53 protein-coding genes (1 of these 53 only partly in view) are annotated in these 55089 nt (G+C 74.6%); 26 read left to right on the top strand and 27 right to left on the bottom strand.

The genetic code is table 11. The features are described 5' to 3' along the window. Together lipB and CCE01nite_RS15550 are read right to left on the bottom strand one after the other, a co-directional pair. A protein-coding gene (gene lipB / locus CCE01nite_RS15555) for a lipoyl(octanoyl) transferase LipB (RefSeq protein ID WP_052104205.1) crosses the window boundary here: on the bottom strand, nucleotides 1–707 show its 5' portion. It extends 13 nt beyond the left edge of the window; the window shows 707 of its 720 coding nt (coding positions 1–707); it begins with the start codon at nucleotides 705–707; its stop codon lies beyond the left edge, outside the window. 143 nt (nucleotides 708–850) lie between these two features. Beyond that, nucleotides 851–1408, bottom strand: a complete 558-nt coding sequence (locus CCE01nite_RS15550; RefSeq protein WP_246056603.1) for a MarR family winged helix-turn-helix transcriptional regulator — start codon at nucleotides 1406–1408, stop codon at nucleotides 851–853. 86 nt (nucleotides 1409–1494) lie between these two features. Between CCE01nite_RS15550 and CCE01nite_RS15545 the strand changes: the two genes are divergently transcribed. The 3 genes from CCE01nite_RS15545 to CCE01nite_RS15535 all read left to right on the top strand — a co-directional run bounded on the left by CCE01nite_RS15545 (nucleotide 1495) and on the right by CCE01nite_RS15535 (nucleotide 6654). Then, nucleotides 1495–3816, top strand: coding sequence for an MMPL family transporter (locus CCE01nite_RS15545; protein ID WP_034631110.1), 2322 nt, complete (start codon nucleotides 1495–1497; stop codon nucleotides 3814–3816). Nucleotides 3817–3911: 95 nt separating this feature from the next. Beyond that, nucleotides 3912–5015 (top strand): Gfo/Idh/MocA family protein, encoded by a 1104-nt coding sequence (locus tag CCE01nite_RS15540; protein WP_034631108.1) that lies wholly within the window; start codon nucleotides 3912–3914, stop codon nucleotides 5013–5015. 124 nt (nucleotides 5016–5139) lie between these two features. Then, entirely contained in the window at nucleotides 5140–6654 is a 1515-nt protein-coding gene (locus CCE01nite_RS15535) for a protein kinase domain-containing protein (protein ID WP_141372659.1), read from the top strand. Here CCE01nite_RS15535 and CCE01nite_RS15530 read toward each other — a convergent pair. From CCE01nite_RS15530 to lpdA, 3 genes are all read right to left on the bottom strand, one after another. Further along, nucleotides 6638–7528 carry a TIGR01777 family oxidoreductase gene (locus CCE01nite_RS15530; RefSeq protein ID WP_141372658.1) on the bottom strand — a complete coding sequence of 297 codons (891 nt, stop codon included), beginning with the start codon at nucleotides 7526–7528 and terminating at the stop codon, nucleotides 6638–6640. The genes CCE01nite_RS15535 and CCE01nite_RS15530 overlap by 17 nt on opposite strands. Nucleotides 7529–7701: 173 nt before the next feature. Further along, nucleotides 7702–9570 (bottom strand): 2-oxoglutarate dehydrogenase, E2 component, dihydrolipoamide succinyltransferase, encoded by a 1869-nt coding sequence (gene sucB, locus CCE01nite_RS15525; protein ID WP_141372657.1) that lies wholly within the window; start codon nucleotides 9568–9570, stop codon nucleotides 7702–7704. A gap of 28 nt (nucleotides 9571–9598) precedes the next feature. Then, nucleotides 9599–10984: a dihydrolipoyl dehydrogenase gene (gene lpdA, locus CCE01nite_RS15520; RefSeq protein WP_034632325.1), complete on the bottom strand. Its 1386-nt coding sequence runs from the start codon at nucleotides 10982–10984 to the stop codon at nucleotides 9599–9601. 223 nt (nucleotides 10985–11207) lie between these two features. On the opposite strand from lpdA, the gene CCE01nite_RS15515 reads away from it, so the two are divergent. Further along, on the top strand, nucleotides 11208–11576 hold the full coding sequence (locus CCE01nite_RS15515; protein WP_034632319.1) for a hypothetical protein: 369 nt from the start codon (nucleotides 11208–11210) through the stop codon (nucleotides 11574–11576). Nucleotides 11577–11598: 22 nt separating this feature from the next. On the opposite strand, the gene CCE01nite_RS15510 is transcribed toward CCE01nite_RS15515, so the two are convergent. Continuing rightward, nucleotides 11599–13098 (bottom strand): leucyl aminopeptidase, encoded by a 1500-nt coding sequence (locus CCE01nite_RS15510; RefSeq protein WP_034632314.1) that lies wholly within the window; start codon nucleotides 13096–13098, stop codon nucleotides 11599–11601. A gap of 125 nt (nucleotides 13099–13223) precedes the next feature. On the opposite strand from CCE01nite_RS15510, the gene CCE01nite_RS15505 reads away from it, so the two are divergent. From CCE01nite_RS15505 to CCE01nite_RS15490, 4 genes are read left to right on the top strand one after another with little or no spacing between them, the layout of a single operon-like run. Next, nucleotides 13224–13580, top strand: coding sequence for a hypothetical protein (locus CCE01nite_RS15505; RefSeq protein WP_052104283.1), 357 nt, complete (start codon nucleotides 13224–13226; stop codon nucleotides 13578–13580). Continuing rightward, on the top strand, nucleotides 13577–14020 hold the full coding sequence (locus CCE01nite_RS15500; protein ID WP_034632308.1) for a hypothetical protein: 444 nt from the start codon (nucleotides 13577–13579) through the stop codon (nucleotides 14018–14020). The genes CCE01nite_RS15505 and CCE01nite_RS15500 overlap by 4 nt, the downstream gene beginning before the upstream one ends. Before the next feature lie 51 nt (nucleotides 14021–14071). Next, on the top strand, nucleotides 14072–15130 hold the full coding sequence (locus CCE01nite_RS15495) for a quinone-dependent dihydroorotate dehydrogenase (RefSeq protein WP_034632304.1): 1059 nt from the start codon (nucleotides 14072–14074) through the stop codon (nucleotides 15128–15130). After that, nucleotides 15130–15342, top strand: coding sequence for a hypothetical protein (locus tag CCE01nite_RS15490; protein ID WP_034632300.1), 213 nt, complete (start codon nucleotides 15130–15132; stop codon nucleotides 15340–15342). The genes CCE01nite_RS15495 and CCE01nite_RS15490 overlap by 1 nt, the downstream gene beginning before the upstream one ends. A gap of 27 nt (nucleotides 15343–15369) precedes the next feature. Here the strand turns inward: CCE01nite_RS15490 and yczR are convergent, their stop codons facing one another. Beyond that, nucleotides 15370–16845 (bottom strand): MocR-like transcription factor YczR, encoded by a 1476-nt coding sequence (yczR, locus tag CCE01nite_RS15485; protein ID WP_034632296.1) that lies wholly within the window; start codon nucleotides 16843–16845, stop codon nucleotides 15370–15372. 60 nt (nucleotides 16846–16905) lie between these two features. Between yczR and CCE01nite_RS15480 the strand changes: the two genes are divergently transcribed. Both CCE01nite_RS15480 and yczE read left to right on the top strand, forming a co-directional pair. Next, nucleotides 16906–17088: a hypothetical protein gene (locus CCE01nite_RS15480; protein ID WP_034632292.1), complete on the top strand. Its 183-nt coding sequence runs from the start codon at nucleotides 16906–16908 to the stop codon at nucleotides 17086–17088. A 35-nt stretch (nucleotides 17089–17123) separates the two neighbouring features. Then, a complete protein-coding gene (gene yczE / locus CCE01nite_RS15475) occupies nucleotides 17124–17792 on the top strand; it encodes a membrane protein YczE (protein ID WP_307722746.1) in 669 nt (222 codons plus the stop codon). Nucleotides 17793–17870: 78 nt separating this feature from the next. Here the strand turns inward: yczE and CCE01nite_RS15470 are convergent, their stop codons facing one another. Together CCE01nite_RS15470 and CCE01nite_RS15465 are read right to left on the bottom strand one after the other, a co-directional pair. Beyond that, the gene (locus tag CCE01nite_RS15470) at nucleotides 17871–18881 is read right to left on the bottom strand and encodes an aldo/keto reductase family protein (RefSeq protein WP_034632289.1); all 1011 of its coding nucleotides are present in this window, start codon (nucleotides 18879–18881) and stop codon (nucleotides 17871–17873) included. Nucleotides 18882–18943: 62 nt separating this feature from the next. After that, nucleotides 18944–19537, bottom strand: a complete 594-nt coding sequence (locus CCE01nite_RS15465; protein WP_034632286.1) for a DUF3043 domain-containing protein — start codon at nucleotides 19535–19537, stop codon at nucleotides 18944–18946. 32 nt (nucleotides 19538–19569) lie between these two features. On the opposite strand from CCE01nite_RS15465, the gene CCE01nite_RS15460 reads away from it, so the two are divergent. Then, nucleotides 19570–20994: a dipeptidase gene (locus tag CCE01nite_RS15460; RefSeq protein WP_034632284.1), complete on the top strand. Its 1425-nt coding sequence runs from the start codon at nucleotides 19570–19572 to the stop codon at nucleotides 20992–20994. A gap of 63 nt (nucleotides 20995–21057) precedes the next feature. Here the strand turns inward: CCE01nite_RS15460 and CCE01nite_RS15455 are convergent, their stop codons facing one another. The 3 genes from CCE01nite_RS15455 to nadA are packed head-to-tail and all read right to left on the bottom strand — an operon-like array spanning nucleotide 21058 to nucleotide 23436. After that, nucleotides 21058–21621 (bottom strand): acyl-CoA thioesterase, encoded by a 564-nt coding sequence (locus CCE01nite_RS15455; protein ID WP_034632280.1) that lies wholly within the window; start codon nucleotides 21619–21621, stop codon nucleotides 21058–21060. A 4-nt stretch (nucleotides 21622–21625) separates the two neighbouring features. Then, complete coding sequence (locus CCE01nite_RS15450) at nucleotides 21626–22225, bottom strand: DJ-1/PfpI family protein (protein ID WP_034632274.1); 600 nt, start codon at nucleotides 22223–22225, stop codon at nucleotides 21626–21628. Further along, complete coding sequence (gene nadA, locus CCE01nite_RS15445) at nucleotides 22222–23436, bottom strand: quinolinate synthase NadA (RefSeq protein WP_034632271.1); 1215 nt, start codon at nucleotides 23434–23436, stop codon at nucleotides 22222–22224. Before nadA ends, CCE01nite_RS15450 begins: the two co-directional genes overlap by 4 nt. Nucleotides 23437–23477: 41 nt before the next feature. On the opposite strand from nadA, the gene CCE01nite_RS15440 reads away from it, so the two are divergent. After that, complete coding sequence (locus CCE01nite_RS15440; RefSeq protein ID WP_034632268.1) at nucleotides 23478–24665, top strand: glycerate kinase family protein; 1188 nt, start codon at nucleotides 23478–23480, stop codon at nucleotides 24663–24665. A 171-nt stretch (nucleotides 24666–24836) separates the two neighbouring features. Beyond that, nucleotides 24837–25187, top strand: a complete 351-nt coding sequence (locus CCE01nite_RS15435) for a HesB/IscA family protein (protein ID WP_034632266.1) — start codon at nucleotides 24837–24839, stop codon at nucleotides 25185–25187. Between the two features lie 151 nt (nucleotides 25188–25338). Here CCE01nite_RS15435 and CCE01nite_RS22515 read toward each other — a convergent pair whose 3' ends face one another. Then, the gene (locus CCE01nite_RS22515) at nucleotides 25339–25698 is read right to left on the bottom strand and encodes a sulfurtransferase TusA family protein (protein WP_307722745.1); all 360 of its coding nucleotides are present in this window, start codon (nucleotides 25696–25698) and stop codon (nucleotides 25339–25341) included. 6 nt (nucleotides 25699–25704) lie between these two features. Beyond that, on the bottom strand, nucleotides 25705–26916 hold the full coding sequence (locus CCE01nite_RS15425) for a cysteine desulfurase family protein (RefSeq protein ID WP_141372716.1): 1212 nt from the start codon (nucleotides 26914–26916) through the stop codon (nucleotides 25705–25707). Between the two features lie 210 nt (nucleotides 26917–27126). Between CCE01nite_RS15425 and ctaC the strand changes: the two genes are divergently transcribed. From ctaC to CCE01nite_RS15410, 3 genes are read left to right on the top strand one after another with little or no spacing between them, the layout of a single operon-like run. Continuing rightward, nucleotides 27127–28005 (top strand): aa3-type cytochrome oxidase subunit II, encoded by an 879-nt coding sequence (ctaC, locus tag CCE01nite_RS15420; RefSeq protein ID WP_034633846.1) that lies wholly within the window; start codon nucleotides 27127–27129, stop codon nucleotides 28003–28005. Then, a complete protein-coding gene (gene ctaD, locus CCE01nite_RS15415; RefSeq protein ID WP_034633843.1) occupies nucleotides 28002–29813 on the top strand; it encodes an aa3-type cytochrome oxidase subunit I in 1812 nt (603 codons plus the stop codon). Before ctaC ends, ctaD begins: the two co-directional genes overlap by 4 nt. Beyond that, on the top strand, nucleotides 29810–30208 hold the full coding sequence (locus tag CCE01nite_RS15410; protein WP_034633840.1) for a cytochrome c oxidase subunit 4: 399 nt from the start codon (nucleotides 29810–29812) through the stop codon (nucleotides 30206–30208). Before ctaD ends, CCE01nite_RS15410 begins: the two co-directional genes overlap by 4 nt. A 281-nt stretch (nucleotides 30209–30489) precedes the next feature. On the opposite strand, the gene CCE01nite_RS15405 is transcribed toward CCE01nite_RS15410, so the two are convergent. The 5 genes from CCE01nite_RS15405 to ctaE all read right to left on the bottom strand — a co-directional run bounded on the left by CCE01nite_RS15405 (nucleotide 30490) and on the right by ctaE (nucleotide 35548). After that, nucleotides 30490–31116, bottom strand: coding sequence for a superoxide dismutase (locus CCE01nite_RS15405; RefSeq protein ID WP_034633838.1), 627 nt, complete (start codon nucleotides 31114–31116; stop codon nucleotides 30490–30492). 131 nt (nucleotides 31117–31247) lie between these two features. Then, nucleotides 31248–33029 carry a cytochrome bc1 complex cytochrome b subunit gene (gene qcrB, locus CCE01nite_RS15400; protein WP_034633836.1) on the bottom strand — a complete coding sequence of 594 codons (1782 nt, stop codon included), beginning with the start codon at nucleotides 33027–33029 and terminating at the stop codon, nucleotides 31248–31250. Next, nucleotides 33026–34060, bottom strand: a complete 1035-nt coding sequence (gene qcrA, locus CCE01nite_RS15395; protein ID WP_034633834.1) for a cytochrome bc1 complex Rieske iron-sulfur subunit — start codon at nucleotides 34058–34060, stop codon at nucleotides 33026–33028. The genes qcrB and qcrA overlap by 4 nt, the downstream gene beginning before the upstream one ends. Before the next feature lie 2 nt (nucleotides 34061–34062). Beyond that, nucleotides 34063–34848, bottom strand: a complete 786-nt coding sequence (gene qcrC, locus CCE01nite_RS15390) for a cytochrome bc1 complex diheme cytochrome c subunit (protein WP_034633831.1) — start codon at nucleotides 34846–34848, stop codon at nucleotides 34063–34065. A gap of 61 nt (nucleotides 34849–34909) precedes the next feature. Beyond that, on the bottom strand, nucleotides 34910–35548 hold the full coding sequence (ctaE, locus tag CCE01nite_RS15385; protein WP_034633829.1) for an aa3-type cytochrome oxidase subunit III: 639 nt from the start codon (nucleotides 35546–35548) through the stop codon (nucleotides 34910–34912). 235 nt (nucleotides 35549–35783) lie between these two features. Here ctaE and CCE01nite_RS15380 point away from each other — a divergent pair, with 235 nt between their 5' ends. Further along, nucleotides 35784–36224, top strand: a complete 441-nt coding sequence (locus CCE01nite_RS15380; protein ID WP_034633826.1) for a DNA-binding transcriptional response regulator — start codon at nucleotides 35784–35786, stop codon at nucleotides 36222–36224. Further along, on the top strand, nucleotides 36221–37267 hold the full coding sequence (trpD, locus tag CCE01nite_RS15375) for an anthranilate phosphoribosyltransferase (protein ID WP_034633823.1): 1047 nt from the start codon (nucleotides 36221–36223) through the stop codon (nucleotides 37265–37267). Before CCE01nite_RS15380 ends, trpD begins: the two co-directional genes overlap by 4 nt. A gap of 67 nt (nucleotides 37268–37334) precedes the next feature. Here trpD and CCE01nite_RS15370 read toward each other — a convergent pair whose 3' ends face one another. Continuing rightward, the gene (locus CCE01nite_RS15370; protein ID WP_034633821.1) at nucleotides 37335–37616 is read right to left on the bottom strand and encodes an Lrp/AsnC family transcriptional regulator; all 282 of its coding nucleotides are present in this window, start codon (nucleotides 37614–37616) and stop codon (nucleotides 37335–37337) included. A 7-nt stretch (nucleotides 37617–37623) separates the two neighbouring features. Then, nucleotides 37624–39522, bottom strand: a complete 1899-nt coding sequence (locus CCE01nite_RS15365; RefSeq protein ID WP_084142891.1) for a DEDD exonuclease domain-containing protein — start codon at nucleotides 39520–39522, stop codon at nucleotides 37624–37626. Between the two features lie 77 nt (nucleotides 39523–39599). Here CCE01nite_RS15365 and CCE01nite_RS15360 point away from each other — a divergent pair, with 77 nt between their 5' ends. Next, nucleotides 39600–41009 (top strand): NYN domain-containing protein, encoded by a 1410-nt coding sequence (locus CCE01nite_RS15360; RefSeq protein ID WP_141372655.1) that lies wholly within the window; start codon nucleotides 39600–39602, stop codon nucleotides 41007–41009. A 133-nt stretch (nucleotides 41010–41142) separates the two neighbouring features. Continuing rightward, on the top strand, nucleotides 41143–41319 hold the full coding sequence (locus tag CCE01nite_RS21415; protein WP_169744046.1) for a hypothetical protein: 177 nt from the start codon (nucleotides 41143–41145) through the stop codon (nucleotides 41317–41319). Nucleotides 41320–41401: 82 nt separating this feature from the next. Here CCE01nite_RS21415 and CCE01nite_RS15355 read toward each other — a convergent pair whose 3' ends face one another. Further along, on the bottom strand, nucleotides 41402–43213 hold the full coding sequence (locus CCE01nite_RS15355) for an AMP-dependent synthetase/ligase (RefSeq protein ID WP_034633336.1): 1812 nt from the start codon (nucleotides 43211–43213) through the stop codon (nucleotides 41402–41404). 324 nt (nucleotides 43214–43537) lie between these two features. On the opposite strand from CCE01nite_RS15355, the gene CCE01nite_RS15350 reads away from it, so the two are divergent. Next, nucleotides 43538–44482, top strand: coding sequence for an ROK family glucokinase (locus CCE01nite_RS15350; protein WP_034633337.1), 945 nt, complete (start codon nucleotides 43538–43540; stop codon nucleotides 44480–44482). A gap of 69 nt (nucleotides 44483–44551) precedes the next feature. On the opposite strand, the gene CCE01nite_RS15345 is transcribed toward CCE01nite_RS15350, so the two are convergent. Beyond that, nucleotides 44552–45184 (bottom strand): hypothetical protein, encoded by a 633-nt coding sequence (locus CCE01nite_RS15345; RefSeq protein WP_052104355.1) that lies wholly within the window; start codon nucleotides 45182–45184, stop codon nucleotides 44552–44554. Between the two features lie 76 nt (nucleotides 45185–45260). Between CCE01nite_RS15345 and CCE01nite_RS15340 the strand changes: the two genes are divergently transcribed. From CCE01nite_RS15340 to CCE01nite_RS15330, 3 genes are all read left to right on the top strand, one after another. After that, nucleotides 45261–46058, top strand: coding sequence for a lysophospholipid acyltransferase family protein (locus CCE01nite_RS15340; protein ID WP_246056598.1), 798 nt, complete (start codon nucleotides 45261–45263; stop codon nucleotides 46056–46058). 145 nt (nucleotides 46059–46203) lie between these two features. Further along, nucleotides 46204–47424 carry a pyrophosphate--fructose-6-phosphate 1-phosphotransferase gene (locus tag CCE01nite_RS15335; RefSeq protein WP_034633341.1) on the top strand — a complete coding sequence of 407 codons (1221 nt, stop codon included), beginning with the start codon at nucleotides 46204–46206 and terminating at the stop codon, nucleotides 47422–47424. After that, nucleotides 47421–48773, top strand: a complete 1353-nt coding sequence (locus tag CCE01nite_RS15330; protein WP_034633343.1) for a class II 3-deoxy-7-phosphoheptulonate synthase — start codon at nucleotides 47421–47423, stop codon at nucleotides 48771–48773. Before CCE01nite_RS15335 ends, CCE01nite_RS15330 begins: the two co-directional genes overlap by 4 nt. A gap of 85 nt (nucleotides 48774–48858) precedes the next feature. Here CCE01nite_RS15330 and pknB read toward each other — a convergent pair whose 3' ends face one another. Beyond that, nucleotides 48859–50880 (bottom strand): Stk1 family PASTA domain-containing Ser/Thr kinase, encoded by a 2022-nt coding sequence (pknB, locus tag CCE01nite_RS15325; RefSeq protein ID WP_034633344.1) that lies wholly within the window; start codon nucleotides 50878–50880, stop codon nucleotides 48859–48861. A 48-nt stretch (nucleotides 50881–50928) separates the two neighbouring features. Then, nucleotides 50929–52167: a LysM peptidoglycan-binding domain-containing protein gene (locus CCE01nite_RS15320; protein WP_084142873.1), complete on the bottom strand. Its 1239-nt coding sequence runs from the start codon at nucleotides 52165–52167 to the stop codon at nucleotides 50929–50931. Nucleotides 52168–52329: 162 nt separating this feature from the next. Here CCE01nite_RS15320 and CCE01nite_RS15315 point away from each other — a divergent pair, with 162 nt between their 5' ends. After that, complete coding sequence (locus CCE01nite_RS15315; protein ID WP_034633356.1) at nucleotides 52330–52749, top strand: Rv2175c family DNA-binding protein; 420 nt, start codon at nucleotides 52330–52332, stop codon at nucleotides 52747–52749. A gap of 28 nt (nucleotides 52750–52777) precedes the next feature. On the opposite strand, the gene CCE01nite_RS15310 is transcribed toward CCE01nite_RS15315, so the two are convergent. Both CCE01nite_RS15310 and CCE01nite_RS15305 read right to left on the bottom strand, forming a co-directional pair. After that, nucleotides 52778–53896 carry a polyprenyl synthetase family protein gene (locus CCE01nite_RS15310; protein WP_034633345.1) on the bottom strand — a complete coding sequence of 373 codons (1119 nt, stop codon included), beginning with the start codon at nucleotides 53894–53896 and terminating at the stop codon, nucleotides 52778–52780. 19 nt (nucleotides 53897–53915) lie between these two features. Then, nucleotides 53916–54449 carry a hypothetical protein gene (locus tag CCE01nite_RS15305; protein WP_246056596.1) on the bottom strand — a complete coding sequence of 178 codons (534 nt, stop codon included), beginning with the start codon at nucleotides 54447–54449 and terminating at the stop codon, nucleotides 53916–53918. Between the two features lie 140 nt (nucleotides 54450–54589). Between CCE01nite_RS15305 and CCE01nite_RS15300 the strand changes: the two genes are divergently transcribed. Continuing rightward, the coding region (locus tag CCE01nite_RS15300; RefSeq protein ID WP_141372654.1) for a DUF4192 family protein at nucleotides 54590–55089 on the top strand (500 nt) is incomplete at its 3' end.

Here is a 55089-nt window from a genome sequence, read left to right as displayed (position 1 = left end):
GGCACCGCGTCCGGCGCGGGCTCCGGGACGGTGTCCCGGGCAGCGGCCGTGGCGAGGCGCACGGGGGCCAGGGCGGCCTCGAGGTGCGTGCGCACGACCGGGAGCACCTCGGCGATCGTCACGCGGCGGCCGGTCTCCGCGCTGAGCGAGGTGACGTCGGCGTCGGGGATGCCGCACGGCACGATGCGCCCGAAGGAGCCGAGGTCGGGCTCGCAGTTGAGCGCGAAGCCGTGCATCGTGACGCCCTTGGCGACCCGCACGCCGATCGCGGCGACCTTGCGCTCGCGCAGCGGGCCGCGGGGGCCGTCGGGCTCGGCCGCGAACCAGACGCCGCTGCGGCCCTCGACCCGCACCGCGGAGAGCCCGAGGTCGGCGCACGTGCGGATGAGCGTCTCCTCGAGCGCGCGCACGTAGCGCACGACGTCGATGGGCTGGGCGAGGCGGACGATCGGGTAGCCGACGAGCTGGCCCGGGCCGTGCCACGTGATGCGGCCGCCGCGGTCGACGTCGACGACGGGCGTGCCGTCGACGGGCCGGTCCCACGACGCCGTGCGGCGACCCGCGGTGTACACGTCCTCGTGCTCGCACAGGAGCACGGTGTCCTCGCGCGTGCCCCCGGCGACCTCGGCGTGCACCTCGCGCTGAAGGTCCCAGGTCGGCCGGTAGGGCTGGAGGCGGGCACCCAGGTCGAGCTCGACGAACTGCATGGCGCCAGGCTAACCCCGGGCCTGCGCGCCGGCGGCGTGACGGTCGTCGCACCGGCCGTCCGGCCCCGAGCGCTCGTGGGCGGCGGCCCGAGCGCGGCGTGCCCGGGGTGGGACCGCTCCGGCGAGGCGGTCGGGCGTGCGGGTCAGGCGGTGCGGTCCTCGACGGGGCACACGTCACCGGGCGCGTCGTCGTCCCCGTCGTCGGGTCGGCCGACCGGCGCGTCGTCCGCCGTCCCCGTCGCGGGCCGGGCGACGACCGCGAGCAGCGCCCGCAGCTGCTCGACCTGCTCGGGCGTGAGCCCGCGGGTCGTCATGGCGTCGGCGGGGCGGCGGTCGGACGCCTTGACCGCGACCTCGCGGCCCGCGTCGGTGATCGCGAGGACCACCTTGCGCCGGTCGGTGGCGTGCGGGGCGCGGGTCACGTACCCGGTGCGCTCCATGCGCGCGAGGATGCGGCTCATCGTCTGCTCGGTGACGCTGCACGCGTCGGCGAGCTCACGCTGCGACCGCGGCTCGTGCGCGAGGAGCACGAGCACCGGCAGGCTCGCGTGGTTGAGGTCCCAGCCGGCGAGGTGGGCGTTCCACTCGCGCTCGACGCGGCGTGCGGCGGCGGACAGCAGCCGCCCGACCGGCCAGTGCATCGGGTCGTCCGAGGCCATGCGCGCCCACGGCGACGCGGGCTCGTGCGCGTCGTCGCCCATGCCCACCTCCCCCGTCGAGCGCCGTCGGCGCGCACCCAGATGCTCAGCATGCTGAGCACATGTTGCGCGTCGCTCAGCGTTCCCTCATGATACTCAGCATGCTGAGTAAATCTGGTCGGGCCGCTCTGCGCGCGCTGGCCCTCGTGGCCGTCCTCGCCGTCTGGCTCGCCGTCGGGGCGTTCGGGGGGATGGCGCAGGGCAAGCTCTCGCAGGTCCAGACCAACGACTCGGCCGCGTTCCTGCCCTCGTCCGCGGAGTCCACGCGGGCGGGCGAGGCGGGGCGCGCCTTCGTCGACTCGGAGACCCTACCCGTGCTCGTCGTGCTCGAGGCGCAGGGCGGGGGAGCCCTGTCACCCGACCAGGTCACCGCGGTGCAGGAGTTCGCCCGCACGGTCGCCGACGTCGAGATCCCGGGCGCCGACGGGTCGGCCGGCGACCCCGCGACGCTCGAGGACGTGCTCACGGGCCCGGCCGTCGCCGTTCCCTCCGAGGACGGCGAGGCGGTGCTCGTGCCGCTGTCCCTCGACGCCGACGCCGCGGAGGGCCGCCTCGCGGACGACGAGAGCGTCACGGGCGCGTCCGTCCAGGCGCTGCGGGACGCCCTCGCGGCCGACCTCGGGGCGAGCGCCGACGCGGCCGGCGACCTCGGGCTCCGGGCGTGGGTCACCGGGCCCGGCGGCTTCGTCGCCGACCTGTCCAACGCGTTCGGCGGCATCGACGGCGTGCTGCTGCTCGTCGCGCTCGGGGCGGTCCTGCTCATCCTCGTGATCGTCTACCGGTCGCCCTTCCTGCCGTTCGTCGTCATCTTCTCCGCGGTGTTCGCGCTGTGCGCCGCCGCGCTGGTCGTCTACCAGCTCGCGGCGAACGACGTCCTGACCCTCAACGGGCAGTCGCAGGGCATCCTGTCGATCCTCGTGGTCGGCGCCGCGGTGGACTACGCGCTCCTGCTCGTCGCGCGCTACCGCGAGGAGCTGCGCGCCGTGCAGAGCCCGTTCACCGCGATGCGCCGCGCCGTGCGGGCGTCGATCGAGCCCATCGCCGCGAGCGCGGGCACCGTGATCGCCGGCCTGCTGTGCCTCCTGCTCTCCGACCTGAAGTCGAACTCGAGCCTCGGCCCCGTCGCCGCGATCGGCATCGCGTCCGCGTTCCTCGCGTCGCTCACGCTGCTGCCGGCGCTGCTGCTCGTCCTCGGCTCGCGCTCGCGCGGGCTGTTCTGGCCGAGCCGGCCGAAGGTCGTGGCGGGCGCCGAGCACGACGGCCCGGGTCACCGCCGGCCCACCGCCGAGGTCCTCACCGGGCTCTGGGGCCGGCTCGCGCGGTTCGTCGGGCGCCACGCGCGGCCCGTGTGGATCGTCACGACCGTGCTGCTCGTCGCCGGCGCGGCGTTCCTGCCGACGCTCAAGGCGGGCGGCACCAACCAGTCGGACGTGTTCCTCGTCGAGGTCGACGCCGTCGCCGGCGAGGAGGTGCTCTCCGACCACTTCCCGGCGGGAGCGACCCAGCCGATCCTCGTCGTGGCGCCCGAGGCGGACCTCGACGCCGTCGTGGAGACGGCCGAGGCGGTCGACGGCGTCGACGCGGTCACCGTCTACACCGGCGACAGCGGTGGCGCGCCCGGCGGTGCCGGCGGCCCGGTCGCCGAGCCGCAGCCCCCCGTCGTCGTCGACGGTCGCGTGCGGGTCGACGTCGCGACGCAGGAGGCCGCCGACACGCAGTCCGCCGTGCGCACGGTCGAAGACCTGCGCGCCGCGCTCGCGGACGTCGCACCCGACGCGCTCGTGGGCGGCGCCGCGGCCCAGACGCTCGACACGCAGGTCGCCGGGGCGCGGGACCTGCGGGTCATCGTCCCCGTCGTGCTGACCGTGATCCTGCTGATCCTCATGCTGCTGCTGCGCTCGGTCGTGGCCGCGGTGCTGCTCGTGCTCGCGAACGTCCTGTCGTTCGGCGCGGCGCTCGGGGTCGGGGCCGTCGTGTTCAACACCGTGCTCGACTACCCGGGCGCCGACCCGGCGGTGCCGCTCTACGCGTTCACGTTCCTCGTCGCGCTCGGGGTCGACTACTCGATCTTCCTCATGACCCGCGTGCGCGAGGAGGCCCTGCAGGTCGGCACGCGCGAGGGGGTGCTGCGCGGGCTCGCCGTCACCGGCGGCGTCATCACCTCCGCGGGCATCGTGCTCGCGGCGACGTTCAGCGCGCTCGGCGTCATCCCGCTGCTCTTCCTCGCGCAGCTCGCGTTCCTCGTCGCCTTCGGGGTCCTCCTCGACACGCTCGTCGTGCGGAGCCTGCTCGTCCCCGCGCTCGTGCACGCCCTCGGTCGGCGCACGTGGTGGCCGAGCCCGCTCGGGCGGCTCGACCGGTCGCCCGCCGCCCTCGAGGGCGCGGCGGACGACGGCGTGCGGGTCGGCTGACCGCCGGCCTGCCGACGGGCCGGGTGCGACGCCCCTGCTGCGCGCGCGGGTCGGCCGGCCCCGCCGCGTCGCGGTGCGCGTCGTAGGTTGGGCGCATGGGCGAGCCACTGCGTGTCGGGTTGATCGGGTACGGGTCGGCGGGACGGGGCATCCACGCCCGGCTCCTGCGCGAGGTGGGTGCGCGCGTGACGCACGTCGTGAGCCGCAGCCCGGAGCGGTCGGCGCAGGCCCGGACGGACTGGGCCGGGGTCGTCGTCGAGCCCGACGTCGACGGGCTGGTCGCGCACGCCTCGGAGCTCGACCTCGTCGTGGTCGCGAGCCCGACCGGCGAGCACGTCGCGCACGTGCGCGCCGCGCTCGGCGTCGGCCTGCCCGTCGTCGTCGACAAGCCGCTCGCCCCGAGCACCGCCGAGGCGCGCGAGCTCGCGGCCGAGGCGGAGGAGTCGGGCGGGCGCCTGACCGTCTTCCAGAACCGGCGCTGGGACCCCGAGCAGCTCACGCTGCGCACCGTGCTCGCGGACGGCCGGCTCGGGCGCGTGCACCGGTTCGAGCGGCGCTGGGAGCGGTGGCGCCCCACCCCGCAGCAGCGCTGGAAGGAGAACGACACGCGCGCCGGCGGCCTGCTCCTCGACCTCGGCGCGCACCTCGTCGACTCCGCCGTCCAGCTGTTCGGGCCGGCCGAGAGCGTGTACGCCGAGCTGCGCTCGCTCACGACACCCGCCGAGGACGACGTGTTCCTCGCGCTGCGGCACGCCGCCCCGGACGGCGGCCCCGGCGTCGTCAGCCACCTGCAGGCCGGCGGTCTCGTCGGGGCGCCCGGCCCGCGCACGCGCGTGCTCGGGGACGCCGGCGCCTACCTGGTGACGAGCTTCGAGGGCGAGCCGACCCCCTTCTCGACGCTCGACGAACGGCGCACGCGCAGCGACCTCGGGCCGCACGGCGTGCTCGGTGCGGCGCCGCGCGTCGCCGACGACGAGCACGAGGGATGGCTCGTGCACGGTCGCGACCGGGTGCCCGTCCCGCGCGCGCCCGGCGGGCACGCCGACTACTACCGGGCCGTGGCCGCGTGGGTGCGCGACGGCGGGCCCGTCCCGGTCGACCCCTGGGACGCGGTGCGCACGGCGACCGTGCTCGACGCCGCTCGGGTGTCGGCGCGCGAGGGCCGGGTCGTCGAGCTCGACCCGGCGGGCGGTCGCTGACGCTGCGTGCGTGAGTGACCCGGCCGGCGGGAGGGAGGGGTCGCGGTGGCGTGAGCGGCCTGCTCGGCGGGACGAGGGCTGTGGACAGCGGATCGCGGGCCCCCGCACGCGGTTCGATGGCGAGATGGACCGAGCCGCCCCGCCCGACGTCGCCGCCGCGCTGCTCACGGCGGGGTACCGGGTCGTCGGACCGGTGGGCGTCGGAGGGGACGGCCCCGCGTGGTCCGCGGTGTCGCTCGACGGGTCCGCCGAGCGCGTCGTCGTGCGCGTCGTGGACCTCACGGGCGACCCGCGGCACGCAGCCCGGCTGCACCGCCTGCGCGGCGTCGACCACGAGCACCTGGTCCGGCTCCGCGACGTCCTCGATCTGCCCGACGGCCGCTGCGCGCTGCTCACGGAGCACGTGCCCGGCGCGACGCTCGCCGCGCTGCAGGACGCGCGCGGGCCCTGGACGCCCGGCGAGGCGGTGACCCTCGCGATCCCGCTCGCGGACGCGCTCGCGGCGCTGCACGCGGCCGGTCTGGTGCACTCCGACGTCTCCCCGGCCAACGTCGTGGTGCGCGACGACGGGCGGCCCGTCCTGGTCGACCTGGTCAGCTGCGTCGTCGGTGGACGCGGGACGCCGGGCTTCGCCGCGCCCGAGGTCGACGAGGGTCACGAGGGCGGGCCCGAGGCGGACGTGCACGCGCTCGCTCGCACGGTGCTGCGGCACCTCGCGGTGCGGGACGCCGCGGTCGACGCGCCTGGCGACGGAGGCACGCGCGTCCGGGACCTGCTCGCGGACGCCGCCGACCCGGACCCGGCGGTGCGGCCGACGGCCTTGGCGCTCGCGGACGCGTGCTTCCGCGCCGAGGAGCCCGAGCCGGTGGCGCTCCCCGACGCCGCGGTGCTCGCCCGCACCGAGCTGTCCCGGCTCGCGGGCCGCGGCTCGCGGGACGCGACGGTCCGGCGGGCGTCCCGCCGGCGTTCGCGATCGCCGGGCCGCTCCGGCCGGGTCCGCGCGGGGCTGGTCGGGGCGGTGGTCGTCGTCCTCGTGGCCGTCGTCGTGCTGGTCGTGCCCGGGCCGTGGCGGCCGGTGAGCTCGGCAGGGACGGAGCCCGGGGCCGCCGGGGCGGGCCAGACCCGCGAGGCCGGCGGCTCGTCCGCCGAGGCAGCGGCAGCCGGCCCGGGGGAGAGCGGGGGCCCGACGGGCGCGCCCGGCGTGCGGGCCGACGTCGAGGCGGCCGCGCGTGAGCTCACCGAGCGCCGGGGCCAGGTCCTCGCCTCCGGCGACCCCGCCGGGCTCGACGCGGTCGAGGTGCCGGGGTCGCCCGCGCACGCCGCCGACGCGCAGCTGCTGGACCGGCTCGCCGCAGAAGGGCTGCGCCTCACGGGGCTGAGCGTGGACGTCACCGGGTCGGTGCTCGTGGAGGCGGGACCGGGAGCGGCGACGACCGGTGCCGCGGGACCCGCGGACGACGAGGTGCACGTCCAGGTCACCAGTGCGACCTCGGCCCACCGGCGGGTCCGTGCCGACGGATCCGTCCACACCGAGGTCCCGGCCGCGCCCGCGCGCGCCGTCGTCCTCGTCCTGCGCGCGACCCCGGCGGGCTGGCGCGTGAGCGAGGTCCGTGACCCCGCGGTCAGCCCGTCGCGGTGACGTAGGCCGCCGCGGAGTCGATGTCGGGGTGCACGTGCGAGAAGCCGCTCTCGGTCAGCTTGCGCGGGACGGCCCGCACCGACCCCAGGATCTCCTGGGAGAAGTCCCCGAGCCCGAGGCGCAGGGCCCACCCGGGGACCGGGACGACGGCCGGCCGGTGCACCGCGCGGGCGAGCGCGGACGTCACCTCGGAGTTCGTCGCCGCCGTCGCGACGAGGTTCACCGGACCGGCCACGGGCGTGTCGAGCAGGTGCAGGATCGCCCGGACCTCGTCGGTCAGCGTGATCCAGCTCCAGTACTGCCGTCCCGAGCCCAGCGGCCCGGCGACCCCGGCGCGGACGAGCGGCATGATCCGCGCGAGCGCACCACCGCCGCGCGCGAGGACGATCCCGCTGCGCAGGTGCGCGACCCGCACCCCGGCCTGCTCGGCGGGAGCGGTCGCCCCCTCCCACTGCCGGACCACACCGGCGAAGAACGTGTCGCCGATCGGCTCGTCCTCGTCGAGCACGTCGTCCCCACGGTCGCCGTACGCGCCGATCCCCGACGCCTGCAGCAGCACGGGCGGCGGTACGGCCAGGCTCGCGAGGGTCGTCGCGATCAGGCCGGTCGTGCGCGTCCGGGAGAGGATCACCGCGCGCTTGCGGGCCTCGGTGAGCCGGCGCGTCCCGACGTTGACGCCCGCGAGATTGACCACGGCGTCGGCCCCGGCGAGCGCCTCCGGGTCGAGCCGGCCGGCGTCCGGGTCCCACGCGACGTCCTCGGGCCGTTCGGGTGTCCCGCGCACGAGGCGGTGCACGGTGTCGCCGCGCCCCCGCAGCTCGGAGACGAGGGCGGTGCCGATGAGGCCGTGCGATCCCGCGACGACGATGCGCATGCGCTCACCCTAGGGAGCGGGCGGCGAACCTGCCGGGGGAGCGCCGCGCCCGCCCCTCCGCCGACCGGCCGGGTCGCGTCGCCCGGGGGATGCGGGTCGGCAGGACCCACGCGACGACGGAGCCCGGGCACCCGCTGCTGCGGGTACCCGGGCTCCGGACGTGGGGCGACGGGTCAGAGACCGACCTCGGCCTCGAACGCGCCCTCCTCGATGCGGGCCTTGACGGTCGCGAGGTAGCGCGACGCGTCGGCGCCGTCGACCAGGCGGTGGTCGTACGACAGCGAGAGGTAGCACATCGACCGGATGGCGATGACCTCGCCGCCGTCCGCGTCCTTGGCGACGACCGGGCGCTTGACGATCGCGCCGGTGCCGAGGATCGCCGACGTGCCGCCGGGGACGATCGGGGTGTCGAACAGCGCGCCGCCCGAGCCCGTGTTGGTCACGGTGAAGGTCGCGCCGCTCAGCTCGTCGGGCGTCACCTTGTTGTCGCGGGTGCGGGCCGCGAGGTCCGCGATCTTGCGCGCGATGCCCGCGAGGTTGAGGTCGCCCGCGTCCCGGATCACCGGCGTGAGCAGCCCGCGCGGGGTGTCGACCGCGATGCTGACGTTCTCGTGCCCGTGGTACGTGATCTGGTTGCCCTCGAGCACGCCGTTGACCTTGGGGTGCACCTTGAGCGCCTCGACGGCCGCGAGCACGAAGAACGGCAGGAACGTGAGGTTGACGCCCTCGCGCGCCCGGAAGCCGTCCTTGGCGCTCGCCCGCAGGCGCGCGACCTTGGTGACGTCGACCTCGATGACCGTCGTGAGCTGCGCCTGGCTGTGCAGCGCGTCGACCATACGCTCGGCGATGATCTGGCGCAGCCGGCTGGCCTTCTCGGTCGTCCCGCGCAGCGGGGAGACCTCGACGGCGGCCGCGGGCTTCGCGGCGGCGGGTGCTGCGGCGGCCGGTGCAGCCGGCGCCTGGGCCGCGGCTGCGGCGCGCGCCGCCTCCTCGGCCTTCGCGGCGGCCTCGAGCACGTCCTCCTTGCGGATGCGTCCGCCGACGCCGGTGCCCGTGAGGGTCGCGACGTCGACGCCCTTCTCCGCGGCGAGCTTGCGAACGAGCGGCGTCAGGTAGGTGCCGGACGCCGAGGCGCTCGGCGCCGGGGCGGGTGCGCTCGGTGCGGCCGGGGCCTCCTGCGCCTGCGGCGCCGGGGCGGCGGGAGCGGCGGCCTGCTCGGCGGCGGGCTGCGGCGTCGGGGGCGCGGCCGGGGCCTGAGCCTCGTCCGGGGCGGCGACCTGCGGCGACGCCTCGGTCGCGGGAGCGGACGGCTGCTCCTCGGCCGCGGGGGCCGGGGCGGGCTGCGCCGGTGCCTCGGCGGCGGCGGGTGCGGCGGCGCCCGAGCCGATCACGGCCAGGACGGCGCCGACCTCGACGGTCTCGTCCTCCTGGACGCGGATCTCCTGCAGCGTGCCGGCGAGCGGCGAGGGGATCTCGGTGTCGACCTTGTCGGTCGAGATCTCGAGGAGCGGCTCGTCGACCGCGACCTCGTCGCCCACGGCCTTGAGCCACCGGGTCACGGTGCCCTCGGTCACGGACTCGCCGAGCGCCGGGAGCGTGACGTTCTCGCCACCGCCCGACGGGGCGGACGACGCGGCGGGCTGCTCGGCCGGGGCGGCCGGCGCCTGGGCGGCGGGCTGCTCGGGAGCGGCGGGCTGCTCGGCGGCGGGCGCCTGCTCGGCGGCGGGCGCCTGCTCCTGCGGGGCGGGGGCCTCGGCGGCGGGCTGCTCGGCAGCGGGCTCGGCGGGGGCGGACCCACCGCCCTCACCGGAGCCGATCACGGCGAGGTTCGCGCCGACCTCGACGGTCTCGTCCTCCTGGACGAGGATCTGCTCGAGGACGCCGGCGAACGGCGAGGGGATCTCGGTGTCGACCTTGTCGGTCGAGATCTCGAGCAGGGGCTCGTCGACCTCGACGGTCTCGCCGACCTGCTTGAGCCAGCGGGTGACGGTTCCTTCAGTGACGGACTCGCCGAGGGCGGGGAGCTGCACGTTGTCGGACATGACCGCTCGTTCTCCTTCGATCGTGGGGTCAGTTGTGGGCGTGCAGCGGCTTGCCGGCGAGCGCGAGGTGCGCCTCCCCGAGGGCCTCGTTCTGCGTGGGGTGGGCGTGCACGAGCGCGGCGACGTCCTCGGGGTAGGCCTCCCAGTTGACGATGAGCTGGCCCTCCCCGATGAGCTCGCCGACGCGCGCGCCGATCATGTGGACACCGATGACGGGGCCGTCCTTCTGGCGCACGAGCTTGACGAAACCCGCAGTGCCGAGGATCTGGCTCTTGCCGTTGCCGCCGAGGTTGTACTCGAGGACCTCGACCGCGTCGGCCCCGTGGACCTCCTTGGCCTTGGCCTCGGTGAGGCCGACCGAGGCGACCTCGGGCTCGGAGTAGGTGACGCGCGGGATGCCCGACTCGACGATCGGCTGCGGGCCCAGGCCCGCGATCTCCTCGGCGACGAAGATGCCCTGCGCGAACCCGCGGTGCGCGAGCTGCAGGCCGGGGACGATGTCGCCGACGGCGTAGACGTTGCCGACGCCGGTGTGCAGGCGCTCGTTCGTGATGACGAAGCCGCGGTCGAGCGTCAGGCCCTGTTCCTCGTAGCCGAGGTCCGCGGTGCGCGGGCCGCGGCCGACGGCGACGAGCAGGTACTCGGCGTCGAACGTCTTGCCGTCCTCGAGCGAGACGTGCACGCCGTTCTCGTCCTGCGTGACGCCCGCGAAGCGGACCCCGAGGTTGAACTTGATGCCGCGCTTGCGGAACGCGCGCTCGAACGCCTTCGACAGCGCCTCGTCCTCGTTCGCGACGAGGTGGGGGAGCGCCTCGATGATCGTGACGTCCGCGCCGAACGACTTCCACACGCTCGCGAACTCGGAGCCGATGACGCCGCCGCCGAGCACGATGACCGACTTCGGGACCTCGGTGAGGTCGAGCGCCTCGGTCGACGTCAGGATGCGCCCGCCGATCTCGAGCCCGGGGAGCGAGCGGGCGTACGAGCCGGTCGCGACCACGATGTGCTGACCGGTGTAGCGCTGGCCGTCGACCTCGACGGTGTCCTTCGCGACGAGGCGCCCGTGGCCCTCGATCACGGTGATCTTGCGGGACTTGATGAGCCCCTGGAGGCCCTTGTACAGCCGGCCGATGACCGAGTCCTTGTACTGCTGGACGCCGGCCATGTCGATGCCCTTGAGCTCGGTGTGCACACCGAAGTGCGCGCCTTCCCGGGCGTCGTCCGCGAGCTGCGCGGCGTGCAGGAACGCCTTCGTGGGGATGCAGCCCCAGTGCAGGCACGTCCCGCCGAGCTTGCTCTCCTCGACGAGAGCCACGTTGAGGCCGAGCTGGGCGCCGCGGAGCGCAGCCGCGTAGCCACCACTCCCTCCGCCCAGGACGACGATGTCGAAAGCGGAACCGGTCGTGTCGGCCACGTGCAACTCCTCAGCGCAATTCTGTGCAGGCGTGTGGTGGGCTGGGTGCTCGCCGACCATCTTGTCACCGTCGAGCCCGCCGAACGAACCGGACCAGCGGCGACACGGTGTGACGCTCGGAACAGACATCCCATGACTCGGGGCGGCCCTGAGCGGGCCGGCCGTCACCAGACCTTCACCGCGCTCCCGGCCGGCGCCCAGGTCCGGCCGCTACCCTCCACGGATGGGCCTGTTCTCACGCCGCCGTCGCCGCTCACCGGGGAGCGAGGAGGCCGCACCCACCGGGCGCGCCGCGCAGCAGGCCACGGTCGCGCACTTCCGGGAGTTCATCGACACCCGCGTCGGCGTCGAGGGCTACGTCGAGCCGCAGACGAACGTGACGCAGACGACGCTCATGCTCATCGCGACCACGGGTGAGTGGACGCGTCGCCGCGTGCCCGACGCACGCGCAGCGCACGAGCTCGCGCGCGGCCTGGGCATCCCGGTCTACGACGTGCAGCGCACCGGTTACCCGCAGCGGATGCGCGACTGGAACTCCCGCCAGCGCATCGAGCGCCGGCGCGAGAACGCGCGCGAGGCCGGGCTGCACTGACCCGGCCCCGCGCGCGGGTGGCTCAGCGGCCCGCGCGTGCCCGCTGCTCGAGGAACGCCAGCATCGTGCGCACACCGACGCCGGTGCCGCCGACGGGCGTGTACCCGTGGGCGGACTTCTCGTTGAACGCCGGCCCGGCGATGTCGAGGTGGGCCCACGGCGTGCCGCCGGTGAACTCCTGCAGGAAGATGCCCGCGGTCAGCATCCCGCCGAACCGGTCCCCGATGTTGGCGAGGTCGGCGACCTTGGACTTGAGGCCGGCGCGCAGGTCCGCCGGGAGCGGCATGGGCCAGAACAGCTCGCCCGAGCCCTCGGCGGCGGCGGTGACCTCGCCGCGCACCGCGTCGGTGCCCATGACCGCGGAGACGCGGTTGCCGAGCGCGATCATCTGCGCGCCGGTGAGCGTCGCGATGTCGAGCACGACGTCGGGCTTCTCCTCGATCGCGGCGACGAGGCCGTCGGCGAGCACGAGACGGCCCTCGGCGTCGGTGTTGAGGACCTCGACGGTCTTGCCGCCGCGGATCGTCAGGACGTCGGACGGGCGCTGCGCGGTGCCCGACGGCATGTTCTCGGCGAGGCACAGCCAGCCGGTGACGGCGACGGGGAGCTCGAGGCGCGCGGCCGCGAGGACCGTGTGCAGCACGGCGGCGGCGCCCGCCATGTCGGACTTCATCGCCTCCATGCCGGCGGCGGGCTTGATCGAGATGCCGCCCGAGTCGAACGTGATGCCCTTGCCGACGAGCGCGACCTTCGCGGCCGGCTTCGACGGGGCGTAGGCGACCTTGACGAGGCGCGGGCCCCGCACCGAGCCGAGCCCGACGCCGAGCAGGCCGCCGTAGCCGCCGGCCGCGAGCGCCTTCTCGTCGAGCACCGTGACCTTGACCGAGCGCGAGCCGGCGTCCTTGGCGGCGGCCTTCGCGAGGTCGGCGAACGCGGCCGGGAACAGGTCGTTGGGGGCCGTGTTCACGAGGTCCCGCACGCCGTGCACGGCCTCCGCGAGCACCTCCGCCCGTGCGAGCGCGGCCTTGGCGGCACGGTCGCGGACGAGCGGCGTCACGACCTGCAGCGTCGCGACCGGTGCGGCCTTCGCGGCGGCGTCGGCGGGGCGGTAGCGCGTGTAGGAGTACGCGCCGAGCAGCGCGCCCTCGGCGACGGCGGCGAGCGACTCGACGTCGGCCGCGGGCAGCGCCACGGCGACGGAGCCGACGCCGGCGAGCTCGCGGGTCGCCGCGCCCGCGGCACGCCGCAGCGCCTCGGGGGTCACGGCGTCGAGCGCGCCCACGCCGGTGAGCACGAGGACCTTCGCGGCGAGCCGGCCCGCGGTGGGCAGCCGCCGCACCTCGTCCTGGTCGCCCGTGATGCCGAGCGCGACGGCGTGCGCCGTCACCTCGGTGCGCACGTCCTGGGGGAGCGCGTCGGGGTCGAGCAGCCGCGGACCCTGGTCGGTCCGGGCGACGGCCACCACGAGGGCGTCGACGTCGAGGTGGGCAGGGTCCTGGGAGGTGAGGGTCGCTCGGGGCACGCGTCGATGGTAGACCGCACCCCCCGACAGCCCCCGCCGACCGCGCCGACCCTGCCGACCCCGGCACGAGCTGCCCGCCGGGCCCCACCGGTGCCGGTGCGGCGCGGCGGGTAGCGTGGTCGCCCGTGCCAGGACCTCTCACCGCGCTGGTCGCGGCCACGTCGCTCGCGCTCGCCGCGTGGGCGCTGTGGTTCGTCGTGCGCGACCGTGCCGTGATCCTGCGACAGCTCTGGGGCGGTGCCGTCGTCGTCGGGCTGCTCGTCGTCCAGGCCGTGGTGGCCGGGGTGCTCCTCGCGCAGGGCGCCGCGTCGCCCGACGCCGCGCTGTTCTGGGGGTACGTGCTGACGCAGCTCATCCTGCTGCCGCTCGCCGCCGCGTGGGCGTTCGCGGAGCGCACGCGGTGGAGTTCGGTCGTCCTGCTCGGGGCCGCGCTGACCGTCGCGTTCCTCGAGCTGCGCCTCGTCCAGATCTGGGCCGCATGAGCGCCGCGCCGTCCGGCCGCCGCGACGAGCGGCCCGCGAGCACCGCCACCGGCCCCGGGCGCGCGCTCGTCGCGGTCTACGGGATCTTCGCCCTGGCCGCGAGCGCCCGCGCGGGCTACCAGATCGCCACGAAGCTCGACGAGGCGCCGCTCGCGTACGGGCTCTCGGCCCTCTCGGCGCTCGTCTACGTCCTCGCGACGGTCGCCCTTGCCGGGGGCGGCGGGCGCTGGCGCACGGTCGCCTGGCTCGCGGTCGGGATCGAGCTCGTCGGCGTGCTCGCGGTCGGGACGCTCTCCGTGCTCGACGCCGGGGACTTCCCGGACGAGACGGTGTGGTCGGCGTTCGGGCAGGGGTACGGCTACGTCCCGCTCGTGCTGCCGTTCCTCGGGCTCGCCTGGCTGTGGCGCACCCGCGCCGGCACGGGTCCGGCCGCCGCCTGAACCGCGGTCCCTGCCGTCGGCGCGCGTGCCGCGGCGGCTAGGTTGTCAGCCGTGTACAGCCTCCTGTTCCGTCTCGTCCTGCGCCGCCTGGACCCTGAGCGGGCGCACGAGCTCGCGTTCGCCCTCATCCGGCTCGTCGGGGAGCTGCCGCCGCTGCGCGCGCTCGTCGGCCGGCTCTCGGCCCCGCCCCGGAGCGCGGCGGTCACGGTCCTGGGCCGGACGTTCCCCGCACCGTTCGGGCTCGCCGCGGGCTTCGACAAGAACGCCCGCGCGGTGCGCGGGCTGGTGATGCTCGGGTTCGGCTTCGTCGAGGTCGGCACGGTCACGGCGCAGGGGCAGGCAGGCAACGACAAGCCCCGGCTGTGGCGGGTCGTCGGGCTGCGCGCGCTGCGCAACCGCATGGGCTTCAACAACGAGGGGTCGGCCGCCGTCGCGCTGCGCCTGCGCCGGCTGCGCGCGACCCCGGCGGGCCGGGCGCTCGTCGTGGGCGTGAACATCGGCAAGACCAAGGTGACCCCGGCCGAGGACGCGCCGGCCGACTACGCGACGAGCGCGGGGCGGCTCGCGCCGTACGCCGACTACCTCGTCGTCAACGTGTCCTCGCCGAACACGCCCGGCCTGCGCGACCTGCAGTCGGTCGAGGCGCTGCGCCCGATCCTGCAGGCCACGCGCGCCGCCGCCGACGAGGCCACGGAGCGGGCCGGCCGGCCGCGCGTCCCGCTCCTGGTCAAGATCGCCCCCGACCTGTCGGACGACGACGTCGACGCCGTCGCGGACCTCGCGCTCGAGCTGGGCCTCGACGGCGTGGTGGCGGTCAACACGACGATCGCGCACGACCTCGGGCCCGGCGGCCTGTCCGGCCCACCCGTCCTCGAGCGCGGCCTCGACGTCGTGGCCCGCCTGCGCACGCGGCTCGGCCCCGACCCCGTCGTCATCGGCGTCGGCGGGATCACGACCGCGGCGGACGCGCGCGAGTACCTCGCCGTCGGCGCGACGCTCGTGCAGGGGTACACCGGGCTGATCTACCGTGGCCCCTTCTGGGCCGCGGGCATCAACCGCGCGCTGGCAGCCGACGCCGCGCGCGCCGCGGCACGTGCGGGAGGCAGCTGATGGTGGTCCGGCCGCAGTGGGAGTGGACGTTCGACGACGCCGACGGCGGGCGCCTCGACCGCCCGACCAGCCCGGCGTTCACGAACCAGTACGACGCCGAGCAGTGGCTCGGCGAGCAGTGGCGCGCGCTCGCCGCCGGCGGGGCGCACGTCGCCCAGCTGCTGCACGACGGCACGCCCGCGACGCCGCCGCTCGTCCTGCACGTCCCCTGACGCGCGCGGCCCGGTGCGCCGGGCGGGTCAGACCATGGCCTGCACGGGCGCGGAGCGGCGGGCATCCTGCGGCGTGCCGAGGGCGGCCCACGCCGCCGCCAGGCCGCGCACGCCGTTCTCCAGCACGTCGAGCGGCTCGCTGAACGTGAGGCGCAGGTGGCGCTCGAAGCCGCCGTCGACCGCGAACGCCGGACCGGGCAGCACGCGCACGCCGTGGCGGACCGCGAGCGCCGTGAGCGCCGACGCCACGGGCGCCCCGAGATCCGGCCACAGCGACAGCCCGCCCGCGGGCACGGGCACCTGCCACGACGGGATCTGGTCCGCGAGCAGCGCGACGAGCCGGTCCCGCCGCTCCCGCAGCGCGGTGCGCCGCCCGGGCAGGATCTCCTCGCGGCGCGCGAGAAGCTCGGCGGTCACGAGCTGCTCGAGGACGGCGCTCGCGATGTCGACGTGGCCGCGCAGCACCGCGAGCCGGGACACGAGGTCGGGGTGCGCGCGGATCCACCCCACGCGCAGGCCGCCCCAGTAGGTCTTGGACGCCGACCCGACCGACACGACGAACCCCGAGCCGGCACCGGCCCCGGCGAACGGCGCGGGCTCGGGGCCGTCGAGCGTGAGGTCGGTGAGCGCCTCGTCCCCGACGACGACCGTGCGGTGGCGCCGGGCGAGCGCCCGGACGCGCTCGCGGGCCGCCGGGTCGAGGGTCGTCCCGGTCGGGTTGTGGTGGTCGGGGATGAGGTAGACGAGCCGGGGCGACACCTGGCGCAGGGTGGACTCGAGCAGGTCGACGTCGACGCCGCCGGACGGCCCGCTGCTCAGCGGCACCGGGACCGGCCGGCCGCCTGCGGCCCGCACGGTGTCGATCGCGTGCGGGTAGGTGGGGTGCTCGACGACGACGCGGTCACCCGGGCCGACGTGCGCGTGCACGAGAAGGTTGAGCGCGTGCTGTGCGCCGCTCGTGACGAGGACCTGGTCGGGCGTCGTCGGGGTCCCGCGCTCGGTGTACCGGGCCGCGATCGCCTCGCGCAGCACCTGGAGCCCGAGCGGCTCGTAGCCCCGCCCCGCGAGGTAGCGGGGGAGCGCGTCGAGCGCGGTCACGTACGCGGGGTGCAGGGCGGACGGCGCGGGCGGCGCGGCGATCGACAGGTCGGCGACGTCGGGCTGCGCGGGGCGCACGACGACCGGCGCGTGCACGCCCTGGGCGCCCGACGCGGGCAGCGTCGTGACGGTCCCGGACCCCTGGCGGCTCACGAGGAAGCCCTCGTCGCGCAGGGTCCGGTACGCGGCGGTCGTCGTCGTGCGCGAGACGCCGAGCGCCTCGGCGAGCTCGCGCTCGCTCGGCAGCCGGGTGCTCAGCGGCAGCGACCCGGCGTGCATCGCGGAGCGGACGCCGTCGGCCAGCGCGGCGTAGGCGGGCCCCGGGCGCTGCCACGAGCCGAGCAGCCGGGCGAGGCCGCTCGCGGAGAGTCGGCGGTCGCTCGGGAGGTCGTCTGCAACGGTCATGAGTCCACCTTCCCCCAAGTGGCTATTGATGACAATGCCAACGCGCGATTGGCTATGTCCATGGTCCTCTTCACCGTGCTCGTCGCCGTCACCGCCCTCCTCGCCCTCGTGCAGCTGCCCGCCACGCTCCGGGGCGACGGAATCGGCCACCGCCCGCCGCCCGCCGCCGAGCCCCACTGGGCCGAGGGCACCGCGCTCGCCGCCGGGCTGCCGAGCGGCCCCCGGATGCGCGGCCTGGTGTGACGGTCCGCACCGCGCCGGGCGACGGTGCGGTGCCGGTGGGGCCGCCTGACGGGACGCCGACCACCGGTCCCGGCTCGGGACCGGCAGCGGCCGACCGCCCCGAGCTCCTGCCGACGACGCGCCGCGCGCGCCGGTACGTCCAGCTGATCGTCGGCCTCGTGCTCTACGCCCTCTCGATCACGCTGCTCGTCCGTGCCGGCCTCGGCTCGACGCCGTGGGACGTGCTCTCGCAGGGGATCTCGCGCCGCACCGACCTGTCGTTCGGGACGATCACGGTGCTCGTGAGCGTCGTCGTGCTGCTGCTGTGGGTCCCGCTGCGTCAGCGGCCCGGGATCGGGACCGTCGCGAACGTCGTCGTCATCGGCGCGCTCGTCGACCCCTTCCTCGCCCTGCTCGCCCGCCTGCCCGAGCCGCTCCCGCTCGCCGCCCGCATCGGGCTCGTCGTCGCGGGGATCGTGCTCAACGGGCTCGCGACCGCGCTGTACGTCGGCGTCCGGCTGGGTCCGGGGCCCCGGGACGGGCTCATGACCGGGCTCGTCGCCCGCACCGGGGGCTCGACGCGGCTCGTGCGCTCGTCGATCGAGGTCGTCGTGGTGACCGCGGGCTGGCTGCTCGGGGGGACGGTCGGCCTCGGCACGCTCGCCTATGCGCTCGCGATCGGCCCCGTCGTGCACCACCTGCTGCCGCGGCTCACCGTCCGATGACGCCCGCGCCGCCCGGGCACTCCCGGCCCGGCGCACGACGGCCCGCCCTCCGCACCGGAGGGCGGGCCGTCGGCGTGCTCAGCGGGACTTCGGGGAGCTCTTCGCCGTCTCCGCGGGGTCCGAGATGACCGAGTCGCCGAGGATCTCGTCGATCCGGTTCAGCAGCTCCGACGGGATCTCGACGCCGGACGCTTTGACGTTCTCCGTGACCTGCTCGGGCCGCGACGCCCCGATGATCGCCGCCGCGACGTTCTCGTTCTGCAGCACCCACGCGACCGCGAGCTGCGCGAGCGAGAGCCCGAGCTCGTCCGCGACGGGGCGCAGGTCCTGGACGCGCTGGAGCACCTCGGGCTTGTCGAGGAAGCGCGCGATCATCTTCGCGCCACCCTTCTCGTCCGTCGCGCGCGAGCCCTCGGGCAGCGGCTGACCCGGCAGGTACTTGCCCGTGAGCACGCCCTGCGCGATCGGCGACCAGACGATCTGCGAGACGCCCAGCTCGGCCGACGCGGGGACGACCTCGCCCTCGATGACCCGGTACAGCGCCGAGTACTGCGGCTGGTTCGAGATGAGCTGGAACCCGAGGTCCTTCGCGAGCGCGTGGCCCGCGCGGATCTGGTCGGCGGTCCACTCGCTCACGCCGATGTACAGCGCCTTGCCCGAGCGCACGACGTCGGCGAACGCCTGCATCGTCTCCTCGAGCGGCGTCGAGTGGTCGTAGCGGTGCGCCTGGTACAGGTCGACGTAGTCGGTGCGCAGGCGCTCGAGGGAGCCGTCGATCGACTCGAGGATGTGCTTGCGCGAGAGGCCCGAGTCGTTGGGGCCCTGCGGGCCGGTGGGCCAGTAGACCTTCGTGAAGATCTCGAGCGACTGCCGGCGCTGACCCTTGAGCGCCTTGCCGAGGACCTTCTCGGCCCTCGTGTTGGCGTACACGTCCGCGGTGTCGAACGACGTGATGCCGGCGTCGAGCGCGGCGTGCACGCACGCGAGCGCGGCGTCCTTCTCGACCTGCGAGCCGTGCGTCAGCCAGTTGCCGTAGGTGATCTCCGAGATCTTGAGCCCGGAGCTTCCGAGGGAGCGGTAGTTGACCATTCCGTCACCCTACGGGCGCGCGTCACGACCGGCCCGGCCGGCGGTACGCGCTCGCGCCGGCGTCAGGAGGGGTACTGGCCGTGCTTCACCTGGGGCTTGGGCAGTCGCGAGGGGCGGATCTGGAACACGCGCAGGACCGCGTACATCGCCGTCCCGCGCACGACCACGTGCTCGCCGAACTTCGCGCCCAGGCGCTTCTTGAGGCCGCGCCACATCAGGTAGGCGTCGAGCAGCATCACGAGGCTGAACGCGTACAGCGCGATGAGGACGACGAACGCGGCGTTCGGGTTGACCTGCGCGAGCACGATCTGCAGCACGAGCATCACGAGCGCGACGGGCAGGAACATCTCCCCGAGGTTCCAGCGGGCGTCGACGTGGTCGCGGATGTAGCGGCGCACCGGGCCCTTGTCCTTCTCGGGCAGGAAGCGCTCGTCGCCGGTCTGCAGCGCCTGGTACTGCCGGTCGCGCGCGGCCCGCTGCTCGAGGCGCGCGGCCTTCGCCGCACCCTTGCGGTCGGCCGGGACGAGGGGGCGGCGGTTCGCCGACTCGGCGACCTTGCGGCGCGGCGTCGGACGTCCCTTGCCCGCGCGCACCTCGTCCTCCGGCGTGGGGGTCGTGGGGGAGGCGGGGCCCTGGTCCTTGCTGCGTCCGAACACCCGTCCAGGGTAGTCGAGTAGCGTGCTGGTCCGTGACGAACGACTCCACGACGCCCGCCGGCCCCACCCCCGCCGGCTCCCCGCTCACGACCGACCCGGTCGAGCCCCTGCGGACCCGCACCGCGCGCGAGTTCCCGCGCCTGCGCGCCGACCTCGAGGACCTCGTGCGGATCCCGAGCGTCTCGAACGCCGAGTTCGACCAGGCGCACGTCGCGGCGAGCGCCGACGCGGTCGCCGCCCTCCTGCGCGACGCGGGGCTCGACGACGTGCAGGTGCTGCGCGTCGACGGGCCCGACGGCCGCCCGGGCGCACCCGCGGTGGTCGCCCGCCGGCCCGCACCGGCCGGGGCGCCCACGGTCCTGCTCTACGCGCACCACGACGTCCAGCCCCCGGGCGACGACGCCGCGTGGTCGAGCGCGCCGTTCGAGCCGACCGAGCGCGACGGGCGCCTCTACGGGCGCGGGGCCGCCGACGACAAGGCCGGCGTCATCGCGCACCTCGGGGCGCTGCGCGTGCTCGGCGACGACCTCGGGGTCGGCGTCACGGTGTTCGTCGAGGGCGAGGAGGAGATCGGCTCGCCCACCTTCCTGCCGTTCCTGACCGCGCACCGCGACGAGCTCGCGGCGGACGTCATCGTCGTCGCGGACTCGAGCAACTGGCGCATCGGCGTCCCGGCGCTCACGACGTCGCTGCGCGGGCTCGTCGACCTCGAGGTCGAGGTCACGGTGCTCGAGCACGCCGTGCACTCGGGCATGTACGGCGGCCCGGTGCTCGACGCGGTCACGCTCCTCGCCCGGCTGATCGCGACGCTGCACGACGACGCGGGCGACGTCGCCGTGGCCGGCCTGGCGAGCGCCCCGGACCCGACCGTCGACTACGACGAGGCCGCGCTGCGCGCCGACGCGTCCGTGGTCGAGGGCGCGCAGCTCGCCGGCACCGGCCCGCTCACGGCCCGCCTGTGGACGCGGCCCGCGCTCTCGGTCATCGGGCTCGACGCGCCCAGCGTGACCCGGGCGTCGAACACCCTGACCCCGACGGCGACCGCGAAGCTCAGCCTGCGCATCCCGCCCGGTCAGGAGCCCGCCGCGGCACTCGCCGCGCTCCGCGAGCACCTGTACGCGCACGCCCCGCTCGGCGCCCGCGTGACGGTGCGCGACGGCGAGCTCGGCCGCCCGTTCCAGTCGCCGCAGGACTCCGAGGCGATGCGCGCGGCACGCTGGGCGTTCGCGCAGGCCTGGGGCACCGACCCGGTCGACGTGGGCGTCGGCGGCTCGATCCCGTTCATCGCCGAGCTCCTCGAGGTCTACCCGGACGCCGCGATCCTCGTGACCGGCGTCGAGGACCCGGACAGCCGTGCGCACGGGATCGACGAGTCGGTGCACCTCGGCGAGCTCGAGCGCGTCGTCCTCGCGGAGGCCCTGCTGCTCGACCGGCTCGCGCGCGACGCCCGCGGCTGACCCACGCCCGACCCGTGCCGGCCGGACCGTCCGGTCACCGGGCGGTCCGGCGGCGACGCGCCGTCAGACCGCCCGGTGCGCCAGGTCGAGCGCCCGGGACCACGTGACCACGGCCTCGGGCAGCGGCGGGCTCACGGGGTCGAGACCGAACAGCTCGGCGACCTCCGGCGACGGGACCGTTCCGCCGCTGCGGGCCAGGAAGCGCGCGACGACCCACGCCTCGGCGACGACCTCGACGGCGCCGTCGCGCCCGGTCCGCTCGAAGCGCTGGTCGAGGTAGATGACCCGCTCGTCCCACCCGAGCACGCGCGTGACGATCGTGAACCGCTCCCAGAGCGTCATCGAGCGGCGGAACCGGATCGACTCGCCGACCACGACCGGGAACCAGCCGCGGGCGTCGAGCGCCGACTGCGCACCCGAGCGCAGCGTCATGTCGACGCGCCCGATGTCGAGCAGCGTCAGGTACGACCCGTTGTTGACGTGCCGCAGCAGGTCCAGGTCGTTGGGCATGACGCGCAGCGTCGTGCGGTACTCCCCGAGCGGGGAGCCGGGCGTCGGCGCGGACGGCGTGTGCGAGGACCGCCGTGCCCGCAGCCACACGAGCAGCAGGCGCAGGTACCGGTTCACCGCGTCAGACCGGGGGAGCGGGGTCGTACTGGATGCCGCGGCGGACTGCGCGCGCCTCGTCCACGGAGTCGAGCCGCGCCACGAGGTGCAGCGCCATGTCGATGCCCGCGGACACGCCCGCGGACGTGACGACGTCGCCGTCGTCGACGAAGCGTGCCTCGGCGTCGATGAGGACCGTCGGGTCGAGCTGCGCGAGCTCGTCGAGCGCGCTCCAGTGCGTCGTGGCCGGGCGGCCCGAGAGCAGACCCGCCGCGGCGTACACGAGCGCGCCGGTGCACACGCTGGTCAGGAGCGCGGTCGTGGACCGCAGCCGGCGGACCCACGCGAGGTGCTCGGAGTCCTTCGCGAGCGGGCGCGTGCCCTTGCCGCCCGGGTAGACGACGACGTGCAGCGGTCCGACGTCCTCGGCGGAGTGGTCCGGGACGAGCCGCAGGCCCTTCGCGCAGCGCACCCCGTTCCCGTCGCGGGAGAACGTCACGACCTCGGGCTTGAGCTCGGAGTGCTGCGCCCACCAGGCCAGCACCTCGTAGGGCCCGACGACGTCGAGCTCCTCGGCGTCGTCGAACACGAAGATGCCGACCCGGACCGGGCTCTGGGTGCTCATGCGCCGTACCCCGGCAGCGCGAGCATCTGGTCGAGCGCGACGCGCGCCCAGTGGGCGTCGTCCGCGTCGACGACGATGCGGTTGACGACGCGGCCGGCCACGAGCGACTCGAGCGTCCACACGAGGTGCGGCAGGTCGATGCGGTTCATCGTCGAGCAGAAGCACACCGTCGAGTCGAGGTAGTGCACCTGCTTGTCGGCGTGCGCGCGGGCCAGGCGCCGGACCAGGTTGAGCTCGGTGCCGATCGCCCACGACGACCCCGGCTCCGCCGCGGCGAGCGCCTGGATGATGTACTCCGTCGAGCCGACCATGTCCGCCGCGGTCACGACCTCGTGCTTGCACTCGGGGTGAACGAGGACGTGGACGCCGGGGACGGCGGCCCGGATGTCGGTGACGTTGCGCTCGGAGAACCGGCCGTGCACCGAGCAGTGCCCGCGCCACAGGATCATCCGCGCGTCCTTGAGCTGCTGGGCGGTGAGCCCGCCGTTCGGCCGGCGCGGGTCGAACACCACGCAGTCGTCGAGCGAGAGCCCGAGCTGGTTGACCGCGGTGTTGCGGCCGAGGTGCTGGTCCGGCATGAACAGGACCTTGCCCGTGCCCTCGACCCCGCCGACCTTGTCGAACGCCCAGCGCAGCGCGACGTGCGCGTTCGACGACGTGCAGACCGTGCCGCCGTGGCGCCCGGTGAACGCCTTGATCGCCGCCGTGGAGTTCATGTAGGTCACCGGGACGGTGTCCTCGGCGACGCCGGCCTCGACGAGCACGTCCCACGCGTCCTCGACCTGGTCGATCGCCGCCATGTCGGCCATCGAGCAGCCCGCCGCGAGGTCCGGGAGCACGACCTGCTGGGCGTCGGACGTGAGGATGTCCGCCGACTCCGCCATGAAGTGCACGCCGCAGAACACGATGAACTCGGCCTCGGGGCGGGCCGCCGCCTCGCGCGCGAGCTTGAACGAGTCGCCCGTGACGTCCGCGAGGTCGATCACCTCGTCGCGCTGGTAATGGTGCCCGAGCACGAACGCCCGGTCGCCGAGCGCGGCCCGCGCCGCGTGCGCGCGCTCGACGAGGTCGGGGTCGCTCGCCGCGGGCAGCGCCCCGACGCACTCGACGCCGCGCTCGGAGGCGAGGTCCACCCCGCGCCCGAGGAGCAGCAGCGCCGACGGGGCGGGCTCGGCGAACGTGGCGTCCTGCGGCGGTGTCGTGAGGCTCACGGCGCGATCTTCCCACAGCGCACCGTGACAGGATCGGCGGCGTGCGCGTGCTGATCGCCCCCGACGACTTCGGCGGGACCCTCACGGCCCAGGAGGCCGCGACCGTCCTGCGCGACGGCTGGCTGCGTGCCGCCCCGGGGTCGGACGTCCGGCTGTGCCCGCTGTCCGACGGCGGCCCCGGGTTCCTCGCGACGCTGCGGGCGAGCCTCGGCGGGGAGCTGCTCTCGGTCACGGTCCGCTCGCCGCTCGGGGAGCCGGTGCCCGGTGCGGTGCTCGTGGTCCCCGGCGCGGAGGGCCGCCCGGTGACCGCGTACGTCGAGTCGGCGCACGCCGCGGGTCTCGCGCTCGTGCCGCCCGGGCGCCGCGACCCCGCGGTCACGAGCACCTGGGGCGTCGGCGAGCTGCTGCGCGCGGCGGTCGCGTCGGGGGCGCGGCGCGTCGTCGTCGGGCTCGGCGGCTCCGCGACGAACGACGCGGGCGCCGGCATGCTCGCCGCGCTCGGCGTCGGCGGTCCGCGCTCGCCGCTCGCGCACGGCGGCGGGGACCTCGGCGACATCCTGGCCGACGACCTCGGGGCGCTCGCCGACGTGCGCGCGGACCTCGTCGGCGTCGAGCTCGTCGGCGCCTACGATGTCGACGTCCCGCTCCTCGGCCTGCACGGCGCGAGCGCCGGCTTCGCCGCGCAGAAGGGCGCGACGCCGGTGCAGGCGCAGGAGCTCGAGCGGGCGCTCGGGCACTTCGCGCACGTCGCGGTCGGCGCGCTCGCCGGTGCGGTTCGGCCCGACCTGCTCGCGGGTGCCCGGTCGTCGGCCCCCGTCGCGCGGCTCGCCGCGCAGCCCGGCGCGGGAGCGGCCGGGGGGCTCGGCTTCGGGCTCGCGCTCCTCGGCGCGCGGCTGCTGCCGGGGTCGGCGCTCGTGGCCGACGCCGTGGGGCTCTCCGACCGCATCGCCGACGTCGACGTCGTGCTCACGGGGGAGGGGCGCTTCGACTGGCAGTCGCTGCACGGCAAGGTCGTCGCCGCGGTCGCCGCGCGTGCGCTGCCGCTCGCGGTGCCCACGGTCGTGCTCGCGGGGCAGGTCGACGTCGGGCGGCGCGAGTGGGGCGCGGCCGGGATCGCCGCCGCCTACGCCGTCGCCGAGACGCCCGAGCAGGTGCGGGAGTCGCTCGCCGACCCCGCCGGGACGCTCGGGCGCCGGGTCGAGCGTGTCGCCCGCACCTGGGCGCTGTGACCCGGCGCCGGCCCTCGGCTGCCCACGCCGGGTGCCTCACCCGGGACGCGGGCAGGACGCCTGCAGGGCGCGGCGTACGCTGAGGGAACAAGACGCGGCGGCGGGCTGTTGACGACGCTGACGAGAGTGCTGAGCACCACTCGACCTTTCCTCGAGGCACGGGAGCAACCAATGAGCGAGACCACCGAGACCGCGACGCACGGCGTCCTCCTCACCGACGTCGCCGCGGGCAAGGTCCGCAGCCTGCTCGAGCAGGAGGGGCGCGACGACCTGCGTCTGCGCGTCGCCGTCCAGCCCGGCGGCTGCTCGGGCCTGATCTACCAGCTCTACTTCGACGAGCGCGTGCTCGACGGCGACGCCCTCAAGGACTACGACGGCGTCGAGGTCGTCGTGGACCGCATGAGCGTCCCCTACCTCGACGGCGCGACGATCGACTTCGCCGACACCATCGAGAAGCAGGGCTTCACGATCGACAACCCGAACGCGGGCAGCTCGTGCGCGTGCGGCGGCTCGTTCGGCTGAGCCGACCGCTCGCAGGTCGACCGCAGGATCGGCAGGGCCCGGCACCCGTGGGGTGCCGGGCCCTGCTGCGTCCGGGGAGCGCGCTCGCTCCGCCGCGCAGGTGCAGCGCCCGCGACCGCGACCGCGGCCCACGAGCGCGCCACCTGACGGGTCAGGCCGTCGTGCCCACACGGACGGAGATGGCGAGCGCGCCGTCGGGCTCCTCACGGGACGCCACGACCGTGTGCCCGCGGAGCCGGGCCCACGCCGGCACGTCGTGCCGCGCCGCGGGATCCGTCGACACCACCGTGAGGACCGCGCCGGGGACGGCGTCGCGCGCCGCCCGGGCCAGCCGGATCACGGGCAGCGGGCAGCGCAGCCCACGGGCGTCGACGACGACGCCCTCCGGGCGACCGTGCGTGTGCGGGCCGTCGACATCCTGGCGACCGTGCGTCCGCGGGCCGTCGCCGTCCGGCCGGTCGTCCTCCGGCCGGTCGTCCCCCGGGTCTCCCAGGAGCCCGCCCCCGCCCACCGGGTCTCAGAGCCCCTCGACGCCGAGCACGGCGCGCACGCGCGCCACTGCGCCGGGCAGCACCGCGAGGAACCGCTCGACGGCGTCGTCGGTCACGTCCACCGGCAGCGCGAGGCGCACGTTGCCGTGCGTCAGGACCCCCATCGCGGCGAGCACGTGGCTCGGCTCGAGCGCGCTCGACGTGCACGCGGAGCCGGAGCCGACGGCGAAGCCCAGCCGGTCGAGCTCGGTGACGAGCGACTCACCGTCGACGTAGAGGCACGAGAACGTCACGACGTGCGGGAGCCGCCGGTCCGGGTCGCCCACGACCTCGACGTCGGGCACGTCCGCCGCGACGCGCGCCCGGACCCTCTCCACGAGCGTGCGGCGCCGCACGTCCTGCGCGTCGCGGTCGGCGAGCGCCGACTGCAGGGCGACCGCGGCGGCCAGCGCGGCCGGGACGCTCACGCCGCCCGGGAACCAGCGGTCGTCGTCCTCGGGCCAGCTCGGGGCACGGCGCACCCCCGCCCGCGTCACGACGACCCCGACGCCGGCCGGGCCCCCCCAGTCGCCGGGGTCGGCGGCCAGCACGTCCCACGCGCCCGGCACGGCGACGTGCCCGAGGCTCGCGCCCGCGTCGACGAGCAGCGGGACGCCGGCCTCGCGCGCGGCCTCGTGCACCTCCTCGACGGGCTGCACGGTGCCGACCTCGCCGTTCGCGTGCTGCAGCGCCGCGAGCGCGACGCCGGGGGAGCGGAGCGCGGCGAGGTAGGCGTCGAGGTCGACGCGGCCCTCGCGGTCGACCCCGACCACGACCCGCGAGCCGGCGCCCGCCGTCCACGGCTCCGCGGCGGCGAACTCCGCGGCCGACAGCACCGCCGCGCGCTCGGTGGCGCCGACCACGACGTCGCGCCCCGAGCGCCGCCGGCCGCGCGCCACGGACAGCACGGCGCCGTGCAGCCCTGCGGTGTGCGAGGGCGCGAGGTCGACCTCCTCGGTCCGGGCGTCGACCTCCGCGGCGATCGCCTCCCGCGCGCCGTCGAGCAGGAGCCGTGCCCGCCGGCCCTCCGCGTGCAGGCGGCGCGGGTCGGCCCAGCCCTGGTCGAGCGACTCGTCGAACGCCGCGCGGGCCTGCGGGCCCAGCGGCGCGCGGCCGCCGGCGTCGAGGAACACCCGGGGCGCGGACGTGGGATGTGTCACACCCGCAGCCGGGCCGCCGACCGGTCCAGGTGCTCCCATCTGCGTGCTCACCCGCGCACGCTAGCGCGCCGGGCCCCGAGCGGCCTCGCGGGGGCCCCGTCCGATGCTGACGCGGTGTCGTCATGCGGCTCCTCCGGAGCGAATCCCCGCCGCACAGGCGATAGGCTTCCCGGGAATGAGGACGAAGGTCCCGGGAAACCTCCGCCAGCACCCGGCGGCGTGCGCCGGGACGTGAGTGAGAGGTCCCGCGTGCACTCGCAGAATCCCCGCCGGCACCAGCGGCCCGCCGTGAGGTGGGCGACCCTGGTCGCCGTCGTGTCCATCGCCCTGGCGGGCTGCTCCGCCGAGGTCCAGCGCGGCTGGCTGCCCGGCAGCTCCGAGGCGGAGGTGACCGACCACACCGGCCGGATCACGAACCTCTGGGTCGGCTCCTGGATCGCCGCGCTGATCGTCGGCGTCATCACGTGGGGCCTGATGCTCTGGTGCATCACGGTCTACCGGAAGCGCAAGAACGACAACACGCTGCCGGTCCAGCTGCGCTACCACGTGCCGCTCGAGGTCATGTACGTGATCCTCCCGCTGATCATGGTCGGCGTGCTCTTCTACTACACCGCGCGTGACATGTCGGCGATCACCGACGTCAGCGAGGAGCCGGACCTCACGGTCCACGTCATCGGCAAGCAGTGGAGCTGGGACTTCAACTACGTCGACGACCAGGTCTACGACACCGGCCAGCAGGCGCAGGACATCGGCGAGCCGGGCGTGCTCGCCGAGCAGCCGACGCTGTACCTGCCGGTCGACGAGACGGTCCGCTTCGAGCTCGACTCGCGCGACGTCAACCACTCGTTCTGGATCCCGGTGTTCCTCTACAAGCTCGACGTGATCCCGGGCTTCACGAACGAGTTCCAGGTCACGCCGCAGGAGGTCGGGGAGTACACCGGCAAGTGCGCCGAGCTCTGCGGCGAGTACCACGCGTCGATGCTGTTCAACGTCAAGGTCGTCGAGCGCGACGAGTACGACGCGCACATCGAGGACCTGCGCGAGCGGGGTCAGACGGGCGAGCTGGGGCTGGAGTACAGCCGCGTCCAGGACCTCGACACGCCGACGAGAAGGAGCCAGGGCTCATGACCGCCACCGCCGAGCGGATCCCCGGTCTGGCGCCGCGTCGCCAGACCCTCGGTCGGACCGTCATCAAGTGGGTGACGTCGACCGACCACAAGACGATCGGGTACCTGTACCTGATCTCGTCGTTCGTCTTCTTCTGCATCGCCGGCGTCATGGCGCTGCTGATCCGCGCCGAGCTGTTCGAGCCCGGCATCCAGGTCGTGCAGACGCCCGAGCAGTACAACCAGCTGTTCACGATGCACGGCACGATCATGCTGCTGCTCTTCGCGACGCCGCTGTTCGCGGGCTTCGCGAACGTGATCATGCCGCTGCAGATCGGTGCCCCCGACGTCGCGTTCCCGCGGCTCAACATGTTCGCGTACTGGCTGTACCTGTTCGGCGGGCTCATCGCGGTCGGCGGCTTCCTGACCCCGCAGGGCGCGGCGTCGTTCGGCTGGTTCGCGTACACGCCGCTGTCGACGACCGCGTACTCGCCGGGCCTCGGCGGTGACCTGTGGGTCTTCGGCCTCGCGCTCGGTGGTTTCGGCACGATCCTCGGCGCCGTCAACTTCATCACCACGATCGTCTGCATGCGCGCACCGGGCATGACGATGTTCCGGATGTCCGTGTTCACCTGGGGTGTGCTCGTCACGAGCCTGCTCGTGCTCATGGCGTTCCCGCCGCTGGCGTCCGCGCTGCTCGCGCTCGGCGCGGACCGGCGGCTCGACGCCCAGGTGTTCAACCCCGAGAACGGGGGAGCGATCCTCTGGCAGCACCTGTTCTGGTTCTTTGGGCACCCCGAGGTGTACATCATCGCGCTGCCGTTCTTCGGCATCGCGTCCGAGATCATCCCGGTGTTCAGCCGCAAGCCGATCTTCGGCTACAAGGGCCTGATCTACGCGTTCTTCGCGATCGCCGCCCTTTCCGTGACCGTGTGGGCGCACCACATGTACGTCACCGGCGCGGTGCTGCTGCCGTTCTTCGCCCTCATGACGATGCTCATCGCCGTGCCCACCGGTCTGAAGTTCTTCAACTGGATCGGCACGATGTGGCGCGGGAAGATCACGTTCGAGACCCCGATGCTGTGGACGCTCGGCTTCCTCGTGACATTCCTCTTCGGCGGCCTGACGGGCATCATCCTTTCCAGCCCGGCCCTCGACTTCCACGTCTCCGACACGTACTTCGTCGTCGCGCACTTCCACTACGTCGTGTTCGGCACCGTCGTGTTCATGATGTTCGCGGGCTTCTACTTCTGGTGGCCCAAGTTCACGGGCCGCATGCTCGACGAGCGCCTCGGCAAGGTGCACTTCTGGCTGCTGTTCGTCGGGTTCCACCTGACGTTCCTCGTGCAGCACTGGCTCGGCGTCGTCGGCATGCCGCGCCGATACGTGGACTACTCGCCCGAAGACGGGTTCACGTGGATGAACCAGCTCTCCACCGTCGGCTCGGTGGTGCTCGCGGCCTCGACGCTGCCGTTCCTCTGGAACGTCTACGTGACCTGGCGCAAGGCGCCGCTCGTCGCCGTCGACGACCCGTGGGGCTTCGGCGGCTCGCTCGAGTGGGCCACGAGCTGCCCGCCGCCGCGGCACAACTTCACGTCGCTGCCGCGCATCCGGTCCGAGCGTCCCGCGTTCGACCTGCACCACCCCGAGGTCGCCGCGCTCGACCAGGCGGCGCCCGACCAGAACATCCTCGACGAGCTGCTCGGCGAGGCCGACCTCACGGGGCAGAAGGAGCTGGCGGACGAGCGGGTGCGCAACGGCACCGGTGAGCCCGAGCAGTCGAGCACGACCGTGCTCCCCGACGAGAAGGACCAGGAGGGCCCCCGGTGAAGCTCGAGGCCAAGCTCTTCCTCTACGGGATCCTGTTCTTCGTCCCGGTCGGCGTCATCTACGCGCTGTGGAGCGACGGCGAGCCGGTCGGCACGCTCGGCATCCCGCTCGTGGGTGGGCTCGTCGGGATGATCGGCGGCTACCTCGCGCTCCTGGCGCGGCGCATCGACGCCCGTCCGGAGGACGACCCGCTCGGAGAGATCGAGCAGGGTGCCGGCGACCAGGGAGTGTACAGCCCGTGGAGCTGGTGGCCGCTCGCCATCGCCCTCGCCGCGGCCCTCGTCTTCGCCGGGCTCGCGCTGGGCTGGTGGCTCGTCGGCCTCGGCATGGTCCTCGGGCTCGTCGCGCTCGTCAGCTTCGTCTTCGAGTTCTCCCGCGGCCAGCACGCGCACTGACCGCACGCGGGCGCGAGCCAGCCGACGTCGAGGCAGCAGCCGCTGCACGCTCAGCCACGAGAGCGCCGGTACCCACGGGTACCGGCGCTCTCGTCGTCGTGCACGTCGCGTGCTGCGGGACCGGCGGGGCCGTCCGTGGTCCCCGCCCCGCCTTCGACGGGAACGGGACACGCACGCAGTGGGGCCGGGGCGCGACGTCGCGCTGAGACGGCCCGGAGACGACTCCGGCCGGCACCAGGTCACGAGGACCCGGAACCGGCCGGAGAGGAGCGCAGGAGCCGTCAGGCGGGGACGATGAGCCCCGCGGTCTGGGCCCGCGCACGAGCGAGGCGCTCGCCGGCGTCGGCCCAGTTGACGATGTTCCACCACGCCGCGATGTAGTCGGCGCGGACGTTCAGATAGTCCAGGTAGTACGCGTGCTCCCAGACGTCGAGCATGAGCACCGGCACGAGGCCGAGGGCGATGTTGCTCTGCTGGTCGTAGAGCTGACCGACGACGAGCTTCTGGCCGATCGAGTCCCACGCCAGGATCGCCCAGCCGGAGCCCTGCACCCCGGCCGCGACGGCGGCGAAGTGCTTCTGGAAGCCGTCGAACGAGCCGAAGAACTCGTCGATCGCCGCGGCGAGCTCGCCCGTGGGCGCACCGCCGCCGTCGGGGGAGAGGTTGTTCCAGAAGACCGTGTGGTTCACGTGGCCGCCGAGGTTGAACGCGAGGTTCTTCTCGTGCAGGTTGACCGTCGCCAGGTCGCCGCTCTCGCGCGCCTCGGCCAGCTTGGCCAGCGCGGTGTTCGCGCCGGTCACGTACGCCGCGTGGTGCTTGTCGTGGTGCAGCTCCATGATCTTGCCGGAGATGTGGGGCTCGAGCGCCGCGTAGTCGTACGGGAGGTCGGGAAGTGTGTAGTCAGCCATAGGTGGTGCCTCTCCTGCGTCAGGCCGCGGCGGACCGCGGCGTCGTCGGGTGCTCCGTCAGATACATATCGAGAGGGCGCCGCGCCCTGGGGGTGCGGCGCCCTCTCGGTACGACCAACTCTTGCGCGGGCTCAGCGATTCCGCGCGTCCGTCTCGGGGTTGCCGGTCTCCGGCTCGACGAGGTGCTGACCGCCGCCGACGGCGCCGGTGGCCGAGCCCTCCTGCGAGCCCGACCCGCCGGTCGCGGTGCCGACGAGACGGGTGCTCTCGTTGCGCTCCGGTGCCGCGATCGTGTCGTGCTCGCCGTGCGAGTGCGCCGCAGCCAGCTCGGCCGGGGTGACGGGCTCGACGCGGTCCTCGTAGAAGAGCCGCGACAGGCGCTGCAGGAGGCGGTCACGCCCGTAGCCCTTGCGACGCACGCCGCGCGAGTCCTCGGCCGGCTCGATCTCGAGCGGACGACGGGCCTCGTGCTGCACGAGCAGCCAGCGCTCGTGCTCGTCGAGCGGACGGTGGACCTCGATGTACTCGCCGTGCGCGAAGCGGACGATGCGGCCCGTCTCGTGCCCGTGGAGCACCAGCTCGCGGTCCTTGCGCTGGAGGCCGAGGCAGATGCGCTTCGTGATCCAGAACGCCAGCACCGGCAGGACGAAGAACAGGACGCGGAAGACCTCGATGATGTCGTTGATCGACATCGAGAACTGCGCGCCGATGATGTCGTTCGACCCGGCGAGGACCAGGACGGTGAACGCCGTGAGGATCGCGACGCCCATCGCGGTGCGGAACGGGGCGTTGCGCGGGCGGTCGAGCACGTGGTGCTCGCGCTTGTCACCGGTCGCGGCGGCCTCGACGAACGGCCACACCGCGAGCACGGTGAACAGGATGCCCGGGACGACGACGGCGGGGATCAGGACGTTGAGCGACAGCGTGTAGCCGCCGATGACCCACTCGGTGCCCGCACCGGGCATGAGCCGCAGCGCGCCCTCGAGGAACAGCATGTACCAGTCCGGCTGGGCGCCGGCGGACACGGGGGAGGGGTCGTACGGCCCGTAGTTCCACACCGGGTTGATCGTCATCGTCGCGGCCATGAGCGCGATCACGGCGAAGACCAGGAAGAAGAAGCCGCCGGCCTTGGCGGTGTACGTCGGGAACAGCGGGTAGCCGACGACGTTGGTGTCGGTCCGGCCCGAGCCCGGGTACTGCGTGTGCTTGTGCAGCACGACGAGCAGCAGGTGGAGCCCGACGAGCGCGAGGATGAGGCCCGGCACGAGCAGGACGTGCACCGTGAACAGGCGCGGGATCAGGTCCTGGCCGGGGAACTCGCCACCGAAGATGAAGTACGACAGGTAGCTGCCGATGATCGGGATCGACCGCACGACACCGTCGGTGATGCGCAGGCCGTTGCCCGAGAGGACGTCGTCCGGGAGCGAGTAGCCCGAGAAGCCGGCGGCGAGGCCGAGGATCAGGAGCACGAAGCCGACGACCCAGTTGATCTCGCGCGGCTTGCGGAACGCGCCGGTGAAGAACACGCGCATCATGTGCGTGACGATCGCGGCCATGAACAGCAGCGCCGCCCAGTGGTGGATCTGGCGCATGAGCAGGCCGCCGCGGACCTCGAACGACAGGCGCAGCGTCGAGGCGAAGGCCTCGGACATCTCCACGCCGTTCATCGCGGCCCAGGGGCCCTCGTAGTGCGTCTCGGCCATGCTCGGCACGAAGAACATCGTGAGGAACACGCCGGAGATGATGAGCACGACGAGGCTGAAGAGCGCGATCTCGCCGAGCAGGAACGACCAGTGGTCGGGGAAGATCTTGCGCGCGAACGTCTTGACCGCGGTGCCGATGCCGGTGCGCTGGTCGAGGTAGTCCGCGGTGGCGCCGGCAGCGGCGCCCGTGCGGGTCGTGGTGGTACTCACTTGAGGCGCTCCCAGTAGCTCGGACCGACAGGCTCGTGGAAGTCGGACTGCGCGACGATGTAACCCTCGTCGTCGACCTCGATGGGCAGCTGAGGCAGCGGCCGGTTGGCGGGACCGAAGACGACCTTGGCGCCGTCGGCAACGTCGAACGTGGACTGGTGGCACGGGCAGAGCAGGTGGTGCGTCTGCTGCTCGTAGAGCGCCACGGGGCACCCGACGTGGGTGCAGATCTTCGAGAAGGCGACGATGCCGTCGTACGACCAGCCCTCGCCCTGCTCGGACCGCAGGTCGCGCGGGTCCATCCGGATGAGCAGCACGACGGCCTTGGCCTTCTCGTCGAGCGGGTGCTCGGCCTCGTGCAGGTCCTCGGGGATCACGTGGAAGACCGACCCGATGGTCACGTCGGCGGCCTTGATGGGCTCACCCGACGGGTCGAGGGCGAGCTTCGTGCCCTTCTTCCACCACGTGTGCTTGAACTTGGAGACGTCCCAGTCCTCGCCGACCTCGCCGATGAGCGGCAGGGCGATCGTGAGCGGGAAGATGGCGAGCGCCGAGGCGAACGCGCCCTTGAGCACGCCGCGACGGCCGATGCCGGAGTCCTCGGCGCCGTCCTTGAGCGCCTGGATCGCGCCCGCACGGTTCTCGTCGGAGCTGCGCTGCGGGTGACGCTCCTCGGCGCGCTCGTGGTCGTTCATGAGCGCCTTCGCCCAGTGCACCGCGGCCGCGCCGATGCCGAACAGGCTCAGGAACAGGCCGAGGCCGAGGAAGAAGTTGGAGCGCTGCATGCTCTCCGGCGTGTCACCCAGCGGCACCACGAAGTACGCCGCGATGAAGACGATCGTGCCGAGCAGGGAGACGAGGAAGAGCGCGACGATCTGGCGCTCGGCCCGCTTGTTCGCGGCCGGGTCGACGTCGCCCAGGCGCGGGCGGTGCTCCTCGAGGCCCGGGTTCTCGAAACGGTCCGGGTAGTGCCCGCCGTCACGGTGGACCTCGACGGCCTCGGTGTTCCCGGGAACCGGGTTGTGCTGCATGCTCACGAGGACCTCGCTCCGATCCAGACGGACGTACCGATCAGCAGGCCGATGCCCACGAGCCAGATCCACACGCCCTCACTGACGGGGCCGAGCGATCCGAGCTTGATGCCACCGGGGGACGGCTCACGCTGCGCGTCGATGTAGGCGATGATGTCGCGCTTCTCCTCGGGGGAGAGGTTCGCGTCGTTGAAGACGGGCATCGACTGCGGGCCGGTGAGCATGGCCTCGTAGATGTGCCGGGGCGACGTCTCGACGACCGACGGGGCCCACTTGCCCTCGGAGAGCGCGCCGCCTGCGCCGACCGCGTTGTGGCACATCGCGCAGTTCGTGCGGAAGAGGGCCATGCCGTTGGCGACATCACCCGCGGCCGGGTCCACCATCTCCTCGCTCGGCACCGACGGGCCGGCACCCAGCGAGGCGACGAACGCCGCGAGCTGCTCGACCTGCTCGTCGGTGAACTGCACCTCCTTGGCCGGCGCCTGCGGGCCGTTGGCCTGCATCGGCATGCGGCCGGTGCCGACCTGGAAGTCGACCGAGGCCGCTCCGACGCCCACGAGCGACGGTGCTGCGTCCGTGCCCTCCGCCGACGGGCCGTGGCACGTCGCGCAGTTGGCCTGGAAGATCTTCTCGCCGGTGGCGATGTCGTCGCTGCCTGCCGCGGCCGGCGCGGCGTCGGCCACCTGCGGTGCGAGGACCGCGTACAGCCCTCCGGTGAGCAGCAGCGCCAGCAGGAGCAGCACGGCCGGTGCGTACCGGTGGTGCCTGCGGGCTGCGAGTGCCTTCACGAATCGATCCTCGTCTCGCACGTTGGGGAAGGGTGGAACCGCGCGCCGCTGCCCGGAGGCGTCAGCGCAGGAGGTAGATGACCGCGAACAGCGCGATCCAGACGACGTCGACGAAGTGCCAGTAGTACGACGTCACGATCGCGGTGGTCGCCTCGTGGTGACCGAACCGCTTGGCGGCGAACGAGCGGCCGAGCAGGAAGAGGAAGGCGATGAGGCCGCCGACGACGTGCAGGCCGTGGAAGCCGGTCGTGAGGTAGAAGACCGAGCCGTACGGGCTCGACGCGATCGTCAGGCCCTCGTGGACGAGCTCGGCGTACTCGTACACCTGGCCGCCGATGAAGATCGCGCCCATCACGTACGTGAGCGTCATCCACTCGTTCATGCCCCAGCGGCCGACCTGGAGGAGGCTGCCGGTGCGCGCGGGCTGGAAGCGCTCGGCCGCCCAGACGCCCATCTGGCACGTCACGGACGACAGGACCAGGACCGCGGTGTTGATCGCGGCGAACGTGAGGTTGAGCTTCTGCGTCTGCTCGGCCCACTCGTCGGGCACCGTCGCCCTGAGCGTGAAGTACATCGCGAACAGGCCCGCGAAGAACATGAGCTCGCTGGCCAGCCACACGATCGTCCCCACGGAGACGGGGTTGGGCCGGTTCACGCTCACGTGGGGTGCGGTGCGAGGGGCAGCCGTTGCAGTCGACACCTGTTCATTATGGCTGATGACGCTCGCGCATGGGTCGTTGGACCCATCGGCGGGGAGCGGTATATGTCACAGCGTCACTTCGGTGCGGTCACGGCGCGGGGTCCGCGCGGTGTCGCGCGCGTCGGACGGGTGACCGCACGACGGCGCACGGACGGGCGCGGCGAGCCTGCACAGCGGTGCCGCCGACGTGCCAAGATGCCGGAGCACGCACGTCGACGACGAATGAGGACGCACCATGGTCACGGCCGACCCGCACGGAGCTGACGCGACGGACGAGCGCGAGCGCGCGCCCCGGATCCTCCTCTACAGCGACGACGTGGACACGCGCCAGCAGGTGCTGCTCTCGGTGGGTCGCCGCCTGCGCCGCGGCGCCCCCGACATCGCCTGGGTCGAGGTCGCGACGCCCGCGGCGGTCCTGAGCCAGGTCGACGGCGGCGGGTTCGACCTGCTCGTGCTCGACGGCGAGGCGGCGAAGGCCGGCGGCATGGGCATCGCCCGCCAGCTCAAGGACGAGATCTTCCGCTGCCCCCCGATCCTGCTGCTCACCGGCCGCCCCCAGGACGCGTGGCTCGCGTCGTGGTCGCAGGCCGACGCCGTGCTCAGCCGGCCGCTCGACCCGATCGACGTCCAGCGCGTCGTGGCCGAGCTGGTCGGTGCCGCGGCGAGCGCCGGATGAGCGGGGAGCACACCTGGTCCGACCTGCTCACGGCCCTGGTCCAGGGCCGTGACCTGACGCGCGAGCAGGCCGCCTGGGCGATGGGCGAGATCATGGCCGGCGGCGCCTCGCCCGCGCGGGTCTCGGCGTTCCTGGTCGGGCTGCGCAGCAAGGGCGAGACGGTCGAGGAGTTCCGTGCGCTCGCCGACGTCATGCTCGCGAACGCGCACCGCTTCACCGTCCCCGGCCGGTCGGTCGACATCGTCGGCAGCGGCGGCGACCGCACGCACACCGTCAACATCTCGACGATGGCCGCGATCGTCATCGCGGGTACGGGCCTGCGCGTCGTGAAGCACGGCGGGCGGGCGGCGTCGTCGTCGTCGGGCTCCGCGGACGTGCTCGAGGCGCTCGGCATCCGGCTCGACCAGCCCGTCGAGCGGGTCGCCGGGCTCGTGACCGAGGTCGGCATCACGTTCTGCTTCGCGCAGGTCTTCCACCCGTCGATGCGGCACGCCGCGGTCGTCCGCCGCGAGCTCGGCATCGCCACCGCGTTCAACTTCCTCGGGCCCGTGACGAACCCGGCGCAGCCCGCCGCGAGCGCGATCGGGGTGGCCGACGCCCGGATGGCCGGCCTCGTGGCGGGCGTGCTCGCCGCGCGGGGCTCGAGCGCGCTGGTGTTCCGCGGTGACGACGGGCTGGACGAGCTCGCGCCGACCGGTCCCGCCCGGGTGTGGGAGGTGCGCGCCGGCGACGTCGTCGAGCACCGGCTGGACCCGGCCGCCGACCTCGGTCTGACGCCCGTCACGATCGCTGACCTGCGCGGGGAGGACGCCGCGTTCAACGCCGGCGTCGTGCGGCAGGTCCTGGCGGGCGAGCCGGTCGCGTCGCGCGAGACGGTCCTGCTCAACGCCGCGGCGGGGATCGTCGCCGACGGGACGCTGCCCGGCACAGGCGAGGGTCCGCTCGTCGAGCGGCTGCGCGCGGGCATGGAGCTCGCGCGCCGCGCGGTCGACGACGGGGCGGCGGCTGCGGTGCTCGAGCGCTGGCGGGCCGCGGCGGTCTGAGCGTCGCCCGGGCACGTCCGGGCACCGCCGTGCCCGACGGAAGGCCCGGAGCCGTCGTCCCTCGGCGTCAGTCCTCGATGCCGAGGTCGAAGGCCTGCTCGAGGTCGTGCTTGGAGTAGGCGCGGAACGCGATGTACGTCTGCGTGCGCAGGACGCCCTCGACCTTGCTCACCTGGTCGGCGATGACGTCGGCGAGGGCCTCGTGCTCGCGCACCCGGACGAGCGCGATGAGGTCGACCTCGCCGGTGACCGAGTACACCTCGCTCACGCCGGGGACGTCGGCGATCGCCGCGGCGACCTCGGGGATGCGAGCGGCGTCGGTGTCGATGAGGACGATGGCGGTCAGCATCCCGCCATCATGCCGCGCCGGTGGACCCCGCGCCGAGGGTCTCGGGACCGGGGGGTGCCGCGAGCGCGGACGCCCCCGGGGCGCCGACCGCGGCCGCGGTCTCGAGGTCGTGCGCGAGGTAGGCCGCGACGCGCCCCGCGGTGCTCGCCGGGTCCGCGTACGCCTGCGCGCCGCCGACCGGGCACGTCCAGCCCTCGGGCGCGAGCACGAGCCGCACGCCGGGCTGGTCGAGCCAGGCCAGCACGAGGTCGGCCTCCTCGGGGTGGCACGCGGGCGCCGGTGCGGCGGGTGCGGCGACCTCCTCGCCGGACAGCCGCAGCGACTCGATGACCGGCCACGGGTCGACCCCGCGGGGCACCGTTGCGGTACCGGCGAGGCGCCCGTACCGGACGAGCACGACCTCCCAGCCGCCGGCGTCCGCCCGGCGCGCCGCCACGAGCTCGGGGCACCTCGCGAGCGGTGCGAGCCGCTGCGCGCGAGCGGCCCCGCGCAGGAACGCGGCGAGCCGGTCGCGGACGACGGCCGCCTCCTCGAACCGCTCCTGCGTGACGAGGCGACCGATGCGCGTCGCGTGGGCCCGGACGACCGGGGACGGGTCGCCGACCATCGCCGCGCGGACCGCCGCAGTGACGTCCGCGTACTGCTCGGGGGACGACCGGCCCGTGCACGGTGCCCCGCACCGGCCCATCTCGGCGAGCGCGCACGCGACCGCCCCGAGTGCGGCACGCAGCGGCAGGCGTCCGCTGCACTGGCGCACGGGGAACGTCTCGTGCAGCGCGTCGATCGCGGACTGGGCGGCCCCGCGCGAGGCGAAGGGCCCGATGTACGCGGGCTCGTGGCCGTCCGGGGCGGGGGAGGCGGGGGCGCGCACCTCGCGCACGACCGACAGCCGCGGGTACGGCTCGACGGTGAGGTGGACCCACGGCATGCGCTCGGGGAAGCGTGAGCGGCGGTTGTAGCGCGGGGAGTGCTCGGCGATGAGCCGGAGCTCGCGGACCCGGGCCTCGAGCGTCGTCGCGCACGGGACGGGGTGCACGCGCTCGGAGACGCGGACCATCTCGACCATGCGCGAGCGCTTCTCGGCCGCGGTGAAGTAGCTGCGCACGCGCGTGCGCAGCGACGTCGAGGTCCCGACGTACAGGATCTCCTCGCGCGGGCCCACGAACATGTAGACGCCGGGGCCGTCGGGGAGACCGTCGGCGAGGTGCCGCTTGCGTCGCACGTCCGACGGCACCGGGTCGGTCGCGGTCGCGAGGTCCTCGAGGTGCGTGATGCCGAGCGGGGCCAGACGGGCGAGGAGTGCGTGCAGCACGTCGACGGTCGCGCGCGCGTCGGACAGCGCGCGGTGGTTCGGCGTGACGGCCGCGCCGAAGAGCGCCGCGAGCGTGCTCAGCTTGTGGTTCGGTGCCTCGTCGCGGGTCACCACGCGGCGTGCGAGCCGCACCGTGTCGACCGTCTGGTGCCCCGGCCACGCGTGCCCGGTCTGCACGGCCGCCGCCTTGAGGAAGCCGACGTCGAACGGCGCGTTGTGCGCGACCAGCACGGTGCCGCGCGCGAACTCGAGGAAGCTCGGCAGGACCTCCTCGATGCGCGGGGCGCCGACGACCATCGACGTCGTGATGCCGGTGAGCACCGAGATGAACGCGGGGACCGGGCCGCCCGGGTCGACGAGCGTCTGGAACTCCCCGAGGACCTCGCCGCCCCGCACCTTCACGGCGCCGATCTCGGTGATCGCGCTCGTGCCGGGGACCGAGCCCGTCGTCTCGAGGTCGACGACGACGAACGTGACGTCCGACAGCGGTGTCCCGAGCTCGTCGAGCGTGAGCTGGACGGGCCGGCCCTGCAGCGGCGGCGCCAGGTCCACCCGGGTGACCCGGCGCGCGGCGGGGCGGTCGTGCTGCTGCATGGCGTGGACGCTAACCGCCGGGACCGACACGACCGGGCCCGACCGGCCGCAGGCGCGCCGGTGCCTAGGGTGGGCGCATGGCCGACGCACCGGGACAGCTGGGTCCTACGGTTCCCGACGCCGTGCGCGCCGTGCTCGTGCGGCTCGCCGCCGAGGTGCTCTCGACCGTCGAGCCCGCGGACGTCCCGGCGACGCTGCGCCAGGTCCAGCGGTTCGCGCCGCGCCGGCGGGCGTCGGCGGGCGCCCTCCCGCTGTGGTCCGCGCTCGAGGGCGACGCGGCGTTCCGGGCGCGGGTCGCCCGCGTGTGGGCGGGTGCTCGGCCGGACGTCGCGGCCCGGCTCGGCCGGGGCTCCTCGGCGGAGCAGGGCGACGACGGCGTGCCGGCGGAGGCGGGCTTCGCCGCGTCCTCGCCCGGCGCGGAGCCGCCGGCGCCTACCGGCGACGCGACCGGGGCGCACGTGGCCGCCGTGCCCCTCGACGTGGCGGTGGGGGCCTGGCTGCTGCGGCCGGCCGGCTGGGCCGACGTGGTCGCCGAGGCCGCGGAGGAGCTGGCCGCCGAGCCGGAAGGCGACGACCCCGGGGGCGCGCTCGCCGGTGCCCTCGATGCGCTGCGGCAGGCGGAGGACCGCGCGACCGTGCTGACCGCGCAGCTCGGGGAGGCGCGGGCGCGTGCCGAGCGGGCCGAGGAGGACGCCGCCACGCTCCGGAGGGAGCAGCGCAGGCTCCGCTCGGACGCCGACCGTGCCCGCAGTGAGGCCCGGCGTGTGGCCGCGGAGGCGGCGGACGTCCTGGCGCAGGCGACGGCCGCCCGTGCCGCGGCGGACGAGGCGCTCGAGACCGCGCACGCGCTGCGGCGGGCCGCAGGGGCCGAGCGGGCCCAGGTGCGTCAGGAGGCCCGCGTCGCGCGCGACCTCGCCGGGGTCCGCGTGCGGCTCCTGCTCGACACGCTGGTCGACGCCGGCCAGGGCCTGCGCGCCGAGCTCGCGCTGCCGCCCGTCGGCGACCGTCCCGCCGACCTCGTCGGCACGCCCGCTCCCGTGCCCGCCGAGCGTGCGACGTCCCGGGGGCGCGCGGCGAGCGACCCCGCGCTGCTCGACGACCTGCTGGCGCTGCCGCACGCGCACCTCGTGGTCGACGGCTACAACGTGTCGAAGGCGGCGTGGCCGAGCCTGAGCCTGGCCGAGCAGCGACGTCGGCTCGTCGACGCGCTCGCGAACGTCGCGGGCCGGACCGGCGCCGAGATCACGTGCTGCTTCGACGGGCAGGAGGGACCGCGGCCCTCGGGCGGCGGGGCGCGCGGCGTGCGCGTGCTGTTCTCGGTCGGGGAGATCGCCGACGACCTGATCCGCCGGCTCGTCGGCGCGGAGCCGCGCGGCCGGGTCGTCGTCGTGGTGACGAGCGACCGGCAGGTGGCCGACGACGTCGAGGCGGCGGGGGCGCGCGTCGTGCCGTCCGCGACGCTCGTCGCTCGGGTGGCCCGGCTCTGAGCTGGCGGTGACACCGCGAGGTGACACCGCGCGACGGGGACCGGCCGGCTGGGGCTGCACCGGTGCGGTCGGCGGCGACCCGCTGTGGACGGTGGCGGACGCCGTGTCGGCGTGCGCGGCTAGCGTCCGCCGCATGCTGATCGACTGCGAGGCCTGCACGGTGCGCCCGGCGGCGTGCTCCGACTGCGTGGTGACGTTCCTGACGGTCCCGGTGCGCACCGTGGACCTCGTCGAGGAGGAGCGCACCGCGCTCGACGTCCTCGCGGCGTCCGGCCTCGTGCCGCCGCTGCGCCTGCGCCACGCCGGGTAGGCCGGGGTGGCCGGACCGGCGAGAGCCGCCCGCCGGCGGACCTCGCGCGCACGCCGGGCGGACCCGGCGTGCGCGCGACGTCTCACTCCGCGGGGGCCGAGTCGTACAGCGCGTCGATCTCCGCGGCGAAGTCCTTGATGACCTGGGCCCGGCGCACGCTGAGCTTGGGCGTGAGGTACCCGTTGGCGATCGTCAGGTCGGTGTCGAGGATGCGGTACTTGCGGATGGACTCGGCGCGCGAGACGGCCCGGTTGGCGCGCTCGACGGCCTTCTCGATCGAGGCCAGCACGTCCGGGTCCTGCGCGGCCTCGGCGACGGTCATCTCCTTGTGCCCGTGCGCGCTGAGCCAGCCCGGGAGCGCCTCGGCGTCGAGCGTCACGAGGGCGCCGATGAACGGGCGCGCGTCGCCCACGACGACGACCTGGCTCACGAGGGCGTGGCTGCGGAGCCGGTCCTCGAGCACCGCGGGGGCGACGTTCTTGCCGCCCGCCGTCACGATGATCTCCTTCTTCCGGCCCGTGATCCGCAGGAAGCCGTCGTCGTCGAGCGACCCGAGGTCACCGGTCCGGAACCAGCCGTCGTGGAACGCCTCGGCCGTCGCGGCGTCGTTGTTGTGGTACCCGGCGAAGACGTGCGGGCCCTTCACCTCGATCTCGCCGTCCTCCTGGATCCGGATGCCGCAGCCCGGCAGCGGGGGACCGACCGTGCCGATCTTGGTCCGGCCCGGCATGTTGACGGTCGCCGGGGCGGTCGTCTCGGTCAGGCCGTAGCCCTCGAGCACGCGGAACCCGATGCCCCGGTAGAAGTGCCCGAGGCGCTCACCGAGCGGCGCGCCGCCCGAGATCGCCCACTCGCACCGCCCGCCGAGCGCGTGCCGGAGCTTCTTGTAGACGAGCACGTCCGCGACCTTGTGCTGGAGCGTGAGGCCCAGCCCGGGGCCGCCGGCCGTCTCGGTCGCACGGGAGTACGCGATCGACGTGGCCGCGGCCCAGCGGAACACCTTGAGCTTGCCGCCCGCAGCCGCCTTCTGCTCCGAGGAGTTGTAGACCTTCTCGAAGACGCGGGGGACCGAGAGGATGAAGGTCGGCTGGAACGACGCGAGGTCCGCGAGCAGGTTCTTCGTGTCCGGCGTGTGGCCGAGCACCGCGCCCGCGGGGATGCACAGCACCTCGACGAACCGCGCGAAGACGTGCGCGAGCGGCATGAACAGCAGCGTGCGGGCGCCGGGCGTCGAGACGACCTCGTCGAGCCCCTCGACCGCGTTGCGCGTCAGCACGCTGAAGTTCCCGTGCGTCAGCCGCGCACCCTTGGGGCGGCCGGTCGTCCCGGACGTGTAGATGATCGTCGCGACGTCGTCGAGGTCGGCGAGCGCGCGGCGGCGGACGATCTCGGCGTCGTCGGTGCCCGTCCCGCCCGCGACGAGCGTCTCGACGGCACCGTCGTCGAGGACGAGCACCTCGCGCAGGTTCGGCGCGTCCGCGCGGACCTCGGCGACGGTCGCGGCGTGGTCGGCCGACTCGACGACGAGCAGCGAGACGTCCGCGTCGGTGAGGATCCACAGGACCTGCTCGGCGGACGACGTCTCGTAGACGGGCACGGGCACCGCACCCGCGGCCCACGTCGCCCAGTCGAGCAGCGTCCACTCGTACCGCGTCCGCGACATGATGCCGACGCGGTCGCCGGGCTGGACGCCGCGCGCGACGAGACCCTTGGCGAGCGCGACGACCTCGGCGTCGAACGCGCGTGCCGTCAGCGGGATCCACGGGCCGTCGCCGGGGGACTTGATCTCGATCAGCGGGCGGTCGGGCGTCGCCGCGACCCGCGCCGCGAGCAGGTCGTTGAGGTTCTCGTCGGGCCTGGCCTCGACGAGCGCGGGAGTGTGGATCTCGTCCATGCTGGCTCCAGTGACAGTAGGGCGACGGGGGTTCGTCGCACGATACCGGGACTTTGGTACTGACCGGTCACATTCGCGCTGGCTAGGGTCGTGCCCGTGTGCGCCGCGCCGCACGGGTCCTCGGACCTCACCCGGACGGGGCGCCGACGGCGGGACGGGTGCGGGTCACCCGTGCCGGGCGCGCTAGCGTGGGCTCGCACCCGTGCGCCCGGTACGGCACGGTTGTCGCGCAGCAGCCGGCGCGCTGCCGCAGGCGTCCGTCGGGCGCCCCGCGCAGGCCGGCGCACAGTTCGGCGGACGACGATCCCAGGAGCAAGGACGGACATGCACGCGATCGGTGTGGACATCGGCGGGACCAAGATCGCGGCCGGCGTGGTCGACGAGGACGGCACGATCCTGGCCCAGACCCGCCGGGCCACGCAGCCCGACGACGCCGGGAGCATCGACCGCGCGATCGCCGAGATCTACGCCGAGCTGTCCGAGTCCTACGAGGTGGGCGCCATCGGCCTCGCGGCCGCCGGCTTCGTCGCCTCCGACCGGTCCGGGGTGCTGTTCGCGCCGAACCTCGCGTGGCGCAACTACCCGCTGCGCGACCGCGTGGCGGAGCTCGTCGGGCCCGACGTGCGCATCGTCGTCGAGAACGACGCGAACGCTGCCGGCTGGGCCGAGTTCCGGTTCGGGGTCGGCCGCGACGTCGACGACATGCTCATGCTCACGGTCGGCACGGGCCTCGGCGGGGCCATCATGATCGGCGGGCAGCTCGTCCGCGGCGCGTGGGGCGTGGCTGCCGAGGTCGGGCACATGCGCGTCGTCCCGGGCGGGCACTACTGCGGCTGCGGCCACGAGGGGTGCTGGGAGCAGTACGCGTCCGGCAGCGCGCTCGTGCGCGACGCGCAGGCCGCCGTCATCACCCAGCCCGAGCGCGCCGTGCGCCTGCTCGAGCTCGCGGGCGGCGACGCCGAGAAGCTCATCGGCCCGCACGTGACCGACGCCGCCCAGGAGGGCGACCCGCTCGCCGTCGAGCTGTTCACCGAGCTCGGCCGGTGGATCGGGGAGGGCTCGGCGTCGGTCGCCGCCCTGCTCGACCCCGAGCTCATCGTGGTCGGCGGTGGCGTCGGCGCGGCGGGCGACCTGCTCCTCGCGCCCGCACGCCAGGCGTTCGGCGAGCAGCTGTCCGCGCGCGGCTACCGCCCCGAGGCGCGCATCGAGCTCGCGGCGATGGGCAACGACGCCGGGATCGTCGGCGCCGCGGACCTCGCCCGCTTCTGACACCGCCCCGCTCCTGACACCGGCGCGCGGGGGTCGCGAGGCCCCTGCGCGCCGGACGGGCCGCGTCGGTCAGACGACGGCGCCCGTGTCGTCGTCCGCGTCGTCGCGCCGGTGCGGCATCCGCCAGAGCAGCGCCGCGACGCCGAGCACGAACACGACCGCGGCCGCCTGGATGAGCGCCGCGGGCGCCGAAGGCCACGCGACGACGACGACGAGCAGCAGCACCGGCATCCCGCCCGCCGCGAACCACGCCATCGTCAGCAGCGGGTCGCCGCCCAGCACCGGGCCGGGGTCGGGCGCGACGAAGTGCTCCTCGGCCTCGTCCGCCGCGTCGGCCGCGTCCATCTGGGTGGTGCCGTCCCACGACCGTCCGGTGAGCTCGGGCGGTGCCGGCCGCTCGCGCTCCGCGTCGTCGGCCGCCGGACGGATGACGCGGGGGTCCGGGACCCCCGGGGCGACGGGGTAGGTTACGGCGGGACCCGTGGTCGCCCCGGTCGTGCTCGTGGGACCGGACGTGCCGCCCACCGGGTCGTTCCCGCCGGTCAGGTCGGCGACGATCGCCGCCCAGCGCTCGTCGTCGGTGGGTTCGCGGGGCTCGTCCGGGACGGGCTCCGGTGCGGCGGGACCGGTGCCCTCCGCGGTGCCGGGAACGGTCCCGGGCTCGGGGACGGCGTCGTCGGGGTCGTCCGGGCGTGCGGCCATGAGAGCACTCTAGAGTCGGACATGCGGTGCGGGCCGCGCGGGACATCCCCGGGTGGCGTGGTCGAGAGGTGGCAGCTTGTTCTACTGGTTGATGAAGCGGGTCATGGTGGGTCCGCTCCTGCACCTCGTGTTCCGTCCCTGGGTCCGCGGTGCGGAGAACGTGCCGAGCGAGGGCGCCGCGATCCTCGCGAGCAACCACCTCGCGGTGATCGACTCGTTCGTGCTGCCGCTCGTGCTCGACCGCGAGATCGTGTTCATCGGGAAGTCCGAGTACTTCACCGGGACGGGCGTCAAGGGTCGCCTCAAGGCCGGCTTCTTCCGGGGCGTCGGCACCATCCCCGTCGACCGCTCGGGCGGCAAGGCGAGCGAGGCCGCGCTGCGGACCGGGCTGAACCGGCTGCGCGACGGCGGGCTGTTCGGCATCTACCCCGAGGGCACCCGCAGCCCCGACGGCCGGCTCTACCGCGGCAAGACGGGCGTCGCGCGCCTCGCGCTCGAGTCCGGGGCTCCGGTCGTCCCCGTCGTCATGGTGGGCACCGACGTCGCGCAGCCGCTCGGGCGCGTGATCCCCAAGCCGGTGCGCCTCGGCGTCGTGATCGGTGAGCCCCTCGACTTCAGCCGGTACCGCGGCATGGAGAACGACCGGTTCATCCTGCGCTCGGTCACCGACGAGATCATGTACGCGCTCATGAGCCTGTCCGGCCAGGAGTACGTCGACGTCTACGCGGCGACGCAGAAGGCCCGCATCGCGACCGGTCACCCCGCGGCGGCGCCCGTCGCGGACGCGGGCCCGACGGCTCCGGGTGGCCGCCCCGCACCTGACGTCCAGGTGCCGGGACCGCCCGAGGGCGACGCGGGTCCGTCAGTAGGATGAGCCGGTCGCCGTCCGGGTCTCCCGACGACGGCGCCGCTCCACCAGACCTGTTGTCACGAACCCGGACCTTGGGCCCGACGACGGGCCACCGGGACGCCCCACCCTGTGGGCGCCAGCTGTGCAGAAACAACGAGAGGTGTGTCTCATGTCGGTTCGTCGCGTCGCGCTCCTGACCGCAGGCGGCTTCGCCCCGTGCCTGTCCTCGGCCGTCGGTGGGCTCATCGAGCGGTACACCGAGATCGCGCCCGAGATCGAGATCATCGCCTACCAGCACGGCTACCACGGGCTCCTGCGGGGCGACAAGATCGTCGTCGACGCCGAGGCCCGCGCGAAGGCCGGCCTCCTGCACCGCTTCGGCGGCTCCCCGATCGGCAACTCGCGCGTCAAGCTCACGAACGCGGCGGACTGCGTCAAGCGCGGGCTGGTCCAGGAGGGCCAGAACCCGCTGCACGTCGCGGCCGAGCAGCTCAAGGCCGACGGCGTCGACGTCCTGCACACCATCGGCGGGGACGACACCAACACGACTGCGGCGGACCTCGCGGCGTTCCTCGAGGAGAACGGCTACCACCTCACGGTCGTCGGCCTCCCGAAGACGATCGACAACGACGTCGTCCCGATCAAGCAGTCGCTCGGCGCGTGGACCGCGGCCGAGGAGGCCGCCGGGTTCGCGGCGAACGTGATCGGCGAGCACCGCTCGGGCCCCCGTATGCTCATCGTGCACGAGGTCATGGGGCGGCACTGCGGCTGGCTCACGGCGGCGGCGGCGGCGGAGTACCGCAGGTGGCTCGACGCCCAGGAGTGGGTCCCGAGCCTCGGCCTGACGCGCGAGCGCTGGGACATCCACGCGGTCTTCCTGCCCGAGCTCGCGCTGGACATCGACGCCGAGGCCGCGCGTCTCAAGACGATCATGGACGAGCAGGGCAACGTCAACATCTTCTTGTCCGAGGGCGCGGGCATGCACGAGATCGTCGAGCAGCTCGAGGCGTCGGGCGCCGAGGTCCCGCGCGACCCGTTCGGCCACGTCAAGCTCGACACGATCAACCCGGGCCAGTGGTTCGCGAAGCAGTTCGCGGAGAAGCTCGGCGCCGAGAAGGTCATGGTCCAGAAGTCGGGCTACTACTCGCGCGCCGCCGCGGCGAACGCCGAGGACCTGCGCCTCATCAAGTCGATGACGGACTTCGCGGTCGAGGCCGCGCTCAAGGGCGACTCGGGCGTCATCGGCCACGACGAGGAGGACGGCGACCGCCTCAAGGCCATCGCGTTCCCCCGCATCGCGGGCGGCAAGGCGTTCGACGTGTCGCAGGAGTGGTTCGGTGCGCTGCTCGCCGACATCGGCCAGCCGCTCGTGGCCGGCGGGCACTCATGACCGTCGAGGCGGACCCGCAGGTCGTCGCGGGGCTCGACCACTGGCGCGAGCTCGTCGCGACCCAGCAGCCGCGCTGGCCCGACGCCGCCGACCTCGCCCGGGTCACGGACCGGCTGTCCGCCGTGCCGCCGCTCGTGTTCGCGGGGGAGTCCGACGCGCTGCGGGCCCAGCTCGCCGCCGCGGGCCGCGGTGAGGCGTTCCTGCTGCAGGGCGGCGACTGCGCCGAGACGTTCGCCGACGCGACCGCGGACAACATCCGCAACAAGATTAAGACGATCCTGCAGATGGCGGTCGTGCTGACGTACGGCGCGAGCCTGCCCGTGATCAAGATGGGGCGCATGGCAGGCCAGTACGCCAAGCCGCGCAGCTCGGACTCCGAGACGCGCGACGGGGTGACGCTGCCCGCGTTCCGCGGCGACATCATCAACGGGTACGAGTTCACGCCCGAGGCCCGTGTGCCGAACCCCGAGCGCCTGCTCGAGGCGTACCACACGTCGGCCTCGACGCTGAACCTCATCCGCGCGTTCACGACGGGCGGCTTCGCGTCGCTGCTGCGCGTGCACGAGTGGAACCGCGGCTTCACGGCGAACCCGGCGTACGCGCGCTACGAGGAGATCGCGGCGGAGATCGACCGCGCGATCCGCTTCATGGCGGCCTGCGGCGCGGACTTCGACGCGCTGCGCACGGTCGACTTCTACTCGAGCCACGAGGGTCTGCTGCTCGACTACGAGCGGCCGCTCACGCGGATCGACTCGCGCACGGGCCTGCCGTACGACTGCTCGGCGCACTTCCTGTGGGTCGGGGAGCGCACACGTCAGCTCGACGGCGCGCACGTCGACTACTTCTCGCGCGTGCAGAACCCGATCGGGGTGAAGCTCGGGCCCACGAGCACCGGGGACGACGCCCTCGCGCTCATGGACAAGCTCAACCCGACGGCCGAGCCGGGTCGGCTCACGTTCATCACGCGCATGGGCGCCGGCAAGATCCGGGACCTGCTCCCGGCGCTCGTCGAGAAGGTCGCGGCCGACGGTCGACCCGTCACCTGGGTGTGCGACCCGATGCACGGCAACGGCATCACCTCGGCCAGCGGGTACAAGACGCGCCGCTTCTCGGACGTCATGGACGAGGTCGCCGGGTTCTTCGAGGTGCACCGCGCGCTCGGCACGGTCCCGGGCGGCCTGCACATCGAGCTCACGGGCGACGACGTCACCGAGGTGCTCGGCGGGTCCGAGGAGATCGACGACGAGGGCCTCGGCCGGCGCTACGAGACGCTGGTCGACCCGCGCCTGAACCACCAGCAGTCGCTCGAGCTCGCGTTCCAGGTCGTGGAGCTGCTCCGCAAGGCGTGAGGTCCGGCCCCCGGCCGTGACGACGGCGCGTGACCCGACGGGTCACGCGCCGTTCTCGTGCGCGGGGTCAGAGGTGTCCGAGGTGTCAGACCACGGTGAGCGTGATCGTGCTGCCCTTCGGCACCTTCTCGCCCGCGGGGGTGCTCTGCGAGCGCACGGTGCCGAAGATCCCGCCGAGCACGTTCTCCCGCTTGACGGCGAACCCGAGCGCCTTGAGCGCGGCCTCCGCCTCGCCGAACTGCTTGCCCGTGAGGTCCGGGACGGCGATCGGCTCGGGGCCCTGCGAGACGGTGATCGTCACGGTGTCGGTCCGGTGCCCGGCGGTCCCGGCCTTGGGCTCCTGGGCGACGACCTTGCCGGCGGGCGCGGTGTCGGACCACGCGGGGACCGCCTCGGGCCGGAGCCCGGCGTCGGTGAGCTGTGCGGTGGCCTCGTCCTCGCTCGCGCCGACGACCGAGAAGATCGTCACGGGCGCGGGGCCGTCGGACAGCGTGAGGACGACGGGCGAGCCGCGCTCGATCTGCTGGTCGGGTTCGGCGGACGCCTCGAGGACCGAGCCGATCGGGGCGCTGTCGTCGTAGTGGTCCTCGCCCGGGGCGTACTCGGCGACGAGCCCGGCCGCGACGAGCGCAGCCTCCGCGTCCGCCTGCATCGCCCCGACGAGGCCCGCAGGCACGACGACGAGGTCGGGGCCCTTGGAGACGGAGAACGTCACGGCCCCGTCCTTGCGGATCCGCTCGCCGGCGGCGGGTTCGCTCGCGAACACCGCGCCGACCGGGGCGTCGCTGTCGAACTCGTCCACGGCCTCGCCGTCGAGCCCGTGCTCGACGAGCGTCGCGAGCGCCTCGTCGCGCGTGAGGCTCATGAGGTCGGGGACGCGCGTGTAGGCGCCGGGGCCGGAGGTCATGTACCACCACGCGCCCGCGCCGCCGAGGAGGACGAGCAGCGACGCGACGACGAGCCAGCGCCGCCGCCGACGCGGGCCGTGGTCGCCGCCCGTGCGGTCCTCGTCGGGCGCCGTGACCGCGGTGCTGCGCAGCCCGGTGCCGATCGGCAGCGCCACGGTGCGGCCGGCCTCGCTGACGTCGAGGCGCGTCGTCTCGTCCTCGAGGCGTGTCGAGTCGACAGCCAGGGCGGTGCCGGGGCCACCCGCGTCCGCGGCGAGGTCCTCGTCCTCCGCGGGCTGCGGGTCGGTCGCGCTCGGCAGCGTGATGGTCGGCGGGACGTCGGCGGCCCGGGCGAGCGTCGGGGCGTCGAGGCTCGCCCGCGTCCGGCGCAGCTGCGCGAGCGCCGCGGCCGCGTCCACCGGCCGGTCCTCGGGCTCGCGCGCGGCGAGCGCGGTGACGAGCTCGTCGACCTCGACGGGCAGCCAGCGCACGAGGTCGGACGGCGCCGGGATGTCGGAGTTGACGTGCTGGAACGCGACCTGGATCGGGGTCTCGCCCGTGAACGGCTGGCGCCCGGTGAGCATCTCGAACAGCAGGATCCCGGCGGCGTACACGTCGGTGCGCGCGTCGCTCGCGCCGCGGGTCACGAGCTCGGGGGCGAGGTACGCGACCGTGCCGAGCACCGTGCCCGTCGTCGTGGACGTCACCTCGGTCACCGCGCGCGCGAGCCCGAAGTCGGCGAGCTTGACGCGCCCGTCGACCGCGATCAGGACGTTCTCGGGCTTGATGTCCCGGTGGACGAGGCCGGTGCGGTGCGCGGCGCCCAGCGCGTCGAGCACGCGGTCGAGGATGCCGAGCGCGTCGCCGACGGTCAGCGCCCCGCGCTCGGCCAGGTGGCGGCGCAGATTCGTCCCGTCGACGTACTCCATCGTCAGGTAGCTGGTCTCGCCGTCGACGCCCTGGTCGAGCACGCCCACGAGGCCGGGGTGCGTCAGCCGGGCGGCGGCGCGGGCCTCCCGGCGGAACCTCGCGACGAAGTCAGAGCCGGCGCCGCCCTCGGCGAGGTGCGGGTGCATGACCTTGAGCGCGACGTCGCGGTCGAGCCGCCGGTCGACGGCGAGGTAGACGGTCGCCATGCCGCCGCGGGCGATCCGGGAGACGACCTCGTACCGCCCGTCGACCAGGCGGCCGACGAGCGGATCGGTGACGGTGGCTCCCACGCGGGTGAGTCTACGGTCGCCGGGACCTCACATCGTGGAGGCGGCGCCTCAGCGGAAGCGCGTCATGTGCGTCTGGATGTTGGCGACGTACCGGCGCGTGTCCGCGTACATGCCGTTGCGCTTCACCGACGACGCCCCCTGGTAGTACCCGGCGATCGCGGTCGGCAGGTCGGGGCTGGTCCGCACGAGGGAGCGCAGGATCGCGACGCCCGCGACGACGTTGTCGTCGGGGTCGAGCAGGTCGAGCCTGCGCCCGACGAGCTGGGACGCCCACTCCCCGGAGGACGGGATGACCTGCATCGTGCCGATGGCGTTCGCGGGGGACACGGACGTGTGGTTGAAGCCCGACTCCTGGAACGCGACGGCCTGCGCGAGCGCGGCGTCGACCCCCATCGAGCGCGCGGTCGCCGCGACCTTCGCCTGCATCTCGGCGCGGGACGGGACGCCGGCCGCGAGCAGCGTCGCCTTGTTCGCGTTGGCGGCGGCCACGACCGGGCTCGAGTACGTGCGGCCGGCGAAGGTGTTCCCGACGAGCTGCGCGGTCGGGGCGGCGGCGGGTGCCGCGGCGCCGGGGACGGTGAGCTTCTGGCCGATGCGGATGAACGCGCGCCGGTCGAGGCCGTTCGCGCCGACGATCGCCTGGACCGTGGTGCCGTAGCGCTTCGCGATGCTCGAGACCGTCTCGCCGGACGCGACGGTGTGCGTGCCCGCCGCCGCAGGGGCTGGCGCGGCGGGTGCGGCGGGCGCGGGCGCCGCCGGTCGAGCACCGGCACCGGGGATCGTGAGCGTCTGGCCCGCGCGGACGAACGCCCGGGCGTCGAGCCCGTTCGCGCTCACGACCGCGGCCACCGTCGTGCCGTAGCGCTTCGCGACGTGCGAGACGGTCTCGCCGCGCGCGACCGTGTGCGTCCCGGCCGGGGCGGCGGCGGGTGCGGGCGCCGCCGCGGGGGCCGCCGCCGCCGTCGCGCCCGTCGGGATGACGAGCCGCTGACCGATGCGGATGTGCGAGGCGTCGGCGAGGGAGTTGGCGCGGGCGAGCGCGGCGACCGTCGTGCCGGTGCGCGTCGCGATGTGGCTCACGGTGTCGCCGCTGCGGACGGTGTACTGCTCGTCGGCGTGCGCGGCGCTCGCCGACGCGGCGACCGCGGCGGCGGCCAGCACGAGCGTCGCACCGGTGCCGGTGCCCACGCGACGCACGAGCCGGGGGTCGATGCGCTGCGGGCGGGGCCGCGCGTCGACCGTGCGCGGGCGGGGCGCGGCGGACGGGGCGGTGGCGTGCTGCGTCATGTCGACCTCGTGTGGCAGATGTGATGGATGGTGCCTGTGTGACTCGTGTGACTTGACTGCGAACGTAACGCAGGGAATGCACCGGCGAAAGCGCCGTGCCGGAATTACGGCATTGTCATTCCCGCGCATCCGGGTGATCTCCGGGGTGCGTACCCTGTGGCGGTGACTGAATCCACACCACTCGACCAGATCGTCGGTTCCTGGCTCACGCTCCCGGACGTTGCGGAGCGCCTGGGCCTCGACGTGGGCAAGGTCCGCCGGCTGCTGCAGGAGGGCCGGCTCGCTGCGGTCCGCCGCGGCGACCCGCGGGTCCTGTCGGTCCCCGAGGCGTTCCTCGTGCCGAGCCACCTCGCCAACCCGTCCGCGCCGTCACGCGAGGCCACCGGACCGGACGCCCCGGAGTGGACGGTGCTCGCGGCGCTGCAGGGGACGTTCACGCTGCTGTCCGACGCGGGCTTCGACGACGAGGAGGCCGTCGCCTGGCTGTTCACGCACGACGACCTGCTCGGCGCGACACCCATCGAGGCGCTGCGCACGGGTCACAAGACCGCGGTGCGCCGGCAGGCCCAGGCGCTGCTCTGACGCCGGTGCGCGGCGCGGCCGGGCCGGTTCAGGCCCGGCGGTCGACCGCCGCGTGCGCGAGCCGCACGAGGTAGGTCCGCCCGGGCTCGTGCAGCGGGAGCCGGTCGAGCGTCGCGAACGCGTCGCCCGCGAGCTCGTCGATGAGCCGCTCGACGTCGCCCGGCGCACCCGTGCGGGCGATCGCGGCAGCCAGCGCGGCGACCCGCTCGTCCGACAGGTCGCGGACCCCGAGCTCGGCCCCGAGCCGGGCGACCGTCCCGTCGTCCCCGGACTCGAGCGCCCGCGCCATCGCGCGGGCGACGAGCACCGTCCGCTTGCCCTCGCGCAGGTCGTCGCCCGCGGGCTTGCCGGTCGCCGCCGGGTCGCCGAAGACCCCGAGCAGGTCGTCGCGGAGCTGGAACGCCTCGCCGAGGGGGAGCCCGACGGACCGGCACGCCGCGAGCGCGTCGTCGTCGGCCTCCGCGAGCGCGGCCCCCAGGACGATCGGGTGCTCGACGCTGTAGCGCGCGGACTTGGACCGGATGACCTCGCGTGCGCGCTGCTCGTCGGCGCGCGGGTCCTCGCCCCACGGGAGGGCCTGGGCCAGCACGTCGAGGTACTGACCGACCGTGACCTCGGTGCGCATGAGGTCGAACACGCCGCGCACGCGCGAGCGCAGCGCCGCCGGCTCGGGGTCGAGCGCCCGGGAGAACACGTGCTCGCTGCGCACGAGCGCGAGGTCCCCGAGCAGGATCGCGGACGACTCGCCGAAGCGCCGCGCGTCACCGGACCAGCCCGCGTCCTCGTGCAGCGACGCGAACGTGCGGTGCGCCGCCGGCAGCCCGCGCCGGGTGTCCGAGTCGTCCATCACGTCGTCGTGGAAGAGCGCGGCCGCCTGGAACAGCTCGAGCGCGGCGCCGACCTGGACGACGACCTGCTCGCGCGCCGTCCCCGGGACCCCGCCGTGCGCGCGCCAGGACCAGTAGCAGAACGCGGCGCGCAGCCGCTTTCCGCCGCTGAGCATCTGCTCGACGGCCCCGGCGAGCCGGTCGGCGTCGACGCTCGACGCTGCGAGGCTCGGCCGGAGGTCCTCGACGTGCAGGCGGAGCGCGGCGTCGACGCGGCTGCGGACGTCCTCGACGTCGACGAGGGAGGGAGAAGCGGTCACGCGGGCAGCCTAGGTGCGCTCACGAGGCGGTGCGCACCCGTCCGCCGAGCGTCAGCGTCCGTACCCCGTCGCGGTCGAGCACGCCGACGATGACGATCTCCTGGCCCTCGCTGCGGCTGAACGCCGCGTGCGCAGCGAGGCCCGGCTCGGCCGCCGTCCCGGCCGTCTCCGCGAAGCCGGCGGCCAGCACCGTCGCCCGGACGCCGTCGAGCAGCGCCGCGGCGTCCTGCGGGCTGCGCAGGTTGAGGCTGATCTCGCGCAGCCCGGCGGCGTCGGGCGGCTGGGCCGACGACACGAGGACCTCCGCGTCGGCCGGCACGGTCACGAGGTCGGTCGGGAAGCCCTCGACGACACGACCAACCGCGGAGCCGGTGTCGGGCCCGGCGGTGAGCAGCGGCTCGGTCGGGGACGGCTTCGACGCCGCGACGCTCGCCCCGGCGGTGGGGCTGGGTGCCGGGTCGGCCGCCGTCGTGCACCCCGCGAGCGCCCCGACCGCGACGAGGGTCGGCACGAGCGCGGTGCACGCACGTCGAGCGAGGGGAGGGCGGAGCACGCGCACACCGTAACCAACGTCGTCCGGCTGCGCGGACCCCGCACGCCGCGAGGCGACCACAGCGCCACGCTGTCGTCGGGCGGTCCACAGGCGCACCGGTGCGTCCCCCGGCGAAGGGCCGGGCCGGCTTGGGTACGGGGATGGACACGACCACGATCCGGGTCAGCGAGCCCCGGGAGATGCTCGCCTACCTTCCGCACCAGCTGGGGTTCCGGCCGCACGAGAGCGCCGTCGCGGTGAGCCTGCGGCCACCCCGCGGCCGCATCGGCCTCGTCGCCCGTGTCGACCTCGCCGACCTCGGCGACGTCGTCCACGGCCCGCAGGTCGCCCGCGGGCTCGTCGCGCACCTCGACGCGGACGGCGCCGAGCGGGCCGTGCTCGTCCTCTACACCGCGCACGACCCGCGTGCGCCCGGCCGTCCGCCCGGCGCCCGGGCCGCCGCCGAGCACTTCCGCGAGGCCGCGGCCGCGGGCCTGTCCGACGTCGCCGTCTGGGTGGTGACCGCCGACGGGTACCTCGCGCTCGACTGCGACGACCACGGCTGCTGCCCGCCCGGGGGACGGCCGCTGCGCGACCTCGAGTCCACCGCCGTCGGGGCGCAGCTCGTGCTCGCGGGCTCCGCGGTCGCCGACTGCCGGGC

The organism is Cellulomonas cellasea (assembly GCF_006538745.1).
Taxonomy (GTDB): domain Bacteria; phylum Actinomycetota; class Actinomycetes; order Actinomycetales; family Cellulomonadaceae; genus Cellulomonas_A; species Cellulomonas_A cellasea.
The sequence above is the reverse complement of the archived record's forward strand: the minus strand, read 5'-3'. Positions and strand labels throughout refer to the sequence as shown.

Excerpts from the sequence above, each read along its gene's own strand:
- sucB (WP_141372657.1), bottom strand. The coding sequence starts at position 9,570 with ATGTCCGACAACGTGCAGCTCCCCGCCCTCGGCGAGTCCGTCACTGAA.
- CCE01nite_RS15515 (WP_034632319.1), top strand. The coding sequence starts at position 11,208 with ATGGGCCTGTTCTCACGCCGCCGTCGCCGCTCACCGGGGAGCGAGGAG.
- CCE01nite_RS15360 (WP_141372655.1), top strand. The coding sequence starts at position 39,600 with ATGGCCGACGCACCGGGACAGCTGGGTCCTACGGTTCCCGACGCCGTG.
- ctaD (WP_034633843.1), top strand. The coding sequence starts at position 28,002 with ATGACCGCCACCGCCGAGCGGATCCCCGGTCTGGCGCCGCGTCGCCAG.
- CCE01nite_RS15330 (WP_034633343.1), top strand. The coding sequence starts at position 47,421 with ATGACCGTCGAGGCGGACCCGCAGGTCGTCGCGGGGCTCGACCACTGG.
- CCE01nite_RS15530 (WP_141372658.1), bottom strand. The coding sequence starts at position 7,528 with ATGCGCATCGTCGTCGCGGGATCGCACGGCCTCATCGGCACCGCCCTC.
- CCE01nite_RS15405 (WP_034633838.1), bottom strand. The coding sequence starts at position 31,116 with ATGGCTGACTACACACTTCCCGACCTCCCGTACGACTACGCGGCGCTC.
- CCE01nite_RS15535 (WP_141372659.1), top strand. The coding sequence starts at position 5,140 with ATGGACCGAGCCGCCCCGCCCGACGTCGCCGCCGCGCTGCTCACGGCG.
- qcrA (WP_034633834.1), bottom strand. The coding sequence starts at position 34,060 with ATGCAGCACAACCCGGTTCCCGGGAACACCGAGGCCGTCGAGGTCCAC.
- CCE01nite_RS15500 (WP_034632308.1), top strand. The coding sequence starts at position 13,577 with ATGAGCGCCGCGCCGTCCGGCCGCCGCGACGAGCGGCCCGCGAGCACC.
- CCE01nite_RS15320 (WP_084142873.1), bottom strand. The coding sequence starts at position 52,167 with ATGACGCAGCACGCCACCGCCCCGTCCGCCGCGCCCCGCCCGCGCACG.
- trpD (WP_034633823.1), top strand. The coding sequence starts at position 36,221 with ATGAGCGGGGAGCACACCTGGTCCGACCTGCTCACGGCCCTGGTCCAG.
- CCE01nite_RS15490 (WP_034632300.1), top strand. The coding sequence starts at position 15,130 with ATGGTGGTCCGGCCGCAGTGGGAGTGGACGTTCGACGACGCCGACGGC.
- CCE01nite_RS15480 (WP_034632292.1), top strand. The coding sequence starts at position 16,906 with ATGGTCCTCTTCACCGTGCTCGTCGCCGTCACCGCCCTCCTCGCCCTC.
- CCE01nite_RS15355 (WP_034633336.1), bottom strand. The coding sequence starts at position 43,213 with ATGGACGAGATCCACACTCCCGCGCTCGTCGAGGCCAGGCCCGACGAG.
- CCE01nite_RS15365 (WP_084142891.1), bottom strand. The coding sequence starts at position 39,522 with ATGCAGCAGCACGACCGCCCCGCCGCGCGCCGGGTCACCCGGGTGGAC.
- CCE01nite_RS15335 (WP_034633341.1), top strand. The coding sequence starts at position 46,204 with ATGTCGGTTCGTCGCGTCGCGCTCCTGACCGCAGGCGGCTTCGCCCCG.
- CCE01nite_RS21415 (WP_169744046.1), top strand. The coding sequence starts at position 41,143 with ATGCTGATCGACTGCGAGGCCTGCACGGTGCGCCCGGCGGCGTGCTCC.
- CCE01nite_RS15450 (WP_034632274.1), bottom strand. The coding sequence starts at position 22,225 with ATGAGCACCCAGAGCCCGGTCCGGGTCGGCATCTTCGTGTTCGACGAC.
- CCE01nite_RS15435 (WP_034632266.1), top strand. The coding sequence starts at position 24,837 with ATGAGCGAGACCACCGAGACCGCGACGCACGGCGTCCTCCTCACCGAC.
- CCE01nite_RS15545 (WP_034631110.1), top strand. The coding sequence starts at position 1,495 with ATGATACTCAGCATGCTGAGTAAATCTGGTCGGGCCGCTCTGCGCGCG.
- CCE01nite_RS15345 (WP_052104355.1), bottom strand. The coding sequence starts at position 45,184 with ATGGCCGCACGCCCGGACGACCCCGACGACGCCGTCCCCGAGCCCGGG.
- CCE01nite_RS15380 (WP_034633826.1), top strand. The coding sequence starts at position 35,784 with ATGGTCACGGCCGACCCGCACGGAGCTGACGCGACGGACGAGCGCGAG.
- CCE01nite_RS15550 (WP_246056603.1), bottom strand. The coding sequence starts at position 1,408 with ATGGGCGACGACGCGCACGAGCCCGCGTCGCCGTGGGCGCGCATGGCC.
- CCE01nite_RS15350 (WP_034633337.1), top strand. The coding sequence starts at position 43,538 with ATGCACGCGATCGGTGTGGACATCGGCGGGACCAAGATCGCGGCCGGC.
- CCE01nite_RS15540 (WP_034631108.1), top strand. The coding sequence starts at position 3,912 with ATGGGCGAGCCACTGCGTGTCGGGTTGATCGGGTACGGGTCGGCGGGA.
- yczR (WP_034632296.1), bottom strand. The coding sequence starts at position 16,845 with ATGACCGTTGCAGACGACCTCCCGAGCGACCGCCGACTCTCCGCGAGC.
- CCE01nite_RS15370 (WP_034633821.1), bottom strand. The coding sequence starts at position 37,616 with ATGCTGACCGCCATCGTCCTCATCGACACCGACGCCGCTCGCATCCCC.
- CCE01nite_RS15470 (WP_034632289.1), bottom strand. The coding sequence starts at position 18,881 with ATGGTCAACTACCGCTCCCTCGGAAGCTCCGGGCTCAAGATCTCGGAG.
- CCE01nite_RS15425 (WP_141372716.1), bottom strand. The coding sequence starts at position 26,916 with ATGGGAGCACCTGGACCGGTCGGCGGCCCGGCTGCGGGTGTGACACAT.